Source organism: Duganella sp. GW821-FHT01E12 (genome assembly GCF_059422325.1).
The window spans coordinates 675,284-729,654 of sequence record NZ_JBWKWR010000001.1 but is presented as its reverse complement, the minus strand read 5'-3'; the positions used below and the strand labels follow the sequence as shown (position 1 = coordinate 729,654).

At 65.4% G+C, this 54,371-nt stretch carries 57 protein-coding genes and 1 tRNA gene (1 of these 58 cut by a window edge); 21 read left to right on the top strand and 37 right to left on the bottom strand.

Annotated features, from left to right (window positions below; translation table 11 throughout):
• The 4 genes from hslV to AC07WS_RS03140 form a co-directional block, all read left to right on the top strand.
• A protein-coding gene (hslV, locus tag AC07WS_RS03155; protein WP_161091709.1) for an ATP-dependent protease subunit HslV crosses the window boundary here: on the top strand, positions 1 to 387 show its 3' portion. The gene continues 156 nt to the left of window position 1, outside the view; 387 of the gene's 543 nt are visible here — the last part of the coding sequence; its start codon lies beyond the left edge, outside the window; the stop codon is at positions 385 to 387.
• Positions 384 to 1,733: an ATP-dependent protease ATPase subunit HslU gene (hslU, locus tag AC07WS_RS03150; RefSeq protein WP_494727673.1), complete on the top strand. Its 1,350-nt coding sequence runs from the start codon at positions 384 to 386 to the stop codon at positions 1,731 to 1,733. The genes hslV and hslU overlap by 4 nt, the downstream gene beginning before the upstream one ends.
• A 12-nt stretch (positions 1,734 to 1,745) precedes the next feature.
• Positions 1,746 to 1,952 carry a hypothetical protein gene (locus tag AC07WS_RS03145; protein WP_494727672.1) on the top strand — a complete coding sequence of 69 codons (207 nt, stop codon included), beginning with the start codon at positions 1,746 to 1,748 and terminating at the stop codon, positions 1,950 to 1,952.
• Between the two features lie 186 nt (positions 1,953 to 2,138).
• The gene (locus AC07WS_RS03140; protein ID WP_494727671.1) at positions 2,139 to 2,906 is read left to right on the top strand and encodes a helix-turn-helix domain-containing protein; all 768 of its coding nucleotides are present in this window, start codon (positions 2,139 to 2,141) and stop codon (positions 2,904 to 2,906) included.
• On the opposite strand, the gene AC07WS_RS03135 is transcribed toward AC07WS_RS03140, so the two are convergent.
• The 18 genes from AC07WS_RS03135 to gpmA all read right to left on the bottom strand — a co-directional run bounded on the left by AC07WS_RS03135 (position 2,896) and on the right by gpmA (position 23,028).
• The gene (locus tag AC07WS_RS03135; RefSeq protein WP_494727670.1) at positions 2,896 to 5,079 is read right to left on the bottom strand and encodes a patatin-like phospholipase family protein; all 2,184 of its coding nucleotides are present in this window, start codon (positions 5,077 to 5,079) and stop codon (positions 2,896 to 2,898) included. The two genes, AC07WS_RS03140 and AC07WS_RS03135, sit on opposite strands and share 11 nt — an antisense overlap.
• 57 nt (positions 5,080 to 5,136) lie before the next feature.
• A complete protein-coding gene (locus AC07WS_RS03130) occupies positions 5,137 to 5,715 on the bottom strand; it encodes a type II secretion system protein N (RefSeq protein ID WP_494727669.1) in 579 nt (192 codons plus the stop codon).
• 16 nt (positions 5,716 to 5,731) lie between these two features.
• Positions 5,732 to 6,952 (bottom strand): type II secretion system inner membrane protein GspF, encoded by a 1,221-nt coding sequence (gene gspF, locus AC07WS_RS03125; protein WP_486064002.1) that lies wholly within the window; start codon positions 6,950 to 6,952, stop codon positions 5,732 to 5,734.
• A gap of 10 nt (positions 6,953 to 6,962) precedes the next feature.
• Positions 6,963 to 8,384, bottom strand: a complete 1,422-nt coding sequence (gene gspE / locus AC07WS_RS03120; RefSeq protein ID WP_117012635.1) for a type II secretion system ATPase GspE — start codon at positions 8,382 to 8,384, stop codon at positions 6,963 to 6,965.
• A 1-nt stretch (position 8,385) separates the two neighbouring features.
• Positions 8,386 to 10,641: a type II secretion system secretin GspD gene (gspD, locus tag AC07WS_RS03115; RefSeq protein WP_494727668.1), complete on the bottom strand. Its 2,256-nt coding sequence runs from the start codon at positions 10,639 to 10,641 to the stop codon at positions 8,386 to 8,388.
• A 21-nt stretch (positions 10,642 to 10,662) separates the two neighbouring features.
• Complete coding sequence (locus AC07WS_RS03110) at positions 10,663 to 11,436, bottom strand: type II secretion system protein N (RefSeq protein WP_176361390.1); 774 nt, start codon at positions 11,434 to 11,436, stop codon at positions 10,663 to 10,665.
• 16 nt (positions 11,437 to 11,452) lie between these two features.
• Positions 11,453 to 11,971, bottom strand: a complete 519-nt coding sequence (locus AC07WS_RS03105) for a type II secretion system protein M (RefSeq protein ID WP_494727667.1) — start codon at positions 11,969 to 11,971, stop codon at positions 11,453 to 11,455.
• Entirely contained in the window at positions 11,968 to 13,230 is a 1,263-nt protein-coding gene (gspL, locus tag AC07WS_RS03100) for a type II secretion system protein GspL (protein ID WP_494727666.1), read from the bottom strand. Before gspL ends, AC07WS_RS03105 begins: the two co-directional genes overlap by 4 nt.
• 27 nt (positions 13,231 to 13,257) lie before the next feature.
• Positions 13,258 to 14,205 carry a type II secretion system minor pseudopilin GspK gene (gene gspK, locus AC07WS_RS03095; protein ID WP_494727665.1) on the bottom strand — a complete coding sequence of 316 codons (948 nt, stop codon included), beginning with the start codon at positions 14,203 to 14,205 and terminating at the stop codon, positions 13,258 to 13,260.
• The gene (locus AC07WS_RS03090) at positions 14,202 to 14,828 is read right to left on the bottom strand and encodes a PulJ/GspJ family protein (RefSeq protein WP_494727664.1); all 627 of its coding nucleotides are present in this window, start codon (positions 14,826 to 14,828) and stop codon (positions 14,202 to 14,204) included. Before AC07WS_RS03090 ends, gspK begins: the two co-directional genes overlap by 4 nt.
• Positions 14,825 to 15,196, bottom strand: a complete 372-nt coding sequence (gene gspI, locus AC07WS_RS03085) for a type II secretion system minor pseudopilin GspI (RefSeq protein WP_117012628.1) — start codon at positions 15,194 to 15,196, stop codon at positions 14,825 to 14,827. Before gspI ends, AC07WS_RS03090 begins: the two co-directional genes overlap by 4 nt.
• Complete coding sequence (locus tag AC07WS_RS03080; protein WP_494727663.1) at positions 15,197 to 15,664, bottom strand: GspH/FimT family pseudopilin; 468 nt, start codon at positions 15,662 to 15,664, stop codon at positions 15,197 to 15,199.
• Between the two features lie 20 nt (positions 15,665 to 15,684).
• The gene (gspG, locus tag AC07WS_RS03075) at positions 15,685 to 16,131 is read right to left on the bottom strand and encodes a type II secretion system major pseudopilin GspG (RefSeq protein ID WP_494727662.1); all 447 of its coding nucleotides are present in this window, start codon (positions 16,129 to 16,131) and stop codon (positions 15,685 to 15,687) included.
• A 140-nt stretch (positions 16,132 to 16,271) separates the two neighbouring features.
• Positions 16,272 to 18,389, bottom strand: a complete 2,118-nt coding sequence (locus AC07WS_RS03070; protein ID WP_494727661.1) for an amidohydrolase family protein — start codon at positions 18,387 to 18,389, stop codon at positions 16,272 to 16,274.
• A 30-nt stretch (positions 18,390 to 18,419) separates the two neighbouring features.
• Positions 18,420 to 19,169 carry a HesA/MoeB/ThiF family protein gene (locus AC07WS_RS03065; RefSeq protein WP_494727660.1) on the bottom strand — a complete coding sequence of 250 codons (750 nt, stop codon included), beginning with the start codon at positions 19,167 to 19,169 and terminating at the stop codon, positions 18,420 to 18,422.
• 27 nt (positions 19,170 to 19,196) lie between these two features.
• Positions 19,197 to 20,753, bottom strand: a complete 1,557-nt coding sequence (locus tag AC07WS_RS03060) for a S41 family peptidase (RefSeq protein WP_494727659.1) — start codon at positions 20,751 to 20,753, stop codon at positions 19,197 to 19,199.
• A gap of 15 nt (positions 20,754 to 20,768) precedes the next feature.
• Positions 20,769 to 22,220, bottom strand: a complete 1,452-nt coding sequence (locus AC07WS_RS03055; protein ID WP_494728043.1) for a murein hydrolase activator EnvC family protein — start codon at positions 22,218 to 22,220, stop codon at positions 20,769 to 20,771.
• A gap of 61 nt (positions 22,221 to 22,281) precedes the next feature.
• On the bottom strand, positions 22,282 to 23,028 hold the full coding sequence (gpmA, locus tag AC07WS_RS03050; protein ID WP_494727658.1) for a 2,3-diphosphoglycerate-dependent phosphoglycerate mutase: 747 nt from the start codon (positions 23,026 to 23,028) through the stop codon (positions 22,282 to 22,284).
• 107 nt (positions 23,029 to 23,135) lie between these two features.
• On the opposite strand from gpmA, the gene AC07WS_RS03045 reads away from it, so the two are divergent.
• The 5 genes from AC07WS_RS03045 (at position 23,136) to AC07WS_RS03025 (ending at position 26,059) form a co-directional block, all read left to right on the top strand.
• Positions 23,136 to 23,537, top strand: coding sequence for a rhodanese-like domain-containing protein (locus AC07WS_RS03045; RefSeq protein WP_494727657.1), 402 nt, complete (start codon positions 23,136 to 23,138; stop codon positions 23,535 to 23,537).
• Positions 23,538 to 23,547: 10 nt separating this feature from the next.
• Complete coding sequence (gene grxC / locus AC07WS_RS03040; protein ID WP_494727656.1) at positions 23,548 to 23,808, top strand: glutaredoxin 3; 261 nt, start codon at positions 23,548 to 23,550, stop codon at positions 23,806 to 23,808.
• 153 nt (positions 23,809 to 23,961) lie between these two features.
• Positions 23,962 to 24,447 carry a protein-export chaperone SecB gene (gene secB / locus AC07WS_RS03035; RefSeq protein ID WP_117012620.1) on the top strand — a complete coding sequence of 162 codons (486 nt, stop codon included), beginning with the start codon at positions 23,962 to 23,964 and terminating at the stop codon, positions 24,445 to 24,447.
• 98 nt (positions 24,448 to 24,545) lie between these two features.
• The gene (locus tag AC07WS_RS03030) at positions 24,546 to 24,989 is read left to right on the top strand and encodes an SH3 domain-containing protein (RefSeq protein ID WP_494727655.1); all 444 of its coding nucleotides are present in this window, start codon (positions 24,546 to 24,548) and stop codon (positions 24,987 to 24,989) included.
• 38 nt (positions 24,990 to 25,027) lie between these two features.
• A complete protein-coding gene (locus tag AC07WS_RS03025) occupies positions 25,028 to 26,059 on the top strand; it encodes an NAD(P)H-dependent glycerol-3-phosphate dehydrogenase (RefSeq protein WP_494727654.1) in 1,032 nt (343 codons plus the stop codon).
• Here AC07WS_RS03025 and AC07WS_RS03020 read toward each other — a convergent pair.
• The 3 genes from AC07WS_RS03020 to mscL are packed head-to-tail and all read right to left on the bottom strand — an operon-like array spanning position 26,056 to position 28,395.
• Complete coding sequence (locus AC07WS_RS03020; protein WP_494727653.1) at positions 26,056 to 26,745, bottom strand: DUF2461 domain-containing protein; 690 nt, start codon at positions 26,743 to 26,745, stop codon at positions 26,056 to 26,058. The genes AC07WS_RS03025 and AC07WS_RS03020 overlap by 4 nt on opposite strands.
• 9 nt (positions 26,746 to 26,754) lie before the next feature.
• The gene (locus AC07WS_RS03015; protein WP_494727652.1) at positions 26,755 to 27,924 is read right to left on the bottom strand and encodes a Do family serine endopeptidase; all 1,170 of its coding nucleotides are present in this window, start codon (positions 27,922 to 27,924) and stop codon (positions 26,755 to 26,757) included.
• A gap of 36 nt (positions 27,925 to 27,960) precedes the next feature.
• Positions 27,961 to 28,395 (bottom strand): large conductance mechanosensitive channel protein MscL, encoded by a 435-nt coding sequence (gene mscL, locus AC07WS_RS03010; RefSeq protein WP_494727651.1) that lies wholly within the window; start codon positions 28,393 to 28,395, stop codon positions 27,961 to 27,963.
• A gap of 361 nt (positions 28,396 to 28,756) precedes the next feature.
• On the opposite strand from mscL, the gene petA reads away from it, so the two are divergent.
• The 6 genes from petA to AC07WS_RS02980 all read left to right on the top strand — a co-directional run bounded on the left by petA (position 28,757) and on the right by AC07WS_RS02980 (position 32,981).
• A complete protein-coding gene (gene petA / locus AC07WS_RS03005; RefSeq protein ID WP_494727650.1) occupies positions 28,757 to 29,365 on the top strand; it encodes a ubiquinol-cytochrome c reductase iron-sulfur subunit in 609 nt (202 codons plus the stop codon).
• A gap of 3 nt (positions 29,366 to 29,368) precedes the next feature.
• A complete protein-coding gene (locus tag AC07WS_RS03000; protein ID WP_494727649.1) occupies positions 29,369 to 30,781 on the top strand; it encodes a cytochrome b in 1,413 nt (470 codons plus the stop codon).
• Positions 30,782 to 30,817: 36 nt separating this feature from the next.
• Positions 30,818 to 31,582, top strand: coding sequence for a cytochrome c1 (locus tag AC07WS_RS02995; protein WP_494727648.1), 765 nt, complete (start codon positions 30,818 to 30,820; stop codon positions 31,580 to 31,582).
• 114 nt (positions 31,583 to 31,696) lie between these two features.
• Entirely contained in the window at positions 31,697 to 32,308 is a 612-nt protein-coding gene (locus AC07WS_RS02990; RefSeq protein ID WP_008443913.1) for a glutathione S-transferase N-terminal domain-containing protein, read from the top strand.
• Between the two features lie 91 nt (positions 32,309 to 32,399).
• Positions 32,400 to 32,879, top strand: a complete 480-nt coding sequence (locus tag AC07WS_RS02985; RefSeq protein ID WP_161084652.1) for a ClpXP protease specificity-enhancing factor — start codon at positions 32,400 to 32,402, stop codon at positions 32,877 to 32,879.
• Between the two features lie 26 nt (positions 32,880 to 32,905).
• Positions 32,906 to 32,981: transfer RNA gene (locus tag AC07WS_RS02980), tRNA-Thr, on the top strand.
• Positions 32,982 to 33,079: 98 nt separating this feature from the next.
• On the opposite strand, the gene AC07WS_RS02975 is transcribed toward AC07WS_RS02980, so the two are convergent.
• The 4 genes from AC07WS_RS02975 to AC07WS_RS02960 all read right to left on the bottom strand — a co-directional run bounded on the left by AC07WS_RS02975 (position 33,080) and on the right by AC07WS_RS02960 (position 37,284).
• Positions 33,080 to 34,249, bottom strand: a complete 1,170-nt coding sequence (locus AC07WS_RS02975; protein WP_494727647.1) for a hypothetical protein — start codon at positions 34,247 to 34,249, stop codon at positions 33,080 to 33,082.
• A complete protein-coding gene (locus tag AC07WS_RS02970; RefSeq protein WP_494727646.1) occupies positions 34,246 to 35,535 on the bottom strand; it encodes a DNA cytosine methyltransferase in 1,290 nt (429 codons plus the stop codon). Before AC07WS_RS02970 ends, AC07WS_RS02975 begins: the two co-directional genes overlap by 4 nt.
• Before the next feature lie 102 nt (positions 35,536 to 35,637).
• Positions 35,638 to 36,366: a substrate-binding periplasmic protein gene (locus AC07WS_RS02965; RefSeq protein WP_494727645.1), complete on the bottom strand. Its 729-nt coding sequence runs from the start codon at positions 36,364 to 36,366 to the stop codon at positions 35,638 to 35,640.
• A gap of 66 nt (positions 36,367 to 36,432) precedes the next feature.
• Positions 36,433 to 37,284 (bottom strand): alpha/beta fold hydrolase, encoded by an 852-nt coding sequence (locus AC07WS_RS02960; RefSeq protein WP_494727644.1) that lies wholly within the window; start codon positions 37,282 to 37,284, stop codon positions 36,433 to 36,435.
• A gap of 172 nt (positions 37,285 to 37,456) precedes the next feature.
• On the opposite strand from AC07WS_RS02960, the gene AC07WS_RS02955 reads away from it, so the two are divergent.
• The 3 genes from AC07WS_RS02955 to AC07WS_RS02945 all read left to right on the top strand — a co-directional run bounded on the left by AC07WS_RS02955 (position 37,457) and on the right by AC07WS_RS02945 (position 39,474).
• The gene (locus AC07WS_RS02955) at positions 37,457 to 38,353 is read left to right on the top strand and encodes a LysR family transcriptional regulator (protein WP_494727643.1); all 897 of its coding nucleotides are present in this window, start codon (positions 37,457 to 37,459) and stop codon (positions 38,351 to 38,353) included.
• A gap of 124 nt (positions 38,354 to 38,477) precedes the next feature.
• Entirely contained in the window at positions 38,478 to 38,681 is a 204-nt protein-coding gene (locus AC07WS_RS02950; RefSeq protein ID WP_161097369.1) for a hypothetical protein, read from the top strand.
• 25 nt (positions 38,682 to 38,706) lie between these two features.
• Complete coding sequence (locus AC07WS_RS02945) at positions 38,707 to 39,474, top strand: GIN domain-containing protein (protein ID WP_494727642.1); 768 nt, start codon at positions 38,707 to 38,709, stop codon at positions 39,472 to 39,474.
• A 79-nt stretch (positions 39,475 to 39,553) separates the two neighbouring features.
• Here the strand turns inward: AC07WS_RS02945 and AC07WS_RS02940 are convergent, their stop codons facing one another.
• The 11 genes from AC07WS_RS02940 to AC07WS_RS02890 all read right to left on the bottom strand — a co-directional run bounded on the left by AC07WS_RS02940 (position 39,554) and on the right by AC07WS_RS02890 (position 49,613).
• A complete protein-coding gene (locus AC07WS_RS02940) occupies positions 39,554 to 40,240 on the bottom strand; it encodes a LytR C-terminal domain-containing protein (RefSeq protein ID WP_494727641.1) in 687 nt (228 codons plus the stop codon).
• 9 nt (positions 40,241 to 40,249) lie between these two features.
• Entirely contained in the window at positions 40,250 to 41,185 is a 936-nt protein-coding gene (locus tag AC07WS_RS02935; protein WP_494727640.1) for a type II secretion system F family protein, read from the bottom strand.
• A 10-nt stretch (positions 41,186 to 41,195) separates the two neighbouring features.
• Complete coding sequence (locus AC07WS_RS02930) at positions 41,196 to 42,173, bottom strand: type II secretion system F family protein (RefSeq protein ID WP_494727639.1); 978 nt, start codon at positions 42,171 to 42,173, stop codon at positions 41,196 to 41,198.
• Between the two features lie 4 nt (positions 42,174 to 42,177).
• The gene (locus AC07WS_RS02925) at positions 42,178 to 43,524 is read right to left on the bottom strand and encodes a TadA family conjugal transfer-associated ATPase (protein ID WP_494727638.1); all 1,347 of its coding nucleotides are present in this window, start codon (positions 43,522 to 43,524) and stop codon (positions 42,178 to 42,180) included.
• 20 nt (positions 43,525 to 43,544) lie between these two features.
• Complete coding sequence (locus AC07WS_RS02920; RefSeq protein WP_494727637.1) at positions 43,545 to 44,717, bottom strand: CpaE/TadZ family protein; 1,173 nt, start codon at positions 44,715 to 44,717, stop codon at positions 43,545 to 43,547.
• A 26-nt stretch (positions 44,718 to 44,743) separates the two neighbouring features.
• Positions 44,744 to 45,022 (bottom strand): hypothetical protein, encoded by a 279-nt coding sequence (locus AC07WS_RS02915; protein WP_494727636.1) that lies wholly within the window; start codon positions 45,020 to 45,022, stop codon positions 44,744 to 44,746.
• Between the two features lie 13 nt (positions 45,023 to 45,035).
• Positions 45,036 to 46,565, bottom strand: coding sequence for a type II and III secretion system protein family protein (locus tag AC07WS_RS02910; protein WP_494727635.1), 1,530 nt, complete (start codon positions 46,563 to 46,565; stop codon positions 45,036 to 45,038).
• 7 nt (positions 46,566 to 46,572) lie between these two features.
• A complete protein-coding gene (gene cpaB / locus AC07WS_RS02905; protein WP_494727634.1) occupies positions 46,573 to 47,409 on the bottom strand; it encodes a Flp pilus assembly protein CpaB in 837 nt (278 codons plus the stop codon).
• Positions 47,406 to 48,746: an ATP-binding protein gene (locus AC07WS_RS02900; RefSeq protein ID WP_494727633.1), complete on the bottom strand. Its 1,341-nt coding sequence runs from the start codon at positions 48,744 to 48,746 to the stop codon at positions 47,406 to 47,408. The genes cpaB and AC07WS_RS02900 overlap by 4 nt, the downstream gene beginning before the upstream one ends.
• Before the next feature lie 100 nt (positions 48,747 to 48,846).
• Positions 48,847 to 49,377, bottom strand: coding sequence for an A24 family peptidase (locus tag AC07WS_RS02895; protein WP_494727632.1), 531 nt, complete (start codon positions 49,375 to 49,377; stop codon positions 48,847 to 48,849).
• Between the two features lie 56 nt (positions 49,378 to 49,433).
• The gene (locus AC07WS_RS02890) at positions 49,434 to 49,613 is read right to left on the bottom strand and encodes a Flp family type IVb pilin (RefSeq protein WP_494727631.1); all 180 of its coding nucleotides are present in this window, start codon (positions 49,611 to 49,613) and stop codon (positions 49,434 to 49,436) included.
• A 466-nt stretch (positions 49,614 to 50,079) separates the two neighbouring features.
• Between AC07WS_RS02890 and AC07WS_RS02885 the strand changes: the two genes are divergently transcribed.
• Positions 50,080 to 51,123 (top strand): GGDEF domain-containing protein, encoded by a 1,044-nt coding sequence (locus AC07WS_RS02885; protein WP_494727630.1) that lies wholly within the window; start codon positions 50,080 to 50,082, stop codon positions 51,121 to 51,123.
• Positions 51,124 to 51,131: 8 nt separating this feature from the next.
• On the opposite strand, the gene AC07WS_RS02880 is transcribed toward AC07WS_RS02885, so the two are convergent.
• Entirely contained in the window at positions 51,132 to 52,352 is a 1,221-nt protein-coding gene (locus tag AC07WS_RS02880) for an HD-GYP domain-containing protein (RefSeq protein ID WP_494727629.1), read from the bottom strand.
• A 130-nt stretch (positions 52,353 to 52,482) separates the two neighbouring features.
• Here AC07WS_RS02880 and AC07WS_RS02875 point away from each other — a divergent pair, with 130 nt between their 5' ends.
• Positions 52,483 to 53,424 (top strand): LysR substrate-binding domain-containing protein, encoded by a 942-nt coding sequence (locus AC07WS_RS02875; RefSeq protein ID WP_494727628.1) that lies wholly within the window; start codon positions 52,483 to 52,485, stop codon positions 53,422 to 53,424.
• A 44-nt stretch (positions 53,425 to 53,468) separates the two neighbouring features.
• Positions 53,469 to 54,371 (top strand): hypothetical protein (locus AC07WS_RS02870; RefSeq protein WP_494727627.1); only part of this gene is annotated, 903 nt, incomplete at its 3' end.

Here is a 54,371-nt window from a genome sequence, read left to right as displayed (position 1 = left end):
GCCGGCGGCACCGCCGACGCCTTCACCCTGCTCGACCGCTTCGAGGGCAAGCTGGAAAAACACCAGGGCAACCTGCTGCGCGCCTCGGTCGAGCTGGCCAAGGACTGGCGCACCGACCGCGTGCTGCGCCGCCTGGAGGCGATGCTGCTGGTGGCCGACAGCGAATCGACCCTGGTCATCACCGGCAACGGCGACGTGCTGGAGCCGGAGGACGGCATCGGCGCCATCGGCTCCGGCGGCACCTACGCGCAGTCGGCGGCCAAGGCGCTGGTGGAAAACACGGAACTGTCGCCGTCGGAAATCGTCAAAAAGTCACTGACCATCGCCGGCCAATTGTGCATCTACACCAACCTGAACCACATCATCGAGACACTGGACCCAGCATGAACATGACACCGAAGGAAATCGTCGGCGAGCTCGACAAACATGTGGTCGGCCAGGCCAAGGCCAAGAAGGCGGTCGCCATCGCGCTGCGCAACCGCTGGCGCCGCCAGCAGGTGGAGGAACCGCTGCGCCACGAGATCACGCCGAAGAACATCCTGATGATAGGCCCGACCGGCGTCGGCAAGACCGAGATCGCGCGCCGCCTGGCCAAGCTGGCCGACGCGCCCTTCATCAAGATCGAGGCCACCAAGTTCACCGAGGTGGGCTATGTCGGCCGCGACGTCGACACCATCATCCGCGACCTGATCGACATCGGCGTCAAGCAGACCCGCTCGGCCGAGATGGCCAAGGTGCGCGCGCGCGCCGAGGACGCGGCCGAGGACCGCGTGCTCGACATCCTGCTGCCGCCGGCGCGCGACTTCGGCTTCCACCCGGCCACGCCGGCCGACGCGCCCAAGGAAGGCAAGGAAGGCGACAGCACCCGCCAGACCTTCCGCAAGCGCCTGCGTCAGGGCGAGCTGGACGACAAGGAAATCGAGATCGAGCTGGCCGAGAGCGGCCCGCAGATGGAGATCATGGCCCCGCCCGGCATGGAGGAGATGACCGAGCAGATCAAGTCCATGTTCTCCGGCATCGGCGGCAGCCGCAAGAAGGCGCGCAAGGTCAAGATCAAGGAAGCGATGAAGGTGCTGATCGACGAGGAGGCCGCCAAGCTGGTCAACGACGACGAGATGAAGCAGAAAGCCATCCAGAACGTCGAGCAGAACGGCATCGTGTTCCTCGACGAGATCGACAAGATCGCCTCGCGCTCGGAGGTGGGCGGCGCCGACGTCTCGCGCGCCGGCGTGCAGCGCGACCTGCTGCCGCTGGTCGAGGGCACGACCGTCAACACCAAGTACGGCATGATCAAGACCGACCACATCCTGTTCATCGCCTCGGGCGCCTTCCACCTGGCCAAGCCGTCGGACCTGATCCCCGAGCTGCAGGGGCGCTTCCCGATCCGGGTCGAGCTGGAGTCGCTGTCGATCGCCGATTTCGAGCGCATCCTCACCAGCACCGACGCCTGCCTGACCAAGCAGTACGAGGCGCTGCTGGCCACCGAGCACGTCACCATCGAGTTCGCGCCGGAAGGCATCACGCGGCTGGCCGAGATCGCCTACTCGGTCAACGAACGCACCGAGAACATCGGCGCGCGCCGGCTGTACACGGTGATGGAAAAGCTGCTGGAGGAACTGTCCTTCACGGCCAGCGACGACAGCGGCAAGGTCGTCACCATCGACGCCGCCTACGTCAACGCCCGCCTGGACGCGCTGGCGGTCAACGAAGACCTGTCGCGCTACGTCTTGTAAGGAGCGGGGATCATGGCGAACAAGGCACTGGCCACGCGGCAGAAGATGACGATACGGGTCGAGCCGTCGCAGAAGCCGCCGCGCAACCCGGTGGCGCTGGCGGCCAAGGCGCGCGCCGGCGGCGCCGGGCCGCACGCCAAGCCGCGGTCGGTCGACCGGCAGGCGGCCAAGCGTCTGCTGGCGAAGATCAGCCTGAAGCCGGACCCGGAGGAAAAGTAACCGTTAGCGGGCGCCGGTGGTGGCGCCCGCTCTCGGGTTATCCGGTGCCGTCCCTGCTGCGAGGGACAGCGTGCGCGCAGTGTCCCGCACTTCGGCCCGATGTACCAATCGATTATTCCAAGCGCCGCTTTTCACGCCGGCAAGTACCGTGCTACGATACCTTTTGTTAATTTACCAAGGCAGGGTATGAGCTCACCGGAATTGCTGCTGCAAGTGCTGCGGACCCAGATGCGGGCCGCCGGCGTCACCTACAAAATGCTGGCCGAGCGGATCTCGATGAGCGAATCGAGCGTCAAGCGCATGTTCGGCCAGCAGGACATGTCGCTGTCGCGGCTGGCGCAGATCTGCAAGGCGGCCGGGGTGGCGATGGAGGACGTGCTGCGCGGCGCGGCCGACGCCACGCCGCAGGCGGACGCGCTGACGCTGACGCAGGAGAAATCGCTGCTGGCCCAGCCCCACCTGCTGCTGATGGCGATCTGCTGCCTGGGCCACTGGACCCTGGAGCAGGTGCTGGAAACCTACAACCTGACCGAACCCGAATGCATCATGCTGCTGGCCGAGCTGGACCGGCTGGGCGTGATCGAACTCAAACCGCTGAACCGCTACCGTCTGCGCGTGTCGAACGCCTTCCGCTGGCTGCCGGACGGGCCGGTGCAGCAATTCTTCCGCGAGCACGCGGTGCACGATTATTTCAGCGGCAGCTTCGACGGCGCCGGCGAGACGCTGCTGTGCCTGCCCGCGCGGCTGTCGCTGCCCAGCGCCGAGGAGCTGGTGGGCCGCATCCAGCAGCTGGCCGGCGAGCTGGCGCGGCTGCACCAGAGCGACCGCAAGCTGGCGCCGCAGGAGCGCGACGGCTTCACCTTGCTGGTCGGCTTCCGCTCGTGGGAATTCGCCGCCTTCACCGCGCTGCGGCGCGCGCCGCCTGCCGCGCCGCTGGCGCCGGCTACCAGATAGGTCCGAGGAACAGATAGGCGCTGCTGTTGCCGCCCTTGGTGGTGCCGGCGCCCAGGTACAGCGGGCCGAAGCGCGTATCGACCGCGAAGAAGCCGCTGGCGGCCTGGTGCAGCGAACCCCAGCGCAGCGGATTGGCCGGGCTGTAGGCGCCGCCCGCCTCCAGCGAAAAGCCCAGCCGCACATCGCCGCCCAGCGCGGCAGGCATCGCGCCTATGCTGCGCGCCATCACCACCCGGCCCAGCAGGGTGCGGTCGCCGATGATCGATTGCGGCGTCGATCCCGACAGGCGCAGGAAGCCGCCCAGGGTGTTGGCCGACGCGCCGCCCTGGCTGCGCGACCATTCCGCGTACACATGGCCGGCCCAACGGTCCACATGGAAGGCCTGCAGCCCCTGCACCGCCTGCGTGGTCGGCACGGCGCCGGTGGAACCGCTGTGCATCAGGCGCTGCCAGCCCAGCGAGAACAAGGTGCCTCGGGTCGGGAAGGCCACCGTGTCGAGGCTGTCGACATTGAAGGACAGCTGCTGGATGGTCTGTATGCTGCTGAGTTCGGTTCGATCTTCCGGGATGCTCTGGTGGGCGATCTGCTTCTGGCGCGTCACGCTGTAGCGCAAGTCGCCCCAACGGCCCAGCTGGCGTCCCAGCGCCACGCTGCCGGCCTGACTGTTGTAGGCGTAGCGCGCCTGGCGGAAGCCGCTCGCGCTGAAGATGTCGACCGCCGACGAGTCATATTGCAGACCCGGCACCACATACCACTGCGAGCCCGCGCCCAGCGGCTGCCAGAACTGCACGCCCAGCGCGCGCTCGGTGCCGACCCGGCCGACCGTGCGCAGCTCGGCGCCCCAGTCGTTGAGCGAGGACAGCACATGCATCACCTTCAGCTCGAACGCATTGTTCTCGGAAAAATCGCTGCTCAGCTCCAGGCCCACGCGCAGGCGGCTGCGCGCCCAGTCGGCCTCGGTCGGCTTGATCAGCACATTGCGGCCATCCTTGTCGTCATGCACCTCGGTCTCCACCCGCGCCAGGTCGCCGCGCCCGAACAGCGCGTTGCCGGCCGCCTGCGCCTGCTCGTTGGTGACCGGCTGCCCCACCTTCAGGCCCGACTGCACCTCCAGCTCCTTCGGATTGATGCGCCCGCTCGGCGCCACCTCCAGCTTGGCCAGCCGCACCGGCTGGTCGATGCCGACCGGCGCCGACAGGCGCTGCAGCTCGTACGCGGCGTACTGCGCCTCGGGCAGCGCCAGCTTGACCAGCTTGGCGCTCATGGCCCGCACCGCCGCCTCGCCGGCCTTCATGGCGCGGTCGTGGCGGGCGAAGTCGAGGAAGCCAATGCCGCCCAGGTCCGGCGCCACCAGGATGTCGTCGGCGCGCAGCTCCTTGAGCGAACGCTGCACGTTCTGCTCGGTCAGGATCTGCAGCATCTGCTGCGCCACGCTGACCGCGCTGATCAACTCCTTTTCCTGCGCCAGCGGCGTGCCGACGTTGACCGCGATGATGACGTCGGCGCCCATGTCGCGCGCCACGTCCACCGGCAGGTTGCGCACCAGGCCGCCGTCCACCAGCAGCCGCTGGTTCACCCGCACCGGCGCGAACACGCCCGGCACTGCCAGCGAGGCGCGCATCGCCAGGAACAGCGGCGTGTCGTTCAGTTCCACCAGCTCGCCCGTCACCAGATCCGAGGCCACCGAGCGGAACGGCAGCTGCAGCAGGTTGACCGGTTTGTCGCGCGCGCCGTGCGGCAGCACGCGGGTCAGCGCCAGCTCCAGCGCCTCGTTGCCGGCGGCGGCCGGCGGCAGCGAGACGCCATCGAGCTTGGCGCCGAACTCGATGCGCGACGGCAGCAGCAAATCCTCCTCGCGGCGGCGGTACACCAGCTCGTCGCGCGGCGGGCGGTCGGCCACCACCGCGTTCCAGTCGGTGCGGCGCACCAGTTGCTCCAGCTGCTCGACCGAGCTGCCGGCCGCGTAGGCGCCGCCGACCACGCTGCCCATGCTGGTGCCGACCACGAAGTCGACCGGCACGCGCAGCTCCTGCAGGGCGCGCAGCACGCCGATGTGGGCGAAGCCGCGCGCGCCGCCGCCGGACAGCACCAGCGCGACTTTGGGCCGCGGCTTGATGGAGGCGTCCGGCGCGGTTGTTTGTGCGGAAGCGGGCGCGCCGATCGCGGTCGCCAAGAAAAAGCCGCAGCAAAAAGCTGCGGCCAGGGTACGGGAGATCACCATGGGGACGGCCTATTGAGTACGGTCGGGAGCGACGGTGGTGCCGGAGACGCTGGAACGCGGCGGTGGCTGCGGCGTCGGTGGCGGCTGTAGCGACGGTGGCGCTTGCGGCGGCGGCTGCGGCGCGATCGGCGGCAACGGCTGTTGGCCGGCGCCGGGCAGCAGCGATTGCGGCGGATTGGCGCCCGCGCCGGCGCCGGCATCGCTGGCCAGTTCCACGCGCTTGAGCGCACCGCCTTCGGACAGCAGCACGTAGTTCGGATGGACTTCCTTGACGGTCACGCCGGGCACCACTTCGCGGCCCACGCCCAGCGCCAGCGGCGGCTGGCCGTCGACCACGATGATGGCCGCGCTGTCCTGGCCGCGCGCGGCGACCACGCCCTTCAACTGGTAGTTGCTGACGGCGGCCACGGTGATCTGGCCGCCGAACAGGCCCTTGGCCGCCTCGATGTTCAACGGCGGCGCCACCTGCTGCGGCGGCGCGGCGATGGCGCGCTGCTGCGGCTTGAACAACTGCAGGCCCCAGTAGGCCAGCGACGCCGACAACAGCACCACGGCAAGGACGGTAACGACTAATGGCAAACGCTTCATGGTTCTCTTTACTTCCTCAGCGTACCAGCTGATTAATTTCGATGATAGGCATCAGGACCGCCAGCACGATCAGCAGCACCACCACGCCCATCGCCAGGATCAGCGCCGGCTCCAGCAGGCCGGCGATGGTCAGCGTGCGGCGTTCCAGGTCGGCCTCCTGCGCGGCGGCGGCGCGGTCCAGCATGGCCGGCAACTCGCCGGTGATTTCGCCGGCCCGTATCATGTGGATCAGCATCGGCGGGAAGTGCTTCTGCGCCGACAGCGAACGCGCCAGGCTCACGCCCTCGCGCACAGCGTCGCTGGCCTCTTCCACCAGCTCCTGCATGGCGACGTTGGACAGCGTGTCGCGGCTGGTCTCCAGCGCGCGCAGGATGGGCACGCCGGAGCCGGTGGTGATCGCCAGCGTGCTGGCGAAGCGCGCCGTGTTCAGGCTGCGCTCGAATTTACCGTACAGCGGCGCGGTCAGCAACCAGGTGTGCCAGCGCCGCTTCAGCGCGGGGTTCTGCAAGGCGCGGCGCCACATGAACCACGCGCCCACCAGCAGGATCGCCACCACGATGCCGTAGTTGCGCACGAAGTCCGACACCGCCAGCATGATCACGGTGAGGATGGGCAGCTTCTGCTTGGTGTTGGCGAACACCGAGACGATCTGCGGCACCACGTAGGTCAGCAGGAAGATCACGATGGAGAACGCCACCACCGTCACGATGGCCGGATAGGTGAAGGCCAGCCGCACCTTCTGGATCAAGGCGTTGCGGCGCTCGATGTAGTCGGCAAGGCGCGACAGCACGCGCGACAGCTGGCCGATCTGCTCGCCGGAGGCGACCAGCGCGCGGTAGATCTCGGCGAAGTCGCGCGGATGGCGTCCCAGCACGTCCGATAGCGAAGCACCGCCGATCACCTCGGAGCGGATGGAGGCGATCAGGTCGCGCATATAGGGGCGCTCGGCCTGCTCCAGCAAGGCGGTGAAGGCCTGCTCCAGCGGCAGGCCGGCCTCCAGCAGGCTGGCCAGCTGGCGCGTGAACAGCGCCAGCTCGGTGGCAGACAGGCGCTCGCCGAAGCCGCGGCTCTTGGCGACGCCGGCGGCGTCGACCTGCGCGGCGATGGCGTCCACCTTCAGCGGCACCAGGCCTTGCGTGCGCAGCTCGGATCGGGCCGAGCGCGCGCTGTCGGCATTGAGCACGCCCTTCTTGGTGGCGCCGCCGGCGTCGACGGCTTCATAACGGAATGCGGGCATCGTCGGTCGCCTAGTCTTTGGTCACGCGCAGCAACTCGGCCTGCGTGGTGATGCCGGCGGCCAGCCAGCGCTCGCCGTCCTCGCGCATGGTGTGCATGCCGCCCGCCAGCGCCGCCGCCTTGACCTCGGCCTCGGAGGCGCGGTTGTGGATCTGCGCGCGGATCTGCTCCGTCGTCTGCAGGAATTCGTACACGCCCACCCGGCCCTGGTAGCCCGTGTGGCCGCAATGCTCGCAGCCCACCGCGTGCCATTGCTGGCCGTCGAAGGTCTTGCAGCTGCCGCACAGTTTGCGCACCAGCCGCTGCGCCAATACGCCCAGCAGTGACGACGACAGCAGGAACGGCTCGATGCCCATGTCCAGCAGGCGCGTGACGGCGGCGGCGGCGTCGTTGGTGTGCAGCGTGGCCAGCACCAGGTGGCCGGTCAGCGAAGCCTGCACCGCGATCTGCGCGGTTTCCAGGTCGCGGATCTCGCCGATCATGATCACGTCCGGGTCCTGGCGCAGGATGGCGCGCAGCGCCTTGGCGAAGGTCATGTCGATGCGCGGGTTGACCTGGGTCTGGCCCACGCCGTTGAGGTCATATTCGATCGGGTCTTCCACCGTCATGATGTTGGTGGTGGCAGCGTTCAGCAGCGACAGCGCGGCATACAGCGTGGTGGTCTTGCCCGAGCCGGTCGGCCCGGTCACCAGCACGATGCCGTGCGGCTGGTTGATCAGCGCGTCGAACTGCGGCAGCATGGTCTCGCTCATGCCCAGGTGGTTCAGGTCCAGCCGGCCCGCTTCCTTGTCCAGCAAACGCAGCACCGCGCGTTCGCCGTGGCCGGTCGGCAGCGTCGACACGCGCACGTCCACCGGCTTGCCGCCGATGCGCAGCGTGATGCGGCCGTCCTGCGGCAGGCGCTTCTCGGCGATGTCCAGCTGCGCCATGATCTTGATACGCGAGATCAGCGAACCGTGGATGGCCTTGCGCGGACGGACGATGTCGCGCAGCGAACCGTCGACGCGGAAGCGCACCACCGAAGTCTGCTCGAACGGCTCGATGTGGATGTCGGAGGCGCTGTCGCGCAGCGCCTGCGTCAGCAGCGCGTTGATCATGCGGATCACCGGCGCGTCGTCGGACGATTCCAGCAGGTCTTCGATGGCCGGCACGTCCTGCAGCAGCTTGGTCAGATCGAGGTCGGCATCGAACTCCTCGGCCACCATCGAGGCGTTGCCGCCCGAGCTGGCGTAGGCCGCGGCGATGGCTGTTTCCAGGTCGGCGCGCGGCATGCTCTTGAGCTGCACGCGGCCGAAGCGGCGCGACACTTCGGCGATGGCCGCCGGCGCGGTGGCGCCGCAGACCAGCACGTCCACCGTGTGTTCGGCTTCGTCGCTGTGCTGCGCCAGCACCACGAAGTCGCGGGCGAAGGCGTATGGAAGGAGATTGCTCATATCACTGCTGCTTGGCTGGTTCGGCGGCGCCCGGCTCGCGCGTTGGCACGGGCGCAGGCGGAATCGGACGGACAAACGCGCCGCCCAGCGGCGTGCCGTTCTGCAGCGCGGGCACCTTCGGCTGGCCGAGATCCCGAACCAGGATGCTTTCCTGCAGCTGGATCGCATCCTGCTGCGCGCGCATGTAGTCGTAACGGTCGGTCGCCAGGGAGGTGCTCTGCTCCTTGCTGCGGATGACCACAGGACGCAGGAACACCATCAGGTTGGTCTTCTTGCGGCTGCGGGTCTGGTACTTGAACAGATTGCCCAGCACCGGAATGTCGCCCAGGCCGCGCACCTTTTCCACGCCATCGCCCTCGGTGTCCTCGATCAAGCCGCCCAGCACGATGATCTGTCCATCGTCGGCGATCACGTTGTTCTCGATCACGCGCTTGTTGATGGTGATGCCGGCCGTGTTCTTCAGCGACGTCGCGTCGACGCTGGAAGTCTCGTGGTAGATCGCCAGCTTGATGGTGCCGCCCTCGGAAATCTGCGGACGCACCTTCAGCGTCAGGCCCACTTCCTTGCGGTCGATGGTCTGGAACGGATTGTTGTTGGTGCCGGAGGTGGTGGTGAACTGGCCGGTCAGGATAGGCACGTTCTGGCCGACCGAGATGGTGGCCAGCTCGTTGTCGAGCGTGATCATGTTAGGCGTCGACAGCACGTTGGCGTTGCCGTCGGTTTCCAGCGAGTGCGCCAGCGCGCCCAGTCCCAGGCCGCCCGCCACCTGCTTGAACACACCGATGGACAGGCCGTTGCCCGGCAGGCTAGGCGCGGTGGTCGTGGTGGTGGACTTGTTGAGCAGCTGCGTGGCCAGCGTGCCGATGTTGTTGCCGCCCGAGGAATACGATTGCAGGCCGCCGACGCGGTAGGTGCTGTTCTCGTTGCCGGTCGCGCCTACCCACTGCACGCCGAACTCGGACGCCTTGTCGGAGCTGACTTCGACGATCAGCGATTCGATGTAGACCTGCGCGCGGCGCACGTCCAGCTGGTCGATCACGGCGCGCAGGTTGCGGTACACCGATTCCGGCGCGGTGATGATCAGGGTGTTGGTGGTGGAATCGGCCTGGATGTAGCCGGCCGTGCCGCCGCCGCCCTGCTGCTGCTGGTTGGAGCCGGTCAGCAGCGGATTGGATGGGCCGCTGCTGGTGCCGGAGTTGCTGCCGCCGCCCATGCCGCCGGTGTTGCTGCTTTGGCCGCCCAAGCCGCCCTGACCGAGACCGCCCTGGCCGGACTGGCCGGTGCCGGTGCCGCCGACGCCGGTGGCGTTGGCCGCCGACGTATCGCCCGACACCACGCTGCGCAGCGTCTGCGCCAGCTTGGCCGCTTCGGCGTTCTTCAGGTAGACCACGTGGACATTGCCCAGTTCCTGGGTAGGCTGATCGAGCTTGGCGATCAGCGACTTGGCCAGGTTGGCGCGCGCCGCCGACGGCGCGCGCAGTATCAGCGCGTTGGTGCGCGGATCGGCCAGCACGCTGACCTTGCCCGCGTCGCCGGCGCCCGCGCCGGTGTCCATCAACTTGTTGACCATGGCCGCCAGGTCGCTGGCGATGGCGTAGCGCACCGGGATCACATCGAGGTCGGAGACGGCCGGCGCGTCCAGCGCGGCGACGATCTTGGCCAGGCGCTTGACGTTGTCGGCGTAGTCGGTGACGACCACGGTGTTGTTGCCAGGGTTGGCGTTGATGGTGTTGTTGGGCGAGATCAGTGGACGCAGCACCGTCACCACGTTGGCCGCAGATTCATAATTCAGATGGAAGATCTGGCTGACGATCTGGTCGCCCTTGGCCGAGGCCTGGCTGGCGCCGACCTGGGTCGGCCCGGCCTGCAGCTTGGCGTCCGCTTCCGGCACCACCTTGGCGTAGCCGTCACCGCTGACCACCGCGTAGCCCTGCAGGCGCAGCGCGGAAGTGAGCAGGCCGAATGCCTGCGACTTGGTGACCGGCTTTTCCGACACCACCGTCAGCGTGCCCTTGACGCGCGGGTCGATCACGAAGGTGATGTTGGTGTAGTGGCCGACCGCCTTGATCACCGACTCGATGTCGGCGCCGACAAAGTTCAGCGCGGCGTCGTCGGCCGCGGCGTTGGCGGTGGCGGGCAGCAGCACCAGCAACGGCGTCACGACCGGCACGACGCTCGTCGCACAGCACAGCATCGCGCCCGCGCTCAGGCGGCGCAGCGCGGGAAGGGTGGATTTGCTCACGGACTGTTTTTTCATTGTCTGAACTTTTATCTGAACTTAGTGGAACTCTAAAGCGATGATGTTGCGGTCACTATTCGGTTTGCGCTGGCCCAGCAAATTCAACAGGTTGGCCAGCTGCTCTTCAAATCCTTTTGCTGCCTCGGCCTGCCCGGAAAACCGCAGGCGGCCGTTATTCAGGTTGCCGGAGCCGCTCAACAACAGCGGCCCCTTGACGGAGTTGAGCGTCAGCGCCGCCGACTGCCCCTGCCAGTCCAGCGCCAGCGCGTAGCTGCCCAGCGGCCGCACCGACGACAGCCGCGACGCCATGTCCGTCATCTCCAGCGTGGTGCGGCCGTGGATGGCGATCTGGCGGTCGGCCAGCGCCAGCTCCAGCGCGGTCCACGACAGCCGCATCGTGCCGCTGGGCGCCACGGTGTTCAGCGGCGCGCCCAGGCCGGCCAGGCCCTCGGCCGGCAGCAGCAGCGCCGATGGACTGAGCTGCCATTGCGACCAGCTGCCCTTGAAGGTCAGCGGCTGCGCCAGCGCCTCGCTGTTTTCCAGCTGCAGATCGACCATGCCGATCAGCGCCAGCGGCGATATCTTCCAGCTGAAACGCCCCGGCAGCAGCGGCGTGACCGGGCTGTTGCCGCTGGCCGCGCCGCCGATAAAGGCAGAGCCGCGCCACAGCGTACCCTGCGCGTCCCCCAGCGTCAAACGTCCTCCCGTGCGCGCCTCCACCAGCGAGCCTAGCCAGGCCGCCGGGAAGAACACCGCCAGCGTCGCCGCCACGCTCAGCGCGATGGTCAGCAACCATAGCACGAGGCGCTTCATGGACAGCCTTTTCGCATCACCGGCCGCCCGCGTTCTGGCGCAGCGTCAGCGTGGCGTTGACCATGCCGGCGGTGTCCTGCGCGCTGATGTTCGCTTCCGAGACGGCGATGCGGCTCTCGGTGCGGATCGCGTCCAGCCAGGCGATCAGCGCCGGGAAAGGCACGCCGTTCATCTGCACCTTGGCGTATTCGCCGGTGACGGACACCGATTGCGTGGTCAGGCCGCGCGCACCGAGGCCGGCGTTGAGCATCTCGCGCGTCATCGGCGCCGGGGCGATGGTGTTCTGGCCGCGCAGCGCGGCCGCCTCCAGCGCCAGCGCCTGCAGCTCGGCGGCCTGCTGGCGCAACTCGGGCAGCGACTTGCGCAGCTTGGCGCCGCCGTCCAGCGCCGGCGCGATCAGCACCGAATAGAACAGCGCCACGCCCAGCACCGCGCCGCCGACGCCGAGGAACTTGCGTTCCTGCTCGGTGCGTTCGATCCAGAAGGCCGAGGCGCGGCTGCGATAGTCTTGCATCGTTTGGGTCAGTTTGTTCATGATTTTCCTCCGCCCGCGCCGCCCGCCGGGCGTATCTGCCAGGCGCCCGGATTGGTTTCCGACAGGTCCAGCTTGCGCGCGGCCAGCGCGGAGCGCAGCTGCGCCAGCGTGCCGCTGTCGACGGTGTTGGGCTTGACCTTGATCTGCAGCGCGCGGTCGCGGTACTCCAGCGTGGCGATGATGTCCTTGCGCGGCAAGACGCCCAGCGCTTCTCCCAGGGCGGCGCTCAGCGCGGTGAATTCGTCGGCGGCGGGCTGGCCGCCGTCGGCCTTGGCCAGCGAGATGTTCTTGCGCATCTGCGCGGCCGGATCGAGGATCACCGGCTCTTTAGGATAGGCGGCCTTGAAGGTCTGCAGCATGGACTGGCTGACCGCGCCGGCCTCGCGCTTGAGGCGCAGCCATTCGACGTTCAGCCCGACCACGTTGACCAGCAGCGCCAGCGCGGCGATGCGCAGCGGCCAGCGCCAGCGCTGCCACTGGCGCGCACTGGCGCCGCTGGCGCCCAATGCCGGAGCCAGGTCCAGCCCCGCCGAGCGCGAGGCGGCCACCCAGTGCGCCCAGTGGTCCTCCATCAACGCGATGCCGTGGCCAACGCCGTGGCCGGCCTCGATGGCGGAGACCAGCGGCGCGAACTGCGCCATCTGCGCCGGCGCCAAATACAGCGTGACTGGCTCGTCGCCCGCCATGGCGCGCAGCGTTTGCAGCGCGGCCTGCGACTGCGCGGGCAGCGTCAGGCCCATGCCCATGGTCTGCGACTGGCGCAGTATCAGTTCGAAACCGGCGTCGCCGGTGGTCAGCGCGGCCGACACGGAACCCGGCTGGAACGGCAGACACAGTTGCGACGGCAGCACGGAGACGTGATGCGCGCCCTGCGCCAGCAGCGCCTTGACCAGCACCTCGATCCAGCTGCGCTGCACCACGGCCACGGTGCGGCCGCCGTCGGCGTCGGCGGCGCCGGCCGCCAGCACGCAGTCGGCCGGATCACCCAGCACCTGTTCCTCCACCAGCGCCGGCAGCGCGGCCTTCAGGCGCGCGGCGGACAGCGGGGGCGCCACCACGCGCAGCAGCGTGACGTCGGCGGCGGCCAGCAGCAGCACCACGCGGCGCGACGAGGCCACCAGGTCCGACAGGTTGCCCAGCGGGGAAACGCCCTGCTGCAGCAGGTTGCCGCCGTCACCCACCAGCGCGAACGGGCAGGTCTGGGCCGCGCCGCTGTCGACGCTGGCCTTGGCCGGATAGCGGATAAGTAGTGTAGTCAAAGGGTCTCGCTTTCGTTCATGCCAGTTCTAATATTCCCGTATCCAAACCACCGTCGTGATGCCGTTGTTCGCCCGCACCAGCAAGGACTGCGCGTCCAGCGCCGCCCGGTCCAGCCTCACCCGGCTGTAGGCCAGGAAGTAGTGGCTCTTGACGTCATAAGGCACATCAGGCTTAGGCAGCGACGACACCTGGGGCAGCGTATCGAAGTTCTGCTTGTCGAGATAATAAATGCGCTGCCGCGTATTGACCATGGCCGCCGCATCCGACAGCGACAGGTGTTCATACATGGCCGACAACAGCTCGGCCGGCACGGTATTCACGTTCAACTCAGTTCCGCGTTCCGGCAGGATGATGACGAAGTCGCGCAGCCGTTCTATCGTTTGCGGCGTGAATCCGCTCACCGCCAGCAGATCCTCCACCCGCAGCAGGTCGATCGGCTGCGGGCCGCCGGTCTGCGGCGGCGGTTGGCCCGGCAGCTGCTTGGGCGTCTGCGCGTTCATCACCTGGGTGGCCACCGCCTGCGCCAGCGACGGATCGAGCCGCAGGTTGGTCAACAGCCGCTCGAACACCTTCAGCTGGCCGCCGTCCAGCACCCTGTTCTGCGCCAGATTGGCAAGATTGTAACGCGACTGCGCGTCGATCATCCTGCCGGACAGGGTGGCGTTGAAATTTTCCGCCTCGGCGCGTTCGCGTTCGATGTAGTCGTCCAGCCGCGTTTCTTCCAGCGGCGTGGCCCACACGCCGTTCAGGTGCGTAACGGTTTGCTTGTCCAGGAAGTCCTGATACAGCACCAGCCGGCTCAGATCCAGCGCGCCGCGCACGATCCAGCGGGTCTGCAGTTGCAGGCGCTGGTTCTCCATCGAGCGCACTTGCACCTGCTGCTGCCAGAACAGGCTGGCGACGATGGTCACCGCCAGTGTGGTCAACAGCAGCGCCGTGATGACGGCCACGCCGCGCTGGCGCCGCAACCTCACAGTGCCCCCAGCAGGAAGGATTTAATCATCGGCACTTCCACGCCGTCCAGGTTCATCGCCACTTCCAGGCCACTCGGCGCGCCGGTGGCCGGTGTGGGAGGCGCGGGCATCACACCGGCCGCCTGCACCCAGCCCTGCGTGGTCCAGAAGCGCATCGTCATGCGCTGCACGCCCGATTGCAGCGCCACGCTGGCGGCGGGATCGGCGTCGCCGGTGGCGGCCTGCCACAGCGCGTCGAGCTGCACCAGATCGCGCGTGCCGGCCGACTCGCGCCGCGTCAGCACGCCGTCGCGCACACGGTAGGACACCACCTGCACCCGCGTGGGTTCGTTCTCGGCCAGCGCCAGGCGCACCAGCGTGATGCGGCCGTCCTCCGCGCGCAGGATGGCGCGGCTGCCGATCAGCGTCTGCGGCGCCAGGTTGGCGCAATCGCTTTGCAGCTGGGCGAAGGCCAGCTGCAGGCCGCGCGTCTGCTCCATCTGCGCGGTCAGCGCGCCGCGCGATCGGATGATGCCGTCCAGCCCGCGCCAGCCCAGCACCGCGACGATGGCCAGGATGGAAATCGCCACCAGCAGCTCGATCAGCGTGAAGCCGCGCGCGCGGCGGCGCAATGGGTGCGTCATTGATTCAGTACCAGTTGGACCAGCTTGATGATGCGCCGCTCCGGCGCGGCCTGGTCGTAGACGCTGACCTCCACCCGGCGGAAGCGCGGATTCGGGCTGGCGATCACTTCCTCCTCGCACATCAGCTTCATGTCGCCCTGCGGGCATTCGAAGGTCTGCTTGCCGACCGCCGGGAACTGGCGCGTCAGGCGCAGCTGCACCAGCCGGTTCTCGGCCGACCAGGTGGCCATCATGGCGCCGCGCAGACCGTTGCTGTTCTGCGTCAGGCTGCCGACCGCGCGCAGCGAGGCGCCCAGCGCCGTGCCGACGATCACCAGCGCCACCAGCACTTCCAGCAGGGTAAAGCCGCGTTGTCGTTGAAGGCGCATCTAGTCCACCGTGAAATGGCCGATGCCGTCGGCGTGGATGGCGATGCTGGCATCGCCGCCGCTGAGGGTCAGCACGAAGGGTTTGTCGACCGGCTCGCGGCCGAAGACGATGCGCAGGTTGGCGTCCGGGATGCTGGGCGGCGGGTCCAGCATCAGCGTGATCGGCGCGTGCTTGAATTCGCGCTCGCGCAGCAGGTCGTCCTGCACCGCCAGCGTCCATTCGCGGTCGTTGCGGATCAGGAAGCGGTAGCCATCCGGCCCCGCCTCGAAGGCGATCTGGCGGTTGCGCACGATCGCCTCGTCGCGCGCCAGTTGCAGCAGCAGCGCGATGCGCTGCGCGTCTTCACGCAAGGACTGCTTCTGGCCCGGCAGCGCGTTGAGCGACACCAGTCCCAGCGTGATGCCCAGGATGACCATCACCACCAGCAGTTCGATCAGCGTGAATCCACGCTCGCGGGCGGCGCGCATGAGCCGTAATCCCCCTGCGATCAGTTATCCCAGGAGCCGATGTCGGCATCGTCGCCGGTGCCGCCCGGCGCGCCGTCGGCGCCGTAGGAGAACACATCGACCTCGCCCTTGATGCCGGGCGAGAGGAACTGGTAGGGATTGCCCCAAGGGTCTTTCGGCATTTTTTCCAGGTAGCCGCCGGACTTCCAGCCGTTGGCGGCCGGGCCGGAGGTCGGCTTGGTCAGCAGCGCCTGCAGGCCCTGCTCGGTGGTCGGATAGCGCTGGTTATCCAGCTTGTACAGCTTGAGCGCCTGCATGACGGTGGCGATATCGACCTTGGCCGCGGCGACTTTCGATTCGCCGGTGCGGCTGAGCAGCTTGGGCACCACCAGCGCCGCCAGCACGCCCATGATGACCACCACCACCATGATTTCAATCAGCGTAAAGCCGCGCGCAGCGGCACGGCGGGGGACGGAGAGTTTTTTCATATTCGATAACAAATAAAAGTGAGTGCAGAGTATAAGGCCGAATCGCCGCCGCCAGCGAAACCCGAGAACGATTTTTGCGCCGGCAGGCTTAAACAGGGCTTAACCGGACGCGCCGTGCGCCCGGTTTTACCGCGATTTACTCAATCGCGCTGACGGGCGGTGGCGTCGAGGCGGCGCAGCGCGCCCTCGTTGCCGGCACCGTTAATCTCCGCCACGGCGGCCGCGGTTCTCGCCACCTGCGGCGCGTCCTTGACGAACGGCGCGATGCCCAGCGCGCTGTCGATCTCGCGCGGGTAGATGACGTAGCCGCGCGTGATCACCGCCGCCACCTTGCGGACGTCGGCGATGTCCTTGGTCGGATCGCCGTCCACCAGCACCAGGTCGGCCAGCTTGCCGGCCGCGATGCTGCCACGGTCGTTGCTGGTGCGGGTGTAGCGGGCGCCGTTGCGGGTCGCCACCTGCAGCGCCTGGGCCGGCGTCAGGCCGGCCTTGACCAGCAGCGCCAGCTCCGAATGCAGCGTGAAGCCGGCGATGTCGTCGGTGCCTGCCACGATGGGCACGCCGGCCTTGTACATGATGCCGACGAATTCCACCATTTTGGCGTAGGACTTCTGGTAGCGCTTGAGGGTGGCGTCGCCTTCGATCTTCATGGCGCCGACCGCGAGGCTGCGCGCCACGTCCGGCGGCATGTTGGCGGCGAAGGCGCGGTAGGGTTCATTGAGGTCGCCGTCCTTCTGCTGGATGAAGGCAAAGGCCGACATGGTCGGGTCGATCGAGGTCTGCTTTTTCGCCAGGCCGGCCACGAAGTCCTTGAACGGCTTGGTGTTGAAGTCCATATCTGCCACTTTTTCAGCCGGCAGCAGGAAGCGGTTCAGGTTGCGCGTCTCGGTGTCCGGCTTGACGAGGAAGTTCAGCAGCACCTGGTTGATGTGCTGGATCTCGTCGTAGCCGGCGTCCAGCGCCTCCTGCGCGCGCAGGCCGGCCGGGATGTGGCCGGACACGCGCATGCCGCGGCTGTGGGCGTAGGCCACGGTGTCCTTCAGGATCGCTTTCGGGAAGGAGTTGTAGATCTTCAGCTGCGGATAGCCGCGCTGCGCGTACCAGTCGATGGCGTCCTTCGCGCCCGCCAGGTCCTTGACGATGAAGCCGTTGTTGGCGCTGAACGGGCTCTCGCCCTCCAGGAAGCCGGCCGGCACCACCTGCGGCGCCAGCAGCTTGCCGGCCGCCGTTTCGTCCAGCATGGCCTGCAGCTGCTTGTTGTCGTTGCCCATGTCGCGCACGCTGGTCACACCGGTGGACATGTTCAGCGCGCCGGACCAGCGGTCGACGTGGCCGTGCATGTCGAACAGGCCAGGCAGCACGATGCGGCCGGCGGCGTCGATGGTGTTGTCGGCCTCGCGCACCGGCGAGCCGGCCGGCAGCACGGCGGTGATGCGGCCGCGCAGCACGTAGATGTCGGACGGCGCGCCGACGGTGGCCTTGTCGCTGTCGAACACGCGGGCGTTGCGCACCAGGGTCAGGCCGGTGAGCGGGTGCTGCAGCTTGGCGGCCAGCTCCTCCAGCATGCGGCTCTCGGCTTTTTTCTGGCGCACGGCCAGCTCCGGCGCGGCGCCCTGCCAGCCCTCTTCCAGCATGTTGGCGAAGCCGGGGATGATCACGCCGAACAGGCGCGGACTGGCGCCGGTGGTGGCCCAGTAAAACGCCGGCGACATGCCGACGCCGGTCTGCGCCACCAGCTGCACGGTTTGTTTCGCGCCGCTGCCGCTGCTGATCTCCAGCGTATCGAGCACGGTCTGCGACAGCGTGCCCGATGGCAGCAGGGCCAGTTTATGCTCGGGCGCCGCCGCCAGTGCACCGATGTAAGCGGAGACGACTTCGAAGGAACTGTTCAGCGGCAGATAGCCGGCCGGGCCGCTGACGGCCGTGCTGCCCTGCTCCGAGGTGGACTTCCACTCGGCCTGGCCGCCCTTGCGCGCGAAATGCTCGTCGACCACCGCGCCGAAGGTGGAGTTGCCCTTGACGCTGTATTCGGTCATCACGCCGTCCGCGCCCATGCGGAATTGCTCCGTCAGTTCCGGGCCCCGGCCGTTATCCTTGTAGATGAAACGCACCTTGGTCAGGCCGTCGTCCTGGCGCTCGACGGCCTGTTCGCCGATCTGCTTGCCGTTTTCGGAGATGATCAGGTATTTGGTGTTGGTGGCCGCCTGCGCGGCGAACGCCATGGACAGTGCCAGCGGCAGTACAGCGAGTCGTTTCATCAGCAAGATAAGGTCTCCTTCCGGTTAGTGTTATTTTTTTGCGCAGACCGGGCAATCGCCGTTGCGCCCCACACCGATGCTGGTCCACTCCATGTGCAGACCGTCCAGCATCAACAGGCGCCCGGCCAGCGAGGCGCCCACGCCCATCAGCAGCTTGAGCGCTTCGGCCGCCTGCATCGCGCCCACCACGCCCACCAGCGGCGCGAACACGCCCATGGTGGAGCAAGCCACGTCCTCGAACTTCTGGTCCTGCGGGAACAGGCAGGAGTAGCAGGGCTGCGCGCCGCCGCGCGGATCGAACACGCTGACCTGGCCGTCGAAGCGTATCACCGCGCCCGACACCAGCGGCTTGCCCAGCGCGACGCAGGCGCGGTTGACGGCGTGGCGGGTGGCGAAGTTGTCGGTGCAGTCGAGCACCACGTCGGCCTGCGCCACCAGTTCGGCCAGGCGGGCGTCGTCCACGCGCTCGTTCAGCGCGGTGACTTCGATCTCCGGATTGATCTGCGCCAGCGTGATGCGCGCCGATTCCGCCTTGGACTGGCCGACCCGCTCCGTGGTGTGGGCGATCTGGCGCTGCAGGTTGGTGAGGTCGACGGTGTCGTTGTCGACCAGCGTGATGTGGCCGACGCCGGCCGACGCCAGGTACATGGCGGCCGGCGATCCCAGGCCGCCGGCGCCGATCACCAGCGCATGCGCGGCCAGCAGCTTTTGCTGGCCTTCGATGCCGATTTCGTCGAGCAGGATATGGCGCGAATAGCGCAGCAGTTGCGAGTCGTTCATCGTCTCAGGCCGGCGGCGCGCCCGCCGTTATTGGGTCACGGGGTGTTTCAAGGCCGGCTTCTTGTCGCTGGCCTTGGGTTTGGAATCGGGCTTGGCGGCCGGCTTGATGTCGGTCTTGTCGGTCTTGCTGTCCGACTTGATCTCGCCGACCTCGCCGCCGGCGGCGGGCGCCGCCTCCACCTTCGACAGCTTGACCGGCAAGCCCTTGAAGTGGTTGATCGCCTGCGCCAGCTGGAAGTCGTCCTTGGAGCCGAATTCCACCGGCTTGGATTTCTTCGCCAGCGTGGCGGCGCGCTGGCCGTCTTCCAGCTCGTCGCGCTGCGCGGTGAGGGCCTTCTGTGCGGCGCCGTCGCCGTCCGGGTCCTTGTCGTTGTTCAGGTGCTTCTGCAGATCGGATTCGCGCACGCGCAGGCTGTTCAAGCCGTCGCCGTCGGCGGTTTCGTCGACCATCAGGTCCGGCACGATGCCGCGCGCCTGGATCGAGCGGTTGTGCGGCGTGTAGTAGCGCGCCGTGGTCAGCTTGACGGCGGTGTCGGCGGTGAGCTGGCGCAGCGTCTGCACCGAGCCTTTGCCGAAGGTCTGCGTGCCCATGATGGTGGCGCGCTTGTAGTCCTGCAGCGCACCGGCGACGATCTCCGAGGCCGACGCCGAACCGGCATTGACCAGCACCACCAGCGGCACGTCCTTGAGCGCGGCCGGCAGCTTGGCCAGCGGATCGTTCTTGGCGCGCGCGGAATAGAACTCGCTGCGGCCGTAGAAGGTCTGCTTGGAGTCGAGCAGCTGGCCATTGGTCGAAACGATCACCGAGTCCTTGGGCAGGAAGGCGGCCGAGACGCCGATCGCGCCAGGCACCACGCCGCCCGGATCGTTGCGCAGGTCCAGCACCAGGCCCTTGATGTGCGGGTCCTGCGCGTACAGCGCGGTGAGCTTGCGCGCCATGTCCTCGACGGTCGGCTCCTGGAACTGCGAGATGCGCAGCCACGCGTAACCCGGCTCGATCATCTTGGCCTTGACGCTCTGCACGCGGATCTCCTCGCGCACGATGGTCAGGTTGAGCGGCTTGTCCTCGTCCTTGCGGCTGATGGTGACGGTGACCTTGGAGTGCGGCTCGCCGCGCATCTTCTTGACGCTTTCGTCCAAGGTCAGGCCCTTGATCGGCGTGCCGTCGATGCGGGTGATCAGATCGCCGGTCTTGACGCCGGCCTTGAAGGCGGGCGAATCCTCGATCGGCGAGACCACCTTGATGTAGCCGTCTTCCATGCCGACCTCGATGCCGATGCCGACGAATTTGCCGGCCACGGTCTCGCGCATTTCGCGGAAGGCCTTCTTGTCGAGGTAGACCGAATGCGGGTCGAGCGAGGCCACCATGCCGGAAATGGCCTCGGTAAGCAGCTTCTTGTCGTCGACGCCTTCGACGTAGTCGGTCTTGATCAGGCCGAATACGTCGGACAGCTGGCGCAGCTCCTCCAGCGGCAGCGGCGAGCCGGTGACCTTTTGCGCAATGGCGGAAAACTGCAGGGAGACGGCAACCCCGGCCACCATCCCCAGGCCGATCAGGCCGATGCTCTTGACTTTGTTGCCCATTTTTTTCCGCGAACCTTAAAACTTGACCCAGCCAGCCGGATCGAATGCCGTGCCCTGATGGCGAAGCTCAAAGTATAGCCCCGATTCCTCGTTGCCGCCGCTGTTACCTGCGCTGGCAATCGAGTCGCCCGGTTTGACGACGTCGCCGACCCGTTTGAGCAGCGACTCGCAATTGCCGTAGATGCTCCAGTACTGGCCGCCGTGGTCGACGATGATCATGTTGCCGAAGCCGCGCAGCCAGTCCGAGAAGATGACCTTGCCGCCGGCGATGGCGCGGATCTCGGCGCCCTCGCCGGTGCGGATGAACACGCCCTTCCAGCTCGGGCCGTCGCCGCGCTTGGTGCCGAACTTGGCGGCGAGCTTGCCGCTGACGGGCGCGCGCAGCTGTCCCTTGAGGCTGACGAACGGCGCGCCGGACGGCACGGCCGGCGCCAGCGCGATGTCGGACGGCTTGGCGGCCGGCCTGGCCGGCTCCTCCTCGCGCGGCGGCGGCTTGACCGGTTCCGGCGGCCGCTGCGCCACTTTCGGTTCGTCGGCGTCGATGGCGTCGGGCTTGGACGGCGCCGGCTTGATGGTGCCGGACTTGCCTGCGTTGGCCTTGGCCAGGCGCTGGCGTTCCGCTTCGGCCGCCGCCTTGGCCTTGGCCAGCGCGCGCGCGTCGGCGTCGGCCCTGGCTTTGGCCTCGGCTTCGGCCCTGGCGCGGGCGGCTGCCAGTTGTTCCTGCCGCTTCTTCTCGGCGGCGGCGGCGATCGCCTGTTCCTGGATCAGCTTGCCCAGCTTGTCGACCAGGCCGGTCAGGCGCTGCTCGTCGCGCTCGACGTTGCCGGCTTCCTTGCGCTGGGCCACCAGCTTTTTCGACAGCGAGGCCAGCAGCGCGGCGCGGCGGCCCTTCTCCTGCTCCAGCTTGGCCTTCTGTTCCATTTCCTCGGCCGCGATTTCCTGCAGCTCGTCCTTGGCGTTCTGCGCCTCGGCCTGGTTGACCTCGACCGCCTTCAGGTTGGCGCGCAGCGAGTCCAGCAGCCGCGCCTGCGCCTGCGACACGTAGGACATCATCTGCAGGTCGCGGTTGATGCGGTTGGGATTGTCGCCGGACAGCAGCAGCTTGATGCGGTCCTCGTTGCCGGCCACGTACTGCTCGCGCAGCAGCTTGGCCAGCTGCTGCTTCTGCTGGGCGACCGTGGCCGCCAGCTTGTCGTGTTCGACGGCGAGCTGTTGCAGCTTGGTGTTGGTGTCGCCCTGCTCCTGCGCCAGGTCGCGCAGCGAGCGGTTGGCGTCCGAGATCGCCTGTTCGGACTCGGCCAGCGTGTCGGCCGCGTCGTCCTTGGCGCTCTCGGTCTTGCCGATGTCTTTTTTGAGCGCGCTGAGTTTCTGCTGCAGGCTGGCGCGCTCGGCCTCGGCCGCCGCTTTCTGCTTGCTGCGCTCGGTGGTCTTGCTGAACGGCGCGGCGTGCGCGCCGTTCAGCATCATCAGCAGCAGCGCCGCACTGGTGGCGGCGCCGCGCCAGCCTCGGAAGGAAGAATGCGACAAATTACTTGGCCTTGCCCTGGTTGGCCACGGCGGCCTGGGCCGCGGCGATGGCGTCGGCGTCGCCCAGGTAGTAGTGGCGGATCGGCTTCAGGTCGGCGTCCAGCTCGTACACCAGCGGCTGGCCGTTCGGGATGTTGAGCCCGACGATGTCGTCATCGCTGATGCCGTCGAGCATCTTGATCAGCGCGCGCAGGCTGTTGCCGTGGGCCGAGATGATGATCTTCTTGCCGGCGCGGATGGCCGGGGCGATTTCCTCGTCCCAGGCCGGCATCACGCGCGCCACGGTGTCCTTCAGGCATTCGGTCAGCGGGATCTGCGCCTTGTCCAGGCCGGCGTAGCGCGGGTCGTTGAAGGAGGCGCGGTCGTCGTTCTCGGCCAGCGGCGGCGGCGGCGTGTCGTAGCTGCGGCGCCATACCAGCACCTGGTCGTCGCCGTACTTGGCGGCGGTCTCGCCCTTGTCCAGGCCCTGCAGCGCGCCGTAGTGGCGCTCGTTCAAACGCCAGTCGTTCTTGACCGGCAGGTACATCATGTCCATCTCGTCCATGGTCAGCCACAGCGTGCGGATCGCGCGCTTGAGCACCGAGGTGTAAGCCAGGTCGAAGGTGTAGCCGGATTCCTTGAGCACCTTGCCGGCCGCCTTGGCCTCGGCGATGCCCTTCTCGGTCAGGTCGACGTCGGTCCAGCCGGTGAAGCGGTTCGACAGGTTCCAGGTGGACTCGCCATGGCGCATGAATACGATTTTATACATTTGAACTATCTTCAAAAAGGATTGAACGGGACGGAAAACCGGTACTGCGAGAACTCTTCCAGCTTCTATTTTATAATGCGCGCATTGACTTAAACCATTGGAACCCCGTGAAATTCTTCATTGACAATATTTTCATCATCGCCATCGTGCTCCTCTCGGGCGGCGCCCTGCTCTGGCCGGTACTGACGCAGCGCGGCAAACGCGCCAGCGCGCAGGAGGTGACGCTGTTGATCAACCGCAGCAAAGCCACCGTTGTTGATGTTCGTGAAGCAACGGAATTTGCCGCCGGCCACCTGCCGGACGCCAAAAACATTCCGCTGGGCGAGCTGGCCAAGCGCGTCGGCGAACTGGACAAGTTCAAGAGCAAGAGCGTGATCCTGGTCTGCCAGAGCGGCGCGCGCGCCAACTCGGCGGCCGGCGTGCTGGCCAAGGCCGGCTTCGCGGACGTGGTCAACCTGGACGGTGGCATTGCTGCATGGCAAAAAGCCGGCCTGCCGCTGGCCAAATAAGGAGGTCGAGATGACTGCCCGTGTAATCATGTACACCACCGCCGTATGCCCCTACTGCGTGCGCGCCGAGCGCCTGCTGGAAGCCAAGGGCGTGACCACGCTGGAAAAAATCCGCGTCGACCTCGACCCGGAGCAGCGCATGCTAATGATGGAAAAGACCGGCCGCCGCACCGTGCCGCAGATCTACATCGGCGACACCCACGTCGGCGGCTTCGACGATTTGTATGCACTCGACCAAGCGGGCGGCCTGTCCCCCTTGTTAAACGGCTAAGCGCCCCCAAATAACAACGAGAGGGCCGCAGAAATAGTTTGAAATCTTAATGGTTTTGATACAATTGCCCTCGCGTTTGATTTGAGCTCCATACCAAGCCCACATATTCCGAGCGGCGCGTGCCGCTCGTTTTCACTATAACGAAAGCGTTCCATGTCTGACGAAAACCTGCAACCAGTATTCCAAATCCAACGCGTCTACCTGAAAGACATGTCGCTGGAACAACCGAACTCCCCAGCGATCTTCCTGGAACAGGAAGCGCCATCCATCGAAGTGGCCCTGGACGTCGGCGCCGAGCCGCTGGCCGACGGCGTGTTCGAATCGACCGTCACCATCACCGTGACCGCCAAGGTCAAGGACAAGGTCGCTTTCCTGGTTGAAGGCAAGCAAGCCGGTATCTTCGAAGCGCGCAACATCCCAGCCGAGCAGCTCGATCCGCTGCTGGGCATCGGTTGCCCGAACATCGTCTACCCTTACCTGCGCGCCAACATCGCCGACGTGATCACCCGTGCCGGCTTCCCGCCAGTGCACCTGGCCGAGATCAACTTCGAAGTGTTCTACCAGCAGCGCATGCAAGCGATCGCCGACGCGGCCGCCGCAGCACCAGCAGCAACCGACGGCGCCGCGACCACGCACTAAGCCGTTTCTGAAGCATGACGCTGCCGGACGCCACGTCCGGCAGCGGTATCACCCCGACACGCCGCGCCTTCGCGCGCTGTCCCTCTGCAAGGTAAGCCATGACATTTCCCCGTTTGATCGCCAGTCTGACTATGTTGTTGGCCATGAGTGCCAGCCACGCGTTCGACTTCAAAACGGTGGGCGCCGCGCCCGTGATCCTGTACGACGCGCCATCGACCAAGGGCGGCAAGCTGTTCGTGGTGCCGCGCGGTGCGCCGCTGGAAGTGGTGCTGGCCTACGGCGAATGGCTCAAGGTACGCGACGTCACCGGCGAGCTGGCCTGGACCGAGGCCAAGGGCCTGACCGCCAAGCGCAACGTCATCATCCGCACGCCCAACCTGAAGATCCGCGCCACGCCGGATGACAGCGCCGCGCCGGTATTCACCGCCGACAAGGGCGTGCTGCTGGAAGTGACCGAATCGGCCGCCGGCGGCTGGCTCAAGGTGCGCCACCGCGACGGCCTGGTCGGTTACGTCAAGAATTCCGAAGTCTGGGGCATATAATTGCCGTAGCGGCGACATCCGTCGCCGAATGAGGTCCCATGCAAGATAATCCAAACAAAGCCGTCCGCAAGGTGGCCGTGCTCGGCGCGGGCGCCTGGGGCACCGCCGTCGCCATGGCGCTGGCCCAGCGTCACGACGTCATGCTGTGGGGCCGCAACCGCGACGCCCTGCAGGACATGGCGCGCGCGAGAGAGAACAGCGCCTACCTGCCCGGCTATCCCTTCCCCGACGGCCTGCGGGTCGCCGCCGATTTCGACGCCGCGCTGGCCCACGTGGCCGGCCCGGACAGCCTGCTGATCGCAGCCTGCCCGGTGGCCGGCCTGCGTCCGCTGCTGGAGCAACTGAAGTCGCGCGCGATTCCCAACGTGGTATGGCTGTGCAAGGGCTTCGAATACGGCACCGGCCTGCTGCCGCACCAGATCGTGCGCCAGGTGCTGGGCACCGGCGTGGCCGGCGGCGCCTTGTCCGGCCCGTCGTTCGCGCAGGAGGTGGCCAGGGGCCTGCCGTGCGCGCTGACCATCGCCTCCGACTCGGCCGCCTTGCGCGACTGCGTGGTGGCCACCGTCCACGGCGGCAACATCCGCGTGTATTCCAGCGAAGACCTGGTGGGCGTGGAAGTGGGCGGCGCGGTGAAGAACGTGCTGGCCATCGCCACCGGCGTGGCCGACGGCCTGGGGCTGGGCTTGAACGCGCGCGCCGCGCTGATCACGCGCGGGCTGGCGGAAATCACCCGCCTCGGCACCGCGCTGGGCGGCCAGACCGAGACCTTCATGGGCCTGACCGGCATGGGCGATTTGATTTTGACCTGCACCGGCGACCTGTCGCGCAACCGCCGCGTCGGCCTCGGGCTGGCGCAGGGCAAGCCGCTGGATCTCATCGTGCACGAGCTGGGCCACGTGGCCGAGGGCGTGCCGTGCTCCAAGGCCGTGCGCGAGCTGGCGGCCCGGATGGGCGTCGACATGCCGATCACCAACGCGGTGGCCGGCGTGCTGTTCGACGGCGACCAGCCGCAGGCGATGGTGTCGCGCCTGCTGGCGCGCGATCCGCGCGATGAAAAAGTAAAGCGTTAAGCCGCTTCCTCTTCCTCTTTCGCGGCGCGCATCCATTCGACCAGCGGATAGGCGTCCTTCAGCCCGCTGGCGATCATCGGCACCAGCAGCTCCGGCTGGTTCATCGGCACATCGATCTCGGTCCAGACGAAGAAACTCTTCAGCTTGATGTACTCGATGTGCTCGTGCCCGGGGTCGAAGCCCTTGGGTGGGCGCATCAGCTTGCCCTCGTTCTGGATGTCGCCGAAGGTGGCTTTCAACTTCTTGTTCTTCAACACCTTGCTGAAGCCGGCCGCGTCCTCCACCATGTGCTGGCGCAGCGCCTTCAGGCGCGACGGCGGCGGCATGTATTCGCCGGCGCCGAACAACAGCTTGCCACTGCCGTCGATCTGCATGTAGTAGGTCGGCCCGCCGGCCTTGCTCGGACGGCGCAAGTCGTTCGGCGCCACCGCGGCCGAGAAGCGCGTCTTGTACGGGCTCTTGTCGTGCGCGAAGCGCACGTCGCGGTTGATGCGGAACATCGCCTTCTTGGGATTACAGAACTTGACCGCGGCGTCGAACTTGCCCAGCTCGGCGATCATCTGCGTCACCACCTGCAGGAATTCTTCGCGCAGGATGTCGTAGCGCGGTTTGTTCATGATGAACCAGGGACGGTTGTTGTTGTCCGCCAGTTCCTTGAGGAATTGAGTCAGGTCGCGCAGATGCATTCAGTTTCCTTATTTGGCGCCGGCCGGTCGCTTGCCGACCGTGATGTCCAGCGTGGTCTCGCGGGTCTTGCGCAAGACCCGCATTTTAGCGCTTCCGCCGGGAACGAGTTGGGCGACCAGGTTGAGCATGTCGTTGGTGTCGGCCACCGGCTTGCCGTCCACCGACAGCAGGATGTCGCCCGGCTTCATGCCGCCCTTGTCGGCCGGGCCGTTGCGCACCACGCCGGCGATGATGGCGCCGCTCTGGCGCGTCAGCCCGAAGCTAGACGCCAGCTCGGGCGTGATCTCCTGCGTCTCCACGCCGATCCAGCCGCGCACCACGTGGCCGGACTTGATGATGGCCTCCATCACCGACTTGGCGGTCGACACCGGAATGGCGAAACCTATGCCCACCGAGCCGCCCGACTGCGAATAGATCGCCGAGTTGATCCCCAGCAGGTTGCCGTTGGCGTCCACCAGCGCGCCGCCGGAATTGCCGAAGTTGATCGCGGCGTCGGTCTGGATGAAGTTCTCGAAGTGGTTGATGTGCAGGTTGTTGCGCCCCAGCGCGGAGATGATGCCCATCGTCACGGTCTGGCCGACGCCGAAGGGATTGCCGATGGCCAGCACCACGTCGCCCACCTGCGCCTGCTCGGCCTGGCCCAGCACGATCACCGGCAGCTTGTCGAGTGCGATCTTGATGACGGCCAGGTCGGTCTCGGGGTCGGTGCCGACCACCTTGGCGGCGGCCTTGCGGCCGTCGGCCAGGATCACCTCGATCTCGTCTGCCGCCTCCACCACGTGGTTGTTGGTCAGGATGTAGCCTTCGCCGGAGACGATGACGCCCGAGCCCAGGCTGGACTCGTCGTCGTCGTTCTCGCCGTCGTGGTCGCGGTCGCCGAAGAACTTCTTGAAGAACGGGTCGCGCAGCAGCGGATGCTTGCCGCGCTTGGGTTTCTTGCTGGTGATGATGTTGACCACGGCCGGCATGGCCCGCCCCGCCGCCGCCCGGTACGAGCCGACCGCGATGCCGGGCGCCTTGCCCGGCGTGGCCTCCAGCATCACGGCCGGATGGTCGGCGCTGCCCATCTGCTGGGCGCGCACTGGCGCGCGCCGCTCCGGCCCCACGGCCGCGTAGACGAAATACAGTGCCAGTACGACGGTCACCGTTTGCGCAAACAATAACCAGAGTCGTCGCATAGCGTTCAGCCTGCCGTCCGGTGGACGGCGTCCTAGTTATTTCTTCAGAGAGTCGCGGATTTCGCGCAGCAACACGATGTCTTCCGGCGTCGGCGCCGGCGCCGCTGCCGCCTCGGCCGCCGCTTCCTTGGTGTTGAGCGTGCGCGCCTTGTTCATCAGGCGTACCATCTGGAAGATCACGAAGGCCAGGATGACGAAGTTCAGCAGGATGGTGGCGAAATTACCGTAGGCGAACACCGCGCCCAGCTTCTTCGCTTCGACCAGGCTCAGGTGCGGGTCCTGGCCGTTCAGGCCGATGTAGTAGTTGGCGAAATCCAGGCCGCCGAACAGTTTGCCGATCGGCGGCATGATGATGTCGGCCACCAGCGAATCGACGATCTTGCCGAAAGCGCCGCCGACGATCACGCCCACCGCGAGGTCGACCACATTGCCCTTCATCGCGAATTCTTTAAATTCCTGCATCATTGCCATTCTTCTATCCTCGCTCTGTGGTCATTTGTGAACAAAACTGCGTCTGGATCATACTATTTTTTCAATTGGATTCCAAACTCGCTTGCGCCATGCGCATTGGACACCGAATTACGCTATAAATTTGTCTTGCATCAATATCTATCGCTTGCGCTCCGCCAGTAGGGGATGGGCCGGCAAAATTCAAGTCCAAAACGGTGCGCAAATCGCGCCAATTGGGGTTACGGCAACGTTTTTGCTTTAATTCGTATCACGCTTACCTTATAATTTAAGGTTGCTAGAAGCTATATTCGTGCTTCAACAAGTTTCAGGTTTTGTTCGCGGTTTTCGGATTTTGTTCGCACTTTGACTGATTGGGGTTTGTATGAGTATCGAAAAGCAGGTCGATTCGGGCCGACGCGGATTGCTCGTCGCAACAGGCGCGGCAGGTGGCGTAGTAGGCCTGGCAACCGCCGGGGCACTGGTAAGCACTTTCCAACCGTCCGAGCGCGCCAAGGCCGCCGGCGCACCGGTGGAAGTGGATATTGCCAGCCTCAATCCCGGTGAAATGAAAACCGTCGAATGGCGCGGCAAGCCGGTCTGGATTATCAAGCGTACCCCTGAAATGGTGGCCTCGCTGAAAAAGACCGACGGCAAAGTGGCCGACGCCGACTCCAAGCGCAACCCGGATGAATTCACGCCGGAATACGCCCGCAACGAATGGCGCTCGCGCAAGCCCGAGATCCTGGTGGCGGTCGGCATCTGCACCCACCTGGGCTGCTCGCCCTCGTCCAAGTTCACGCCCGGCCCGCAGCCATCGCTGCCGGACGACTGGGAAGGCGGCTTCCTGTGCCCCTGCCACGGCTCGACCTTCGACATGGCCGGCCGCGTGTTCAAGAACAAGCCGGCGCCGGACAACCTGCAAGTGCCGCGCCACATGTTCCTGAGCGATACCAAGCTGATCATTGGCAAAGACGAGAAAGGCGAGGCGTAAATCATGGCGGCTTTCAAAGAGACTAAATTCCCGGCCGATGCACCGGCCGCGCAAAAAGCACTGGGCTGGGTCGACGACCGCTTCCCGCTGACCAAGCTGTGGAACGATCAATGGGGCAAATACTACGCCCCGAAAAACTTCAACTTCTGGTACATCTTTGGCTCGCTGGCCATGCTGGTGCTGGTGCTGCAGATCGTCACCGGCATCTTCCTGACCATGCACTACAAGCCGGACGCCAACCTGGCCTTCGGCTCGGTCGAATACATCATGCGCGAAGTACCGTGGGGCTGGCTGGTGCGCTATATGCACTCGACCGGCGCCTCGGCCTTCTTCATCATCGTCTACCTGCACATGACGCGCGGCCTGCTGTACGGCTCGTACCGCAAGCCACGCGAGCTGATCTGGCTGTTCGGTTTCGCCATCTTCCTGTGCCTGATGGCCGAGGCCTTCTTCGGCTACCTGCTGCCATGGGGCCAGATGTCGTACTGGGGCGCCCAGGTGATCGTCAACCTGTTCGGCGCCATCCCGCTGATCGGCCCCGACCTGTCGCTGTGGATCCGCGGCGACTACGTGGTGTCCGACGCCACCCTGAACCGCTTCTTCGCCTTCCACGTGATCGCCATCCCGCTGGTGCTGCTGGGTCTGGTGGCCGCCCACCTGATCGCGCTGCACGAAGTCGGTTCGAGCAACCCGGACGGCATCGAAGTGAAGGAAAACCTGGGCGCCGACGGCCACCCGGTCGACTCCATCCCTTCGCACCCTTACTACACCGTGCACGACCTGTTCGGCGTGTCGATCTTCCTGCTGATCTTCAGCACCGTGGTGTTCTTCGCCCCGGAAATGGGCGGCTACTTCCTGGAATATAACAACTTCCTGCCGGGCGACTCGCTCAAGACCCCGCTGCACATCGCGCCGACCTGGTACTTCACCGCGTTCTACTCGGTGCTGCGCGCCACCACCGCCGACTTCATGTGGGTGCTGATGTTCTTCGTGGCCGCCTACGTGGTGTTCATCTGGCTCAAGTCGCGCCTGTCGAGCGCGGTGAAGACCGCCGTCGCCGCGATCGCGCTGGTGGCCATCGTCGGCATGCTGCCGCAGGTGCTCGACGCCAAGTTCTGGGGCGTGGTGTTCTTCGGCGGTTCGGTGGTGATCCTGGCCTTCCTGCCATGGCTGGACAAGTCGCCGGTCAAGTCGATCCGCTACCGCCCGAGCTGGCACAAGTATGTGTACGCCGTGTTCTTCTTCTGCTTCCTGTCGCTGGGCTACCTGGGTACCCTGCCGCCGACCGAAGGCCGCACGCTGTTCTCGCAAGTATGCACCCTGCTTTACTTTAGCTTCTTCCTGTTCATGCCCTGGTGGAGCGCCATGGGCACGTTCAAGAAGGTCCCTGACCGCGTAGTGTTCCACGCGCACTGATCGACGCACCTCGCTAAAGTACACAAAGGACATTACATGAATTTTTCTAAAAAACTGCTCGCCATCCTGGCCCTGGTGCCGGGCCTGGTACTGGCCAACGAAGGCGGCGTCGCCCTCGACAAGGCGCCTGACCGTTCGAACAACATGGCCGCGCTGCAAAACGGCGCCAAACTGTTCGTCAACTACTGCCTGAACTGCCATAATGCGTCCTCGATGCGCTACAACCGTCTGCGCGACCTGGGCCTGACGGAAGAGCAAATCAAGGCCAACCTGCTGTTCACCGGCGACAAGGTCGGCGAAATGATGACCACCACGATGAACCCGAAAGACGCGAAAGCATGGTTCGGCGTGGTGCCGCCGGACCTGTCGGTGATCGCCCGCGCGAAAGCGTCGGGCGCCGGCAGCGGCGGCGACTACCTGTACACCTACCTGCGCACCTTCTACAAGGACGACACCCGCCCGACCGGCTGGAATAACCTGGTGCTGGCCAACGCGGCGATGCCGCACGTGCTGTGGGAACTGCAGGGCGTGCAGACGCTCAAGACCAAGGAAGTGGCCGACCCGCACGAGGAAGGCAAGAAGATTCATCAGTTTGACGGCTTCGAGGTAGTCACGCCGGGCAAAATGAAGAAGCTGGAATATGACACTGCGGTGGCCGACCTGGTCGGTTACATGGAGTGGATGGCGGAGCCTGCAGCGCAGACCCGCAAAAAACTGGGCGTCGCGGTGGTGCTGTTCATGGCCGTGTTCGCCTTCCTGGCATGGCGCTTGAACGCGTCGTTCTGGAAAGAAGTGAAATAATCGAGAGTGCCGGCTAGCCGGCGCTTGTTTTGCGATGCCCGCGTTGGCGGGCGATCGATCCGGGGTGATCCGTTCGCGGCTTCACCCCCTTTGTTCTTCTAAGGAACTATAAAAATGATGGTTCTCTACTCGGGTACAACCTGCCCATTTTCGCAACGCTGCCGTCTGGTCCTGTTTGAAAAAGGCATGGACTTCGAAGTGCGCGATGTCGACCTGTTCAACAAGCCGGAAGACATCTCGACCATGAATCCCTATGGTCAGGTGCCCATCCTGGTGGAACGTGAATTGATCCTGTACGAATCGAACATCATCAATGAGTACATCGACGAACGCTTCCCGCATCCGCAGCTGATGCCGGCCGATCCGCTGATGCGCGCGCGCGCGCGCCTGATGCTGTTCAACTTCGAGAAAGAATTGTTCGTCCACGTGCACGTGCTGGAAAGCGAACGCGCCAAGAGCAACGACAAGAGCCACGACAAGGCGCGCGCGGAAATCCGCGACCGTCTGACCACGCTCGCGCCGCTGTTCCTGAAGAACAAGTACATGCTGGGCGACGAGTTCTCGATGCTGGACGTGGCGGTTGCGCCGCTGCTGTGGCGTCTGGATCACTACGGCATCGAACTGTCGAAGACCGCGGCCCCGCTGATGAAGTACGCCGAGCGCATCTTCTCGCGTCCTGCCTACATCGAAGCGCTGACCCCGTCGGAAAAGGTCATGCGCCGTTAATCCGGACGCAGGCCGATTTACTTGAAGTCTGTCGGCGCGTTTGCCTGCCTTAGCGGGCGGCGCGCCGGGTTTTACTGCAGTCTGGAAGACCATGTCTGAAATCTCAACCAAGCCCTACATGCTGCGCGCCATTTATGAGTGGTGCACGGACAGCGGCTATACGCCCTACCTCGCCGTCAAGGTCGACGCCTCGACCACGGTGCCGATGGAATATGTGAAAAAAGGCGAAATCGTCCTCAACATCAGCTTCGGCGCCACCTCGGGCCTGAAGATGGACAACGACAGCATCCGCTTCCACGCGCGCTTCGGCGGCGTGTCGCGGGAGATCTACGTCCCGGTCAACAATGTGATGGCGATCTACGCCAACGAGAACGGCCAGGGGATGGCGTTCGAGCCGCAACTGGGCTTTGCCGAGCCGCCGGCCGACGAAGAAACCAGCGCGCCGGCACCGGTGCTGGCAGCCGTTCCAGCGCCCGCGCAAGAGGCCAAAACCGAGGCGCCAAGCGCCCCGGACGACGATACCGACCCGCCCAAAAAGGGCGGCCGCCCCACCCTCACGCGAATTAAATAGCGTATAATTCGCCCCGTACAAGTTTCGCCGACTTAGCTCATTTGGTAGAGCAGTTGATTTGTAATCATCAGGTGGCCAGTTCGAAACCGGCAGTCGGCACCAGAAATATCAAGGGCTTACAGCGATGTAAGCCCTTTTGTTTTTGGCGGGTCTACGAACACCATCAAGCGGAGCGCGCCATATGCGTGGTCGCGGTCGAATCAACTACGTCGGCTTCGCCTGCCGCCAACATACAAGCGATTATCCTGTTGTTCGATCGGACCTTCGGTAGCTTCTTCGAGCACGATTTCCAGGAACCCCTCGCCTTCCTTATTGGCTCGTTCGACAAAATGGCTCACTATCGCCGCCGCCATGGTGTCCACCCGGTATCCACTGCGATTGGCTGCCGCCGTAAAGGCCGAATGGTATAGCCCCAACAGCAATTCCGGGCCGACCTCCGTATGAGTCAGGCAATTGAACGAGGCTTTCCCCACCAGAACCGTGACACTGGGCGCGGCGCGTTCAACGCCCGCCCGCGACCGGTGGCCGCGTAGCGTATTCCCGATCAAGGCGTGATAGAAGATTTCGCCGTCGTAAAGCTGCCGCAGCCCTTCCAGCTGCTCGCCGAGCCGCCGCCCGTCGCCGCCCTTCGCGGAACCTGTCTTGCTCTTGATTTGATGGAACTTGAATTTGTCGCCGGCAGCATACGGTGGCTGTAGCACATCGGCGCCAGGGAAGGGATTCAGGACCGGGTCCAGCGTCTCCTGGTCTTTCCCGCGCGGTTCGGGAACCCTCACGTTACCGCGCATTTGTCCAATGACATCTTCGTGCAAATGCCCCATGAGTCCCTCGACCATCATCAGGGCTTTATGGGCGACGGTCGCCTCCACGGTTTGTTCGATGTCGCCGCCGAACATCAAGGTTTGTGTGGCAGCAAGGATGAACGGGTCGAGAACGTCCCCTGGATTTCTTCCGCATAAGATGTCGGCCGGCGTTCTTGGAAACCCGGCAACGATCTCCTGCACTTTTGTGAGGACCGCTTCGACGGTAGCGTCCGGCTGTTCAAAGGCAGTAAGCAAACGAACCCGCTCGGCAAGCGCCGCGCAGTGGTGACCCACCATTTGCTCCGGAACATTGCTTTGCAGCAGATGACTCCGGATGTAGTTTTTCAGATCCCGCGATCGCAGATTGGTAATCGACGTTACCGGTTGATCTCTCAGCGCAGGCGGTGGCGCGATCGTTAATCGGGCATCTTCAAGTACGCGCATGAAGAATTCGAGCGCGTTGGGAAAAGTACGCGACAACAAATTCCCTTGCGCACGTTCGATCTGCGACTTGAGTACGGGATTTATCCTCTGCGCTTGATGCTCCGAATCGATAAACTGAATCATTCTTCCTCTAACATTGGCGATGTTTGTTTTTTGGAGACTTTATTTCTTGCGCTAGCCTTGAGGCGCGCCTGCGCCGATGCGAGTTGAATCGAGACGCCAAAGCTCGTTGCGCTCTGGCTTTCCGCGATGTCAGCCTGCAGGATGGAACGTCCTATGGCACACCCGAGGTCGACGGGAACCGCGTTCCCGATTTGCTTGTATCGTGCCGCCATCGAGCCCGTAATCTGCCAATCATCCGCAAAGCCCTGGATTCTGGCGCACTCGTTGGTTGACAGCGGGCGCGTGACGGACGGGTGGCAAAGAGCGGAAGCTTTTCTGTTTGCCGCGCCGGTAATCGTGGGCGCTGGCGAGGCCCAGGACAAGCGCCGGTAAAACCCGGTCTTGCCGCCGCCGGCGTCAAACGATTTGCCCATCGCCTCGCGCTGAAGATCAAGCGGCAGGCTTCTCCAGTTGCCGCCCTCTGGTACCTGCGCAAAGTAGCGGGCCACATCCGCCGTGTATTCCGAATGCGCGCCGGGATTGTTTTCAAGGTCGGCAATCGCGTCGCGCAGGGTCTTGAACGCATGAACCCGGCCAGGTCCATGGGTAGCGGCCGGAATCGGTGGCGCCGAGAATTCCTCCCGTGCTCCCAGCATCACAAACCGCAGTCGGTGCTGTGCCGAACCAAAATCGGCGGCATCAAGCACTGCCAAATTGATCCGGTATCCGATCGACATGTAGTCGTCCAGAATCTGCTTGATCGCCGATCCGGCCATCTCCTCAGGCTCGAGCGGCGCCGCTCCATCGGCGTGTTCGCCGTTCTTCGTCTTGTATTGGCTGAGATTCCAGCCTTTGCCGGGGCGCTCCGCGATGGGGCGATGCTTCAACGCCGCCGTGACAATATTTGCAACGTTCTCGAAAACAAAGTATCGCGGGCGCACTTCCGAGATGAGGCGCATGTACTCGTAAATGAGGTTGCCCCTCGGATCGGAAAGACCCGCCCGATTCCCGCCCGACGAGAAGCTCTGGCAGGGCGGCCCGCCGACCATCAAGAAAACTTCATCTTCAAAGCCGCCCCGCATTTCTCGCAGCTTTTGCGCGTTCAATTGATGGACCGAACCTTCGAACAACGTCAGCTCCGGTCGGTTTGCGCGTATAGTCTTGCAACAATTACCATCAAGCTCGACAGCAAGCGTGGGATGCAGTCCGGCGCGCTCCAGGCCTAAGTCCAGCCCCATTGCCCCGCTAAAGAATGACCAGATTTCCCGTCCAGAAGACGTTTGTTGAGTATTACGATGTGCTTTCATGCTGCGGATTATCTCATGTGGCGCCATGCCCGCAGTGTGCTATCTGCCATCCGGCAACACCGCCGTTCTCTGCGCCGATCCGGCCTGACGGCGGGCCCGCGCCTACTCGTAGCCGGAGGCCAGGCGCTGCCATTCAGCATCGTCCTTGAGCTGCCGGATCACCGGCGCGATCTGCTCGTAGACCGCAGCCTTGGCGCGCGGCACCAGGAACCGGCGCTCGGTCAGGCTGGATGACAGCTCATGCAGCTGGAATTTATCCGCCGCCAGCGCATGCACCTTCATGTAGTAGCGCACCACCGACTGCGCGGCAACCACGCTATCCACCCGCCCCACCCGCAGCTTCTCCAGATTGTGCTCGTCGCTGGGAGCGTCGTTGCGGACCAGGCCTTGCCGGCGTATCCACCCGTCCAGCTCCGGATAGCTGTAGCCGAGCACCAGGCCGACCGTGCGGCCGGCCAGCGCGCCGGGCCTGGACGGACTGAACGCCTGGCCCGCCGGCAGCACGATCACGTACCGGTCTGAGCCGAAGGCGGCCGTCCACAGGTATTTTTTCTCGGCCGCGTCGTTGAACCAGTGCGGCATCATGCCGATGACGATGCCGTCCAGTTCATTCCGCTCCACTTGCAGCTGCAAGCGCTTGCGCGGCAGATATACCAATTTGAAACTCAGCTGACCCAACTTTTTGCGGTTCAGGTAATCCACCAGGTCGGAATAGATGCCGCCGCCGCCGACCACCACCAGGGGCGCGACCCGGGCGCTGGTGTAGACATTGACGACCTCGCCCCGCGCCGCTCCGTGGAACACGCCAATGCACAACATGGTCAGTGTCATCAGGAACTTTCTCATGCTTGCAATATAGCACGGGGGGATGGCGGCGCCGGCGGCGCTATCTTCGTTTCAGGACTGGGCGAACGCCAGGAAGTCGGCGTTGAACTGGTCCTTGTGCGTATCGGTCAGGCCGTGCGGCGCGCCGGCGTAGATGATCAGCTTGGCCTGCTTGACGATGGCGGCCGAGGCCTTGCCGGCGGCGGCTATCGGTACGATCTGGTCGTCGTCGCCGTGGATGATCAGGGTCGGCTTGTCGAATTTCTTCAGATCGTCGCGGAAATCGGTTTCCGAGAAGGCCTTGATCGAATCATAGGTGTTCTTGTGGCCGGCCTGCATGCCTTGCGCATACCAGGCCTGGATGATGCCCTGCGACGGCTTGGCGCCCGGACGGTTGTAGCCGTAGAACGGCCCCGAGGCGATATCCAGATACAGCTGCGCGCGGTTGGCGACCGAGGCGGCGCGGATGCCGTCGAACACTTCCATCGGCAAGCCGCCGGGGTTGGTCTCGGTTTTGAGCATCAGCGGCGGCACGGCCGAGATCAGGCCCAGCTTGGCGATGCGTCCGGTGCCGTGGCGGCCCACATACCGCGCCACCTCGCCGCCACCGGTCGAGAAGCCGGCCAGGATGACGTTGTTCAGGTCCAGCGCCTCGATCAGCTGGGCCAGGTCGTCGGCGTAGTGGTCCATGTCGTTGCCGTCCCAAGGCTGGCTGGAGCGGCCGTGGCCGCGGCGGTCGTGAGTGATGACGCGGAAACCATTGTTGGCCAGATGGAAGGCCGCCGATTCCCAGCTGTCGGCGTTCAGCGGCCAGCCGTGGCTCAGCACGACAGGCTGGCCGCCGCGTGGGCCCCAGTCCTTGTAGTAGATCTCGACGCCGTCGCGGGTGGTGATGGTGCTGGTGGTTTGCGTTACGTTTTGCATGATTTTCTTCCTTTTAGTCGATATATGGAGTTGAGGTGTTGTGCTACAGTTCCCGGCAAGTTTGGCCTTGCGATGGGATGAATCTTAGGCCCGCCATCGCGTTTGCGGAACAGACAGCCCTGCAAGGTGACTTTGCAAAAATGCAGGCCGCCACCACGAACCGACCCCACCCATGCCATCAAGTACCGAATTCGACTGGAACGACATCCCGCTGATCCTGGCGCTGGCCCGCAGCGGCAGCATGAGCGCCACCGGCCGCCAGCTGGGCGTGGATGCGTCGACCATCAGCCGCCGCATCGCGGCCGCCGAGAAATCGCTGAAGCTGCGCCTGTTCATCCGCGATAACACTGGCTACCAGCTGACCGACGCCGGCCAGGTCTTCGTGGCGCACGGCGAGGCGGTGTACGGCAACGTCCAGAGCATGCTGCAGGCCTCGACCCAGGAGGCCGACGCCACAGCCGGCCCGGTCAACATCACCTCGATCGACTTCCTGTTCGACTACTGGCTGCTGGAGCACGTTCCCGCCCTGCACGCCCAGCATCCGCACCTGCAACTGACGCTGCAGGCGGAAAACCAGAACCTGTCCTTCACCCGCCGCGAGGCCGACTTCGCCCTGCGCCTGGGCCAGCCGGGCGAGGACGCGGCGCTGGTGATGCGCAAGCTGGGCGACCTGGGCTTCGCCGTCTACGGCCACGCCAGCTTCGCCGGCATCCCGCGCGAGCGCTGGGGCGAGCAGCCATGGATCGCCTACGACGACGCGCTGGCCGGCACCGCCGAAATGCGATGGCTGGGACAGATGTCGCCGCGCATCGTGCTCAAGGTGAACAGCCTGAGCACGATGGTGCGCGCCTGCCGCGCCGGCGTCGGCATGGCGCTGCTGCCTTGCATCATGGGCCAGCACGAGGGCCTGGTGCGCATCGGCGAGGGCGTCGAGGTGCTGCGCGACATCTGGCTGCTCAGCCATCGCGACGCCGGCTCCATCGCCCGCTTCAAGACTGTCTCCGCCTGGCTGTCGCAGCTCTACGCCGGCAACCAGCAGTTGTTGTGCGGTGCAGCTTTAAACCGCTAATCCGCATTCTGGCCCCCCGTTTTTGCAGTTCGTCACATCCCGGTGGATGTGCAGATGGCCCTTGTCTATAGTTCACTCAACGCAAGACAAAACGCAGTGAAACCAACCACCCAAGGAGCTCAAAATGAACATCGCTAAAAACATGGAAGCCATCTTCGTAGCCGCAATCGTCGTCGCCAGCGCCACCTCGTTCGCCACCGCAGCCGTACCGGCCCTGCACGCAGCAGCCCCCGTGGCAGCAGTGGCCGCCAAGGCCGACACCAGCAAGATGCAGGTAGTGACCGTCAGCGCCAAGCGCCTGACCGCCGCCGAAAAAGCAGCCCTGTAATTCACGCCGGACGACGGAGCGCATGATGAAAAAATTTCTGAAGGCTGCGATGCTGGCCACGGTACTGAGCAGCGGCGCCCACGCCGCGCTGGCCGCCGATGTGATCAGCGAAAACCGCAGCGTCGATGCGCGCGCCGTCAATATCGACCTCGATGGCGTCATCAGCCTCAAGGTCCGGCAAGGTCCAGTCGCGTCGCTGACTCTATACGGAGAGGCTGACGCGCTGAAAAAAGTGACGGTGGAGCAGACGGGCGATACCCTGCACATCGGCACACACAAGATCCGCAGCTTCAGCTTTGGCAACAAGCAGGAACTGCGGGCGGAACTGACGCTGCCGAATCTGCACCAGGTGGTGTCGGGCGGCGTCGGTTCCACGGAAGTGAACGGCTTCAACGGCGACAAGCTTCGCCTGGCGTTGGATGGCGCGGGCGCGGTCAAGGTCAACGCGCAGTACCGCAACGTCGACGTCAGGCTGGGCGGCGTGGGCAGCATGACCGTCAACGCCGGCAACAGCGACAGCATCGACCTGAACCTGAGCGGCGCCGGCCACATTGAAATGACGGGCCAGACCAGGCAGCTGCACGCCAGCCTTGGCGGCGTGGGCGGCCTCGATGCGCAGCAGCTGCGCGCCGACGCGGTCGACGTCGATATGTCGGGACTGGGCAGCGCGTCGGTGTATGCGAAGACCAGCGCCAACATGAAGTTATCCGGCATGGGTTCGGCCAAGGTGTACGGCAACCCGGCCAGCAGGAACGCCAGCGCCCGCGGCATGGGCAGCATCAGCTGGCAGTAAGGAATGCGGTAGTCCGCAGCAGGAAACACATGGGTGTGTTTTTACCGTCCGCGAGGGTACTCCTCCCGGACGGCTTTTTTTATTTCAGATAGCGGGCCTGCGCGCTGTCGCGGCCCAGCACGATGCGCATGTCGGCGTAAGCCTGCTTGCCGCTTTGCGCCTGCAACGGCAAGCCAAGCCGCTGCCCCAGCGCCTGCGCCAGCAGCTGCTGGTCGCGCTGATATTCGATGCGGCTGATCGACACCACGAACGGCTTCACATTGCTCAGGCGCGTGGCCTTGATGCCTTCCGCGTCCAGCGCGCGCGCCAGCCGCGCTGCCGCCCCGGCCACGCCGTTGCCGTTGCTGATCTCCAGCCTGACGCCATGCGTTTCGGCCAGCGCCTCCTCGCCGGCGGCGACGCGCAGCACCTCCACCAGCGCCGCGCCGACCTGCCGTACCTCCGTGCGCGGCATCGAGGCATCGACCGTGGCCGCGGCCTGCGCCGCGCCCTCCTTCATCAGCGCATAGTCGTGCCGCACGTCGTGCGCGCGCAGCGAGGCGGCTTGCCTGAACATGGTCGCCGCGCGTTCGCGCTCGCCGCCGGCCTCCAGCGCCGCGCCCAGCTGCTCCCACCTCGACGCGCTGGTCGGCTCCTGCAGGCAGGCCTGCCCGAGTGCCGCGATGGCGGCGGCCTGCGGGTCCACCTCCGGCACCGGCGCGGGTGTCATGCCGCTGCACGCCATCAGTAACGCGCCGGTGCATGCGGCGCCCAGGGTACGTTTCATCATCGCCTCCTATTTTCCCATCATGGTTGGCAGCATCCGGAAAATCTGGATGCCGGCGGGGCCGATCAGCACCAGCATCAACGTCGGGAAGATGCAGAAGATCAGCGGGAACAGCAGCTTCAATGAGATCTTGGCGGCGGCTTCCTCGGCGATCATGCTGCGCTTGGCGCGCAGATTGTCCGAGTGGACCCGCAACGATTCGCCCATGCTGGTGCCGAAGCGCTCCGACTGGATCAGCATCGCCACCAGCGTGTCGACGTCCTCAACGCCGCTGCGCAAGGCCAGGTTGCGCAAGGCCTTCTCCTTGGTGAAGCCGGCGCGCATCTCCATCAGCGCCAGTTGCAGCTCCTGCGCCAGCGCCACGCTCTTGATGTGGATTTCGCCGGCCACCTTGGCCATCGCGCGCTCCAGGCTCAGGCCCGCCTCCACGCAGACGGTCAGCAGGTCCAGCGCATCCGGGAAGTTCTCGAAGATTTCGCGGCAGCGGTTGGCGGCCATGCGCGACAGGACCAGGTTCGGCAAGTAATAGCCAATGGCCGCCGTCATCAGCAGCAGGTAGACGAAGCCCTTGTTCAGCGCATTCTCCAGCGTGGCGGCGCCCAGCAACGCCAGCAGCGACGGTAGCCCCAGCGACAGCAGCGTCTTGGCGGCGAAGTACAGCGACGGCGCCGACGCGCTGCGCCAGCCGGCGTTCATGAAGCGGGTGCGCAGCGGCGAACGTTCCCAGCCATCCTCCGGCAGCGACAACCGCGAGAACGGCTGCGCCGCATGCGCCACCTTCTCCACCCAGCCGCCATCCACCGGCGCCGACGATTCGGCCGGGTCCACGAACCCGGTGAGCCGCTCGCGTATCGGCACCGACGAAAAGCCCAGCAGCGCCACCAGCGCCACGCCCACCACCACCACGAAGACGATCACGAGGAAGACGATCTGCCGGATATCCATGCCGCGCCCCTCACACCCGTATGCGTATCAGCTTGCGCATCCACAGCACGCCGCCCGCCGCCATCGCCAGCGTGTACCACGTCAGCGTGATCCCGGCCGGATCGGTCCACAGCACCCGCACGTAGGCCGGATTGACCACCATCATCAGCGCCAGCACGCATAGCGGCAGCAGGCCCAGTATCCACGCCGACATCCGGCCCTCGGCCGACATCACGCGCACCTGCGCGATCAGGCGCAGGCGGGCGCGTATCAGGCGGCTGATGTTGCCCAGGACTTCGGCCAGATTGCCGCCCGACTCGCGCTGTATCAGCACCGCGATCACCAGGTAGCGCAGGTCGGTGAGCGGCACGCGCATCGCCATGTTGTGCAAGGCTTCGTTCATCGGCACGCCATAGTTGATCTCCTCGTAGGCGAACTTGAATTCGCCGGCGATCGGCTCGGGCAGTTCTTCGCCCACCATCTGCATGACGTTGGCGAAGGAGTGGCCGGCGCGCAGCGCCCTGCCGAGGAAATCCGCAGCCTCCGGTAGCTGCTGCTCCAGCTTGCGCAGACGCGCGCGGCGCGCGCGCATCAGCAGCCCCCAGGGCAGCGAGACGATCAGCGCCGTCATCACGGCACCCGCCAGCAGCGGCACGTTCAACATGGCCGGCAGCAGCAGGCCGGGCACCAGCAACGCCAGCACGCAGGCGATGAACTGCGCCACCGACCAGCGCACGCCCGCCTGCAACAGCAGCCGGTCCAGCGCCGCCAGGCGGCCGATGCGGCGCAGGACTTTTTCCAGCGCCGGATTGCTGCTGTAGCAGCGCTGCTTGAGGATGTCGATCCGCTCGCCGCCGCGCTCCCCGCGCGCCGCCATCAGCCGCAGGCGCTTGGCGATGCGCCGCGCGCCCCTGCCGTGCGCGCCCGACCACCACAGCCACCCACCCTCGATCAACAGGATCACGGCGGCGAACAGCAGCACCTCGAAGGCGGTAAAGATCCCGTCCATGCCGCTACTCGTAGATCTTGTCGGGATCGAACACAGTGTCGGCCACCGGCACGCCGAACATGCGCAGGCGGTCGGCGAAGCGCGGGCGCACGCCGGTGGCGGAGAAGCGGCCCAGCACCTTGCCGTTGGCATCCACGCCCTTTTGCTCGTAGCGGAATATCTCGTGCATGGCGATCACGTCGCCTTCCATGCCGGTGATCTCCTGCAGGCTGACCAGCTTGCGCGTGCCGTCGGTCAGCCGCGACACCTGCATTACCACCGTGATGGCGGAGCATATCTGCTGCCGCGTGGCGCGCGGCGTCAGATTCAGGCCGGTCATGCCCACCATGTTCTCCAGCCGCGACAAGGCGTCGCGCGGGGTGTTCGAGTGGATGGTGGCCAGCGAGCCCTCATGGCCGGTATTCATCGCCTGCAGCATGTCCAGCGCCTCCGGCCCGCGCACCTCGCCGAGGATGATGCGGTCGGGCCGCATGCGTAGCGCGTTGCGCACCAGCGAGCGCTGATTGACCTCGCCCTTGCCTTCGATGTTGGGCGGGCGGGTCTCCAACCGCACCACATGCGGCTGGCGCATCTGCAGCTCCGCCGCGTCCTCGATGGTGACGATGCGTTCCGCCGCCGGGATGAAGCCGGACAGCACGTTGAGCATGGTGGTCTTGCCGCTGCCGGTGCCGCCGGAGATCAGGATGTTGACTTTGGCCTGGCCCAGCGCCTTGAGCACCTCCATCATCGGCGGCGTCAGGCTGCGGTAGTCGAGCAGGTTCTGCACCGTCAGCGGCGTGACGGCGAAGCGCCGTATCGACAGGATGGGGCCATCGATCGCCAGCGGAGGAATGATGGCGTTCACGCGCGAGCCATCCGGCAACCGCGCGTCGACCATCGGGCTCGATTCGTCCACGCGGCGGCCCACGCGCGAGACGATCTTCTCGATGATCTTCATCAGGTGCGCATTGTCGTTGAAGGTCACCTCGGTCAGCTCCAGCCGGCCGGCGCGTTCCACGTAGACCTGGGCGCAGGTGTTGACCAGGATGTCGGACACGCCGGGGTCGGCCAGCAGCGGCTCCAGCGGCCCGAAGCCAAGCATCTCATGCTGGATGTCGAGCACCAGGCTATGCCGCTCGTGCTGATTGAGCACGATGCGCTCCTCCTCGATGATGCGCTGGACCAGCAGCGCCAGCTCGTGCTTGAACTGCTCGGGCGTGAGCCGCTTCAGGCGTTCCAGGTCGATACGGTCGAGTATCGTCTGGTGCATGCTCTTCTTCAGTTCCTGATACGCGGCCGCCGCCAGTCCGGGCGGGCCGTTGACGCCGTGGCGGTGGTCGTCCGGGGCAGCCAGCCGTTCGCGTAAGCTCATGTCATCCTCCGCTGTCTTGGTCAGTCGTTGTCGTTGCGGCCGAACAGGCGGTCGAACAGGCCCTTGCTCTCCGAGACCCGCCGCGCCGTCACCAGTTCCACCAGCTCGGCGAGGCTGCGCGCCACCGCGCTGCTGCGCGACAGTTGCAGCACCGGTATGCCCTGGTTGACCGAGTCGGTGGCCGACAGATAATCGTTCGGCACCGTGTGCACCACGTCCGCGCCCAGCGCCTGTTCCAGGTCGATCAGGCGCAGCTTGCCGCCCTTCTCGTAGCGGTTGACGATCAGCCGGATACGCTCGCTCGGATAGCCCAGCGAGCGGAAGATGTCCAGCAGGCGGCGGCCGTCGCGGATATCCGGCAGCGCCAGTTGCAGCACCGGGTGGATCACGTCCGCCTGGTCCAGCGCGCGCAGCGAGATGGCGTCGATCTGGCGGCCGACATCGAGCACGATGAAGTCGTAGTGCTGGCGCGCCACGCGCAGGATGGCGTCCATGTGCTCCGGCTTCATGTCGACCGCGTGATTGGGATCGTCGGCCGCCGCCAGCACGCCGAAGTTCGACGCCACATGCACCAGGCAGGAGTCGAGGAAGGCGCCGTCCATGCGGCTGATCTGCGCGCAGATGTCGGACAGCGTCATCCCCGGCTTCTGGTCCGAAACATACAGTGTGGCGTCGCCGAACTGGCCGTGCAGGTCGATCAGCAGCACCTTCTTGTCGGCCAGCGCAGCCAGCGCGTAGCCGAAGTTGGTCGACAAAAAAGTCGCGCCGCTGCCGCCCTTGCAGGAGATGAAGGCCTGCACCTTGCCGTCGCGGGTCTGGCTCACGCCCGCCGCCAGCTCGATGCGGCTCATCGACTCGTGGAAGGCGCTGTGCACCAGCGGCAGCTGCAGCACCTCGCGCATGCCGGCGCGCATGGCGCGGATCAGCAGGTCCTGCTGCGGCTCCCGCGCCAGCAGCATGAAGGTCGACGACGGATACAGCTTGCTCAACCGCTCGACCAGTTCCGCCTCGTCCGGCGCGACGTCGCTGGCGTCGAGGATCACCAGTTCCGGCGTCTCCGGCAGCTGGCGTTCGACCGCGTCGCGCAGGCCGTTGCGCGACGCCACCAGCTGCACGGCGGGCATGCGCGCGGAGCCCTGCGCGGCGACTTCGGCGTGCAGCAGGCTGTCCTTGCTGATCATCAGTGCTTTCATAATCGTTCCTCGCTTAATCTGCGCCGCTACTTGGCGCCGCTGACGCCGATGGTGAATGCGGACGGCTGCGCCGGCGGTTCGCTGCTGGCCTTCTGATACCGTTCGTAGGCCGCGTGCGCGGCTCGGCCGTCCATGCCGGCGACCGGGTCGCGGTTGCGGCCCGCGTCCGCATCGACGACCTGCTGCGCCAGCGTGACGCGGGCGGCGTCGCCGAAGCGCCGGTCCCATTCCGGCGTTGTGGGCGCAAGCCGCAGGGCGCAAGAGGCCAGCATGCATGCCAGCGGCAGGCTAAGTAGGTATCGCATCGTCGTATCCCGTCTATTTGTGGTCGGTGCTGGCGGGCGGCGGCCCCTGCATGCGCCCTTCGAGGAAGAGCTGGGCGCGGCTCGGCGTGGTCACGTCGTCGGTCGGCAGCTTGTAGTTCGGCGGCAGCGGCTTGACCAGGTGCGGCGTGACGACGAACAGCAGTTCGGTGCGGTCCTGCTGGAAGTCGGTGCTGCGGAACAGGGCCCCCAGCACCGGCAGCTCGCCCAGCACCGGCAGGCCGCGGATGTTGGTGGTCTGGTTGTTGCTGATCAGGCCACCGATGGCGAAGCTCTGGCCGTCGAACAGTTCGACCGTGGTGGCGGCGCGGCGCGTGGTGATCAGGGGCAGGATGGCGCCGCCCGAGAAGCCGGCCGCCGAGATGCCTATCCCTTCGCGCGACAGCTCCGACACTTCCGGCGCCACGCGCAGGTTGATGCGGCCGCCGGCCAGCACGGTGGGCGTGAAGTGCAGGCCGACGCCGAACTCCTTTTCCTCCAGCGTGATCTTGTTGTTGTCCTGCGCGACCGGCACGAAGATTTTTCCGCCCGCAAGGAAGCTGCCTTCCTGGCCGCTGATCGCCATCACCGTCGGCTCGGCCAGGACGCGCACCAGGCCATCCTGCTTGTCGGCGGCGATGCTCACATGGTTGCCCGTGGCCTTGCCGACGCTGAGCAGACTTTTCAACGTCCCGCTGATGAAGCTCGACGCCAGCGTGGTGCCCCAGCTGCCGCCGCCAAAGCCCATGGAGACGCCTGCCTCCAGCTTGTCCAGCAACGTCTTGGAGACCTCGGCGATCTTCACCTCCAACATCACCTGCTGCGGCGCGCCGACGTTGAGGAAGTTGACGATGCGCGTGGCGCCCGCAACGGCGGCAGCCGCCGGCGCCTGCGGCGCGGCCGGTGCCGCAGGCGCGGCGCCGCCGGCCGCGCCGCCCTTGTCGCCCTTGGCCGTCTCCAGCGCCTGCGCCGGGCGCCGCACGAACGCGGAGGCCAGCTCCAGCACGCGCGCCGCCGTCGGCGCATCGTCGACCGTGCCGCTGATGACCAGCGTATCGCCGGCCGCGCTGACGTGAATGTCCTTCTGCTCCGGCATCAACGCGGCCAAGGCGTTCTGCAGCGCGACGGGATCGATGCCGACCACCACCTCGATCACGTTGCACATGCCGCTGCGTCCCTGCACGATCATATTGCTGCTGCCGATGTCGGCGCCGACCACGTACAGCGTGTCGGGCGCCACCAGCATCGCCTGCAGCACGGCCGGATTGCCGACACTGCGCGCCTGCACCGCTTCCGGCATGCGCATCAACGTCGACTTGCCAAGGGCGAGCGTCAGGCTGCCCGGCGTGGCCGCCTGACCGCTGCAGCGCAGGCCCACCGATTCGCGGGTCGCTCCGTCCGGAGCCGCGCGCGCGGCGGCACTGGACAGGGCCGCCGCCGGACGGGCCAGGAGCCCCGGCAGGTCGGCGCTGCCGCTCGTGGCGGCGGCTGCCGGCCACTGGCCCGCCATCGCCAGCATCAGTGCCGCGCGTTGTAGTGTCTTCATGGCGGGCTCACAGGCATTCCTGCATGCGCTGCATGCCGGCGATCACGCCGATGCAAGGACGGCTGCGCGGCGCGGCCTGCGCCAGTTGAGCGCGCGGCTTGGGCGTGGCTGCGGGCTGCTCCGCCAGCGCCGCCGCGGGCGGCCTGGCAATACCCAGCAGGGTGGTCTTGGTGGCGCCGTCGGTCACGCCGGGACGCGGATCGACCTGGTTGCGCAGCACCAGCGACAGCGTGCCGACGCAGCGCGCCAGGTCGATGTTCTCGGCCTGCGCCGGCGTCACCTCCAGCGTCACGGCGTTGACCACGCGCGGCTTGGTCTCGTCGCGCCCCACTTCCTGCGCCACGGCCAGCACCAGTATCCGCTCCAGCACGATCTTGGAGATGGCGTTCTCGTTGCCAGTGGCGGCGGCCTGTGTGTTGACGATGATGTCGACAAAATTTCCCGGCAGCGCAAAACCTGCCACGCCCACCACGTCGTTGACCCGCACGGTGATGGCGCGCTTGCCTTCCGAGATCAACGCCGACAGGCCACCCAGCGTGCCGGCCGGCGCCAGCTTGGCCTCGCTCAAAGGCTCGTCGCGCAGCACGCTGGTTTTCAACACACGCCCGGCCAGCTTGGCGCCGTCGCGGATGGCGCCGCGCGGCAGGCTGTCGGCCGGCCAGTCGATCGCCTTGAGCATCTCCGGCGTCAGGCGCTGGCCCAGGCTCACATCGGTGGCGGCGACGATGATCTTGTTGGCCGACGCGGGCGTCTGGCGCAGCAGCCAACGCGAGGCCAGCACCACCGCCACCAGCCCCAGTACGATAGCCAGTGCCATCATCATCAGTGCGCGCCGGTTGTTCATGCGGCCTGCCCATGTGCCGGCGCGCTGGCGGCGAACATGCTGATCCAGGCCTGCTCCAGCGTCTCCACGGACAAGCGCGCCGGCTCGCCGAGGAAGCCGGCGAAATCGTTGATGCGGCCGACGATCTCGCGCGGATAGCAAGCCAGCAGCGGCAGGCCGCTGCCCGCGTGCAGCTCGTCGATCAGGTGGCGCAGCGCCGCTTCGTCGAACGTTACGCCCGCGCTGACGCACTGCTGGCGAAACAAGGTGCGGTAGTTGGCCGCGTCCAGCGGCCCGACCGGAATCTTGTAGCCGATGCGGCGCAGCGCCGAGGCGTCGAGCAGCGCTTCCGGCGCCAGGCTGGTGGCGAACACCAGCTGCATACGGCATGGCACGCTGAAGTGGAAGCCGCCGACCAGCGCCAGCTGGCTGCGCTCCAGTTCCCGCGCCTGCGAGAAGCGGTTCAGCAGATCGGTGGCGGCCATGCGCTGGCGGCCCAGGTCATCGACGATCAGCAGGCCGTTGTTGGCCTTGAGCTGGGGCGGCGAGCGATAGCAGCCGTTGTGGCTGTCCGGTTGCAGCTCCAGCATGTCGGCGCTCAGGTCCGCGTCCAGCGCCACCACGGGCCGCTGGCACAGCACCCAGCGCGGATCGCTGCTGCGGCGTTCCTGCGCGGGCCGCAGCTGGCGCAGATGCTGGGGTGACGGCGCGCGGTGCAGCAGCGCGTCGTAGACCTGGATGATCTCCTGCCCCACCACCAGCGCGTGCGGCACCGCGATCACGCCCTGCAGCAGGCTGCCCAGCCGGCGCGCCAGCACCGACTTGCCGCTGCCGGACGGGCCATGCAGCAGCACCGTGCGGCCGGCGTACATGGCCGCGCCCAGCATGCGCTGCACGGCGGGACTGAGGAAGTCGTCGGCGAATTCGGCGGCCAGTTCGTCGGCGCACAGCTGCGGCGCCTGGACCGCCTGGCGTTCGACCACGGCACGGTAGGCCTCCAGCGTCACCGGCGCGGGGCCGATGTAGGGGCAGCGGTCCATCCACGCGCTGGCGCGCAGGCGGCCGGCGGAGGTCAGCTGATACTGCACGTCGATGTCCGACTCGCCGCGCCAGGCCACTTCGGCCACATGTTCGGCCACCATGAACTCCAGCGCTTCGCGCAGCACGTTGATCGACAGGTGCAGCCGCGTGGTCAGCACCGGCAAATGGATCTTGCCGCCGACCAGGATGGCCTTGGCGATCAGTTCGACGATCATCTGCTGCGTCAAGCCGGTGTCGCGCACCGATTTTGGCTGTACCGGCAGCACCGCGGCGGGGTCGGCATGGATGGCGGAGGTAGGCGTTTCTACGGCGAGCATGACGATCTCCAGCGGTGGAATTAGTTACGTTGAGGAATCAAGTCTATCGGCCCGCGCTTTGTGGATATTGACGCGCAGCAAAGTCGCGGCAGGCGGGCGCTTAGCGATGTGCAAGTGCCACAATCGCCATCGTGGCCAGCGCGATGGCCAGGCCGTAGGGGATGCCGCCCACGCTGGCGCCAGGCGCCAGCGGCACCGCCTGCAGCGGCACGCCCAGGCTGCGCAGCAGCAGCGGCTTGCAGATCGTCGCCACATTGCGCCAGCCGTCGCGCCAGCGGCCGTTAAACATCAGCATCAGCAAGCCCATCACGCCGCCGATCAGCGAGGCCAGCATCGCCACCTTCAGCGCCATCAGCGGGCCGACGAAACTGCCGACCATGGCCATCAGCTTGACGTCGCCGGCGGCCATGCCGCGCAACAGATACAGCGGCAGGAATAAAAAAAAGCCGGCCAAGGTGCCGGCCATCCAGTGCGTCAGGGGCGCCCAGTGCAGGCCGCCCAGCAGGTGCAACATCAGCGCCAGCAGCAGGCCGCTGAGCACCAGCACGTTCGGTATCTTGCGCAGGGCCAGGTCGGTCACGGCCGCCTGCGCCACCAGGCAGATCAAGATCACTTCGATCGCAGTCGTCATGACGGGTTCTCCAGCGTAAGGCTTTCCAGCCAGACTGCGGCTGGAAAGCCGGGTGGTTACGGCACGTTGATCTTGGCCGCGATGTTGGTGAAAGCGTCGAGCAGTGGTTGCTTCAACAAGGCGAAGGCGGCGCTGACCGCCGTCACCATCACCGCCGCGATCAAGCCGTATTCAATGGCCGTGATCCCGTCCTCGTCGTGGGCGAACACCTTTGCTGCTGCAATAAGCGAGTTCATGATTTACTCCCGGATGAAGTCAAAAAAAGTACCCCTGGCGCGGGTTGGCGGACTGCTCGATCGCCGCTCCCTTGCCATTAAGGACTACTATACGGATCAGAGTTTTCCGAGAGTTGACGTGACGCAAGTTTTCCGTGTGGCATTATTTTTATGGGTTTGATGAAAATCTGCGCACGGGACACACTTCACGGCTGGCTTATGTCAAACTGCATCAGTTTCCCGGCAGGTAAGCTGGAAGGGGTTACCCAGCTGTCGGAAAAAGGTCGCATTCAGATGCAAGGAAAGTTTTTTTTCGCACACATGAATTGCCTTGATTGCAAAAAGCTATTATCCTGCTTAGCTGTTCTTTGGAAAGGCCCCGTGTTGCAGCTTCACTGTGCGCCTGACTATCAAAGAGATTGGCTTGATAGGCGTGAACGAAACGTGGCTAGACACAAGGTTGTGTGATTATTTTCCAGAGAAGAAAATGGATTCCCTACTGAAACACATGGTGGACATGACCGGCCACCGCGATCACACGATGCTCGACATCTCCGTGATCTCGGCGGTGCAGGAGCTTGCCCGCGCCGCCCAGGCCCGCGTACTGACGCTGGCCACAGTCAGGGGCAAGATTTTCGTCCGTCCGCGCGCCATTATCTGCGCCGGCGAGGCTGCGCGCATGGTCGACAGCTCGGACTTGCACAATCCCGGCGAACCCATCGAGAACTTCCCCGCCCTGGCCCAATGCATCGCCAACCACGAATCGGGCGCCGACGTCGCCAACGAGGCGGGCGAACACACGCTGTGGCTGCCGATCTGGCTGGGCGACAAGGCCGACACCTGCCTGGAGATCGTCAACCCCACCCCGTACACCAGCGACACCATCCACGTCATCGGCGGCATCGTCAGCGTCTACCGCAACTTCCAGAATCTGCTGGACTACAGCGAACGCGATTCGCTGACCGGCCTGCTCAACCGCAAGACCTTTGACGACCAATTGGCCAAGATGCTGGCCGCCAGCACCGAACAGGATTCCGTCACACTGCCGGGCGAACCGGAGCGCCGCAGCCACCACGAGCAGGAAAAGCAATGGCTGGCCGTGGTGGATGTCGACCATTTCAAGCACGTTAACGACCGTTTCGGCCATTTATACGGCGATGAGGTGCTGATCCTGATCGCCAACCTGCTCACCTCCTCGTTCCGCGCGCAAGACCGCGTGTTCCGTTTCGGCGGCGAGGAATTCGTCGTGCTGCTGCGTTCGACCACGCTGGACAACGCCAAGAAGATCATCGACCGCTTCCGCATGAACGTGGCGTCGCATGATTTCCCGCAAGTGGGCAAGGTGACGGTGAGCGTGGGCTTTGTCAGCATCAGCGCGCTGGAGGCGCCGGTGATCATCCTGGGTCACGCCGACCAGGCGCTGTACTACGCCAAGAGCCACGGCCGCAATCTGGCCTGCCATTACGACGAGCTGGTCGACGGCGGCCTGCTGCAAACGATCGAATCCAACGATACCGCCGAGTTCTTCTAAGCCGACCTTTAAGCCAGGGTCAGGAAGCGCATCGGGTCGACATTCCACTTGCTGGGCGATTCATGGCCGACGATCTTGTCGCCGCCGCCAAACCCCAGCCCGCGCGACAAATCGACAGTCTCCGGCTTGATGTAGAGATTTTTCTTGGTGTTGAAAAACACATTCACCTTGGGCGCCAATAAATTGGTCTCGTGTGGTTCAATTACCACACCAAGGCGTCCCGACTCCAGCATCACCATGGTGCCGACCGGATAGATTCCCACGCAACGCATGAATTCCTGCGCGTACTTCGGATTGAAGTGGAATTTGCTCCATTCATAAATCTTGCGCAAGGCGGCGGCCGCCGACATGCCCTTGTGATAGCAGCGATCCGCCGTAATGGCATCGTACACGTCGACAATCGCCGCCATCTGCGCCAATTCGCTGATTTCATCGCCCGCCTGCTTGTTCGGGTAGCCGCTGCCGTCGCGTCGTTCGTGGTGGTGCAGCGTGATATCCAGCGGGATCGGGCCGACCTCGGGCGACTGCAGCAGGATGTTGTAACCGTCCTGAGGATGGCGCTTGATGATGGCGAATTCCTCGTCCGTCAGAGGGCCGGGCTTGTTCAGGATGGCGTCCGGCACCAGGGCCTTGCCGGTGTCGTGCAGCAAGCCGCCCAGGCCCGCCTGGTGGGTGGTCTCGGCGTCGATGCCGCGCGAGCGGCAGAAGGCAACCAACAGCGTACAGACGCTAACGGAGTGCAAAAAGGTGTAATCGTCCTTGTTCTTGATCCGCAGCAAACCGACCAGCGCGCCGGGATTGCGCAAGATGGATTCGGTGATATTCTGTACCACCGGCTGCACCTGATCGAGTTCGATGGCCTTGCCCAGGCGCGCATCCTTCATCACGGTGCGCACCAGCGTCGATGCCTGGTGGCGGATCTGTACTGCGCGCTGCATTTCCTCGCCCAGCGAAACGCGGGTGACGACCGGCGCCTTGGCGACGATTTCCACGATTTCGCGTTCGGTCGCCGCCTGCGCTTCGTCGACCGTGGGCGCGTCCTGCACGTCCAGGCCTTTGTCGTTGTCTATGACAACGTCATGGATGCCGGCGTTGACGATCTTGCGGATTTCATCCTCGCTGGTCAGCAAAAAGCGGTTGCGGACAAACGGGTGGGTCATCCAGTCGCAACTCAGATCATGGATGTACATGCCCACTTTTAGCTGGGACGAGTCGACTTTCTTTAACATACTGGTACCCACTTTGAAGAGGCTGGAAACAGCGGAAAGGGCTGATGCCAGTATAACAAATAGTTTCCTGTCAGGATCAGATTTACAGGTGCTACCATTTGTTTGTCTAGGTTAACAGTGCTCACACTATATGGAATTACGTCAACTTCGTTACTTTGTAGCTATAGTAGACCACGGTTCGCTGTCGCGGGCGGCGGTCGTGCTACATGTTGCGCAACCGGCACTAACCCAACAGTTGCGGCAACTGGAGGAGGAGTTGGGCGTGCAGTTATTACATCGCTCCGCCCAGGGCGTGCTCAGCACGGACGCCGGCAAGATCTTCTACGAACATGCGCAAGCCATCCTCAAGCAGGTGGCGGACGCCCGCTCGGCCGTGGCGCAGTCGGCCGAGCGCCCCAGCGGCAGCGTCACGCTGGGGCTGCCGCACAGCATTTCCGGCGCGCTGGCGCTGCCGCTGCTGACGGCCGCGCGCGCCCAATACCCCGAAATCACCCTGCAGCTGACGGAAGAGCTGACCGGCAATCTGAGCGACCAGCTCAAGTCCGGCCGCGTCAACCTGGCCGTGCTGTTCGACGACGGCCAACTTGCCCAGTTCGCCACGACGCCGCTGGCGGAAGAAGAACTGCAATTCATCTGTCGCGCCGACACCACCTACGCGCAAGGTGAGCAAGCGCTCACACTAACCCAGGCGCTGAACACCACACTGATCCTGCCCGGCCTGCAGCATGGCGTACGGCCGCGCATCGAAAGCGTGGCGCGCCAGGCCGGGCTCACGCTCGGCAATGTGATCGAGATCAACTCCATCGCCATCCTCAAGTCCGCCATCCTGGCCGACATGGGCGCGACCATCCTGCCGTCGGCGCCTGTCCTGGACGAGCTGCAACGCGGCGCCATGCGCGCCCACCGCATCCACAGCCCGTCGATTTCGCGCACGGTGGTGTTATGCGCGTCCAAGAACATTCCACTGACCAACGCGGCGGCGGCGGTCAGCCGGCTGGTGCAACAGGTCAGCGCCGACCTGAGCGCCTCGGGTGCCTGGCCTGGAGCCAAGAGTGCATCACGGGAAGGGTAATTTCCAAAATGCAATACAATATGGGATTGTCGAAAGGATATCCCATGTTATTCCGCATGACCGCAATACTGCTTTGCTTGTTCTGCGCAAGCGTGCAAGCCGCCTCGTTGTCGCTAGCTCGGCCTTTTTTTGAGTTGGTTGAGAAAAATATCACAGAACCGATCGCACTCAACGATATCGACGTCGCCGTACCCACCACCCAGGCGCAATGTGCGGTCGAATACAGGCAGGGCCTCTTTGGCAAGCCCGTGTCGAGCAGCAATGAAAAATTGTTGCAATCGTGGATCTGCATCAGCTTCGAAGCGGCCGCAGCCGATCCATCCCAGCAGTTGGCCTTCCATCCGATTTACCTCGACGCCTATCCGGCCGAAGCGGCCTCCGTGTCCGCAACGGTCGCCCACCTTGGTGATCGCGCAGGAAGCCGGCGTTATGTCGCATTGGTTGAGTGGCGCATCGACAACATGCGGGCTGCGGCCTCCCCCTGCGGCTTCGCGTGCACCAGCCACATGAACGTGCCCATGGAAATCGCGCTGTTTGACCGCCAGTCCGGCAAAACCGTCTGGCACGCTCTTCTGCTGAACCAAAATAGCTACTCGAGCACAAAATACGACGACGCGGAAGCCGCCAGCCTGGGCCCCAGAGCCATCACCGCCGCGCTGACCCAAATGATTGTTGCCGAGAAAACGCGCAGTGAAGCCCAGGCCATCGGCGCCACGCAAGTGGCTGCGCTGCTAACGGACACACCGCCAACGCTCGATCCGGCGGTCAACCTGGTCCTCATCAACGACGATCGCCAGGGGCCGCGCAACGAAGACTATTTGTACGACAGGCCGTCCAGCTTCATCGTGAAGCGGCTGGACGACCAAAGCGGTGCGAAGTCCGCCTATTACTTTCCGTCCTACCACGGCTTTATCGCATTAAAGCTGGCGCCCGGGGAATATGAAGTG

What these genes read in the sequence shown, in the direction of transcription:
- hslU (WP_494727673.1), top strand. Translation starts at nt 384, where the DNA reads ATGAACATGACACCGAAGGAAATCGTCGGCGAGCTCGACAAACATGTG.
- AC07WS_RS03145 (WP_494727672.1), top strand. Translation starts at nt 1,746, where the DNA reads ATGGCGAACAAGGCACTGGCCACGCGGCAGAAGATGACGATACGGGTC.
- AC07WS_RS03140 (WP_494727671.1), top strand. Translation starts at nt 2,139, where the DNA reads ATGAGCTCACCGGAATTGCTGCTGCAAGTGCTGCGGACCCAGATGCGG.
- AC07WS_RS03130 (WP_494727669.1), bottom strand. Translation starts at nt 5,715, where the DNA reads ATGAAGCGTTTGCCATTAGTCGTTACCGTCCTTGCCGTGGTGCTGTTG.
- gspF (WP_486064002.1), bottom strand. Translation starts at nt 6,952, where the DNA reads ATGCCCGCATTCCGTTATGAAGCCGTCGACGCCGGCGGCGCCACCAAG.
- gspE (WP_117012635.1), bottom strand. Translation starts at nt 8,384, where the DNA reads ATGAGCAATCTCCTTCCATACGCCTTCGCCCGCGACTTCGTGGTGCTG.
- gspD (WP_494727668.1), bottom strand. Translation starts at nt 10,641, where the DNA reads ATGAAAAAACAGTCCGTGAGCAAATCCACCCTTCCCGCGCTGCGCCGC.
- AC07WS_RS03110 (WP_176361390.1), bottom strand. Translation starts at nt 11,436, where the DNA reads ATGAAGCGCCTCGTGCTATGGTTGCTGACCATCGCGCTGAGCGTGGCG.
- AC07WS_RS03105 (WP_494727667.1), bottom strand. Translation starts at nt 11,971, where the DNA reads ATGAACAAACTGACCCAAACGATGCAAGACTATCGCAGCCGCGCCTCG.
- AC07WS_RS03090 (WP_494727664.1), bottom strand. Translation starts at nt 14,828, where the DNA reads ATGACGCACCCATTGCGCCGCCGCGCGCGCGGCTTCACGCTGATCGAG.
- gspI (WP_117012628.1), bottom strand. Translation starts at nt 15,196, where the DNA reads ATGCGCCTTCAACGACAACGCGGCTTTACCCTGCTGGAAGTGCTGGTG.
- AC07WS_RS03080 (WP_494727663.1), bottom strand. Translation starts at nt 15,664, where the DNA reads ATGCGCGCCGCCCGCGAGCGTGGATTCACGCTGATCGAACTGCTGGTG.
- gspG (WP_494727662.1), bottom strand. Translation starts at nt 16,131, where the DNA reads ATGAAAAAACTCTCCGTCCCCCGCCGTGCCGCTGCGCGCGGCTTTACG.
- AC07WS_RS03070 (WP_494727661.1), bottom strand. Translation starts at nt 18,389, where the DNA reads ATGAAACGACTCGCTGTACTGCCGCTGGCACTGTCCATGGCGTTCGCC.
- AC07WS_RS03065 (WP_494727660.1), bottom strand. Translation starts at nt 19,169, where the DNA reads ATGAACGACTCGCAACTGCTGCGCTATTCGCGCCATATCCTGCTCGAC.
- AC07WS_RS03060 (WP_494727659.1), bottom strand. Translation starts at nt 20,753, where the DNA reads ATGGGCAACAAAGTCAAGAGCATCGGCCTGATCGGCCTGGGGATGGTG.
- AC07WS_RS03055 (WP_494728043.1), bottom strand. Translation starts at nt 22,220, where the DNA reads ATGATGCTGAACGGCGCGCACGCCGCGCCGTTCAGCAAGACCACCGAG.
- gpmA (WP_494727658.1), bottom strand. Translation starts at nt 23,028, where the DNA reads ATGTATAAAATCGTATTCATGCGCCATGGCGAGTCCACCTGGAACCTG.
- grxC (WP_494727656.1), top strand. Translation starts at nt 23,548, where the DNA reads ATGACTGCCCGTGTAATCATGTACACCACCGCCGTATGCCCCTACTGC.
- secB (WP_117012620.1), top strand. Translation starts at nt 23,962, where the DNA reads ATGTCTGACGAAAACCTGCAACCAGTATTCCAAATCCAACGCGTCTAC.
- AC07WS_RS03030 (WP_494727655.1), top strand. Translation starts at nt 24,546, where the DNA reads ATGACATTTCCCCGTTTGATCGCCAGTCTGACTATGTTGTTGGCCATG.
- AC07WS_RS03025 (WP_494727654.1), top strand. Translation starts at nt 25,028, where the DNA reads ATGCAAGATAATCCAAACAAAGCCGTCCGCAAGGTGGCCGTGCTCGGC.
- AC07WS_RS03020 (WP_494727653.1), bottom strand. Translation starts at nt 26,745, where the DNA reads ATGCATCTGCGCGACCTGACTCAATTCCTCAAGGAACTGGCGGACAAC.
- AC07WS_RS03015 (WP_494727652.1), bottom strand. Translation starts at nt 27,924, where the DNA reads ATGCGACGACTCTGGTTATTGTTTGCGCAAACGGTGACCGTCGTACTG.
- mscL (WP_494727651.1), bottom strand. Translation starts at nt 28,395, where the DNA reads ATGGCAATGATGCAGGAATTTAAAGAATTCGCGATGAAGGGCAATGTG.
- petA (WP_494727650.1), top strand. Translation starts at nt 28,757, where the DNA reads ATGAGTATCGAAAAGCAGGTCGATTCGGGCCGACGCGGATTGCTCGTC.
- AC07WS_RS03000 (WP_494727649.1), top strand. Translation starts at nt 29,369, where the DNA reads ATGGCGGCTTTCAAAGAGACTAAATTCCCGGCCGATGCACCGGCCGCG.
- AC07WS_RS02995 (WP_494727648.1), top strand. Translation starts at nt 30,818, where the DNA reads ATGAATTTTTCTAAAAAACTGCTCGCCATCCTGGCCCTGGTGCCGGGC.
- AC07WS_RS02990 (WP_008443913.1), top strand. Translation starts at nt 31,697, where the DNA reads ATGATGGTTCTCTACTCGGGTACAACCTGCCCATTTTCGCAACGCTGC.
- AC07WS_RS02985 (WP_161084652.1), top strand. Translation starts at nt 32,400, where the DNA reads ATGTCTGAAATCTCAACCAAGCCCTACATGCTGCGCGCCATTTATGAG.
- AC07WS_RS02975 (WP_494727647.1), bottom strand. Translation starts at nt 34,249, where the DNA reads ATGATTCAGTTTATCGATTCGGAGCATCAAGCGCAGAGGATAAATCCC.
- AC07WS_RS02970 (WP_494727646.1), bottom strand. Translation starts at nt 35,535, where the DNA reads ATGAAAGCACATCGTAATACTCAACAAACGTCTTCTGGACGGGAAATC.
- AC07WS_RS02965 (WP_494727645.1), bottom strand. Translation starts at nt 36,366, where the DNA reads ATGACACTGACCATGTTGTGCATTGGCGTGTTCCACGGAGCGGCGCGG.
- AC07WS_RS02960 (WP_494727644.1), bottom strand. Translation starts at nt 37,284, where the DNA reads ATGCAAAACGTAACGCAAACCACCAGCACCATCACCACCCGCGACGGC.
- AC07WS_RS02955 (WP_494727643.1), top strand. Translation starts at nt 37,457, where the DNA reads ATGCCATCAAGTACCGAATTCGACTGGAACGACATCCCGCTGATCCTG.
- AC07WS_RS02950 (WP_161097369.1), top strand. Translation starts at nt 38,478, where the DNA reads ATGAACATCGCTAAAAACATGGAAGCCATCTTCGTAGCCGCAATCGTC.
- AC07WS_RS02945 (WP_494727642.1), top strand. Translation starts at nt 38,707, where the DNA reads ATGAAAAAATTTCTGAAGGCTGCGATGCTGGCCACGGTACTGAGCAGC.
- AC07WS_RS02940 (WP_494727641.1), bottom strand. Translation starts at nt 40,240, where the DNA reads ATGAAACGTACCCTGGGCGCCGCATGCACCGGCGCGTTACTGATGGCG.
- AC07WS_RS02935 (WP_494727640.1), bottom strand. Translation starts at nt 41,185, where the DNA reads ATGGATATCCGGCAGATCGTCTTCCTCGTGATCGTCTTCGTGGTGGTG.
- AC07WS_RS02930 (WP_494727639.1), bottom strand. Translation starts at nt 42,173, where the DNA reads ATGGACGGGATCTTTACCGCCTTCGAGGTGCTGCTGTTCGCCGCCGTG.
- AC07WS_RS02925 (WP_494727638.1), bottom strand. Translation starts at nt 43,524, where the DNA reads ATGAGCTTACGCGAACGGCTGGCTGCCCCGGACGACCACCGCCACGGC.
- AC07WS_RS02920 (WP_494727637.1), bottom strand. Translation starts at nt 44,717, where the DNA reads ATGAAAGCACTGATGATCAGCAAGGACAGCCTGCTGCACGCCGAAGTC.
- AC07WS_RS02915 (WP_494727636.1), bottom strand. Translation starts at nt 45,022, where the DNA reads ATGCGATACCTACTTAGCCTGCCGCTGGCATGCATGCTGGCCTCTTGC.
- AC07WS_RS02910 (WP_494727635.1), bottom strand. Translation starts at nt 46,565, where the DNA reads ATGAAGACACTACAACGCGCGGCACTGATGCTGGCGATGGCGGGCCAG.
- cpaB (WP_494727634.1), bottom strand. Translation starts at nt 47,409, where the DNA reads ATGAACAACCGGCGCGCACTGATGATGATGGCACTGGCTATCGTACTG.
- AC07WS_RS02900 (WP_494727633.1), bottom strand. Translation starts at nt 48,746, where the DNA reads ATGCTCGCCGTAGAAACGCCTACCTCCGCCATCCATGCCGACCCCGCC.
- AC07WS_RS02895 (WP_494727632.1), bottom strand. Translation starts at nt 49,377, where the DNA reads ATGACGACTGCGATCGAAGTGATCTTGATCTGCCTGGTGGCGCAGGCG.
- AC07WS_RS02890 (WP_494727631.1), bottom strand. Translation starts at nt 49,613, where the DNA reads ATGAACTCGCTTATTGCAGCAGCAAAGGTGTTCGCCCACGACGAGGAC.
- AC07WS_RS02885 (WP_494727630.1), top strand. Translation starts at nt 50,080, where the DNA reads ATGGATTCCCTACTGAAACACATGGTGGACATGACCGGCCACCGCGAT.
- AC07WS_RS02880 (WP_494727629.1), bottom strand. Translation starts at nt 52,352, where the DNA reads ATGTTAAAGAAAGTCGACTCGTCCCAGCTAAAAGTGGGCATGTACATC.
- AC07WS_RS02875 (WP_494727628.1), top strand. Translation starts at nt 52,483, where the DNA reads ATGGAATTACGTCAACTTCGTTACTTTGTAGCTATAGTAGACCACGGT.